The sequence below is a fragment of the Lagierella sp. ICN-221743 genome (genome assembly GCF_037890055.1).
Classification (GTDB): Bacteria; Bacillota; Clostridia; order Tissierellales; family Peptoniphilaceae; genus Mediannikoviicoccus.
Genome location: NZ_JBBKBD010000012.1, coordinates 1 through 53,666, shown reverse-complemented (window position 1 = coordinate 53,666; position 53,666 = coordinate 1). Strand labels below are relative to the sequence as shown.

47 protein-coding genes and 1 rRNA gene are annotated in these 53,666 nt (G+C 34.5%); 16 read left to right on the top strand and 32 right to left on the bottom strand.

Annotated elements, in window-relative coordinates; translation table 11 throughout:
* Positions 1–19: 19 nt before the first annotated feature.
* The 4 genes from WKS98_RS06655 to pepF are packed head-to-tail and all read right to left on the bottom strand — an operon-like array spanning position 20 to position 3,640.
* Positions 20–490, bottom strand: coding sequence for a GNAT family N-acetyltransferase (locus WKS98_RS06655; protein WP_498917978.1), 471 nt, complete (start codon positions 488–490; stop codon positions 20–22).
* Positions 491–512: 22 nt separating this feature from the next.
* The gene (locus tag WKS98_RS06650; protein WP_498917976.1) at positions 513–1,031 is read right to left on the bottom strand and encodes a cysteine hydrolase family protein; all 519 of its coding nucleotides are present in this window, start codon (positions 1,029–1,031) and stop codon (positions 513–515) included.
* A 30-nt stretch (positions 1,032–1,061) separates the two neighbouring features.
* Positions 1,062–1,862: a pyrroline-5-carboxylate reductase gene (gene proC, locus WKS98_RS06645; protein ID WP_498917975.1), complete on the bottom strand. Its 801-nt coding sequence runs from the start codon at positions 1,860–1,862 to the stop codon at positions 1,062–1,064.
* Positions 1,862–3,640 (bottom strand): oligoendopeptidase F, encoded by a 1,779-nt coding sequence (gene pepF, locus WKS98_RS06640; protein ID WP_498917973.1) that lies wholly within the window; start codon positions 3,638–3,640, stop codon positions 1,862–1,864. Before pepF ends, proC begins: the two co-directional genes overlap by 1 nt.
* 134 nt (positions 3,641–3,774) lie before the next feature.
* Here pepF and WKS98_RS06635 point away from each other — a divergent pair, with 134 nt between their 5' ends.
* The gene (locus WKS98_RS06635) at positions 3,775–5,010 is read left to right on the top strand and encodes an aminopeptidase (RefSeq protein WP_498917972.1); all 1,236 of its coding nucleotides are present in this window, start codon (positions 3,775–3,777) and stop codon (positions 5,008–5,010) included.
* Positions 5,011–5,100: 90 nt separating this feature from the next.
* Positions 5,101–7,089, top strand: coding sequence for a cell wall-binding repeat-containing protein (locus WKS98_RS06630; protein ID WP_498917970.1), 1,989 nt, complete (start codon positions 5,101–5,103; stop codon positions 7,087–7,089).
* A 60-nt stretch (positions 7,090–7,149) separates the two neighbouring features.
* On the opposite strand, the gene WKS98_RS06625 is transcribed toward WKS98_RS06630, so the two are convergent.
* Entirely contained in the window at positions 7,150–8,514 is a 1,365-nt protein-coding gene (locus WKS98_RS06625; protein ID WP_498917969.1) for an APC family permease, read from the bottom strand.
* On the bottom strand, positions 8,514–9,209 hold the full coding sequence (locus WKS98_RS06620) for a cysteine hydrolase family protein (RefSeq protein ID WP_498917967.1): 696 nt from the start codon (positions 9,207–9,209) through the stop codon (positions 8,514–8,516). The genes WKS98_RS06625 and WKS98_RS06620 overlap by 1 nt, the downstream gene beginning before the upstream one ends.
* Before the next feature lie 125 nt (positions 9,210–9,334).
* On the opposite strand from WKS98_RS06620, the gene WKS98_RS06615 reads away from it, so the two are divergent.
* The 5 genes from WKS98_RS06615 to WKS98_RS06595 are packed head-to-tail and all read left to right on the top strand — an operon-like array spanning position 9,335 to position 14,998.
* Positions 9,335–10,381 (top strand): response regulator transcription factor, encoded by a 1,047-nt coding sequence (locus tag WKS98_RS06615; protein WP_498917965.1) that lies wholly within the window; start codon positions 9,335–9,337, stop codon positions 10,379–10,381.
* Positions 10,362–11,588 carry a sensor histidine kinase gene (locus tag WKS98_RS06610; protein ID WP_498917963.1) on the top strand — a complete coding sequence of 409 codons (1,227 nt, stop codon included), beginning with the start codon at positions 10,362–10,364 and terminating at the stop codon, positions 11,586–11,588. The genes WKS98_RS06615 and WKS98_RS06610 overlap by 20 nt, the downstream gene beginning before the upstream one ends.
* Positions 11,589–11,643: 55 nt before the next feature.
* Complete coding sequence (locus WKS98_RS06605) at positions 11,644–12,294, top strand: HAD family hydrolase (protein WP_498917962.1); 651 nt, start codon at positions 11,644–11,646, stop codon at positions 12,292–12,294.
* A gap of 11 nt (positions 12,295–12,305) precedes the next feature.
* The gene (locus tag WKS98_RS06600; RefSeq protein WP_498917960.1) at positions 12,306–13,652 is read left to right on the top strand and encodes a CCA tRNA nucleotidyltransferase; all 1,347 of its coding nucleotides are present in this window, start codon (positions 12,306–12,308) and stop codon (positions 13,650–13,652) included.
* 2 nt (positions 13,653–13,654) lie between these two features.
* Complete coding sequence (locus WKS98_RS06595; RefSeq protein ID WP_498917958.1) at positions 13,655–14,998, top strand: sigma-54 interaction domain-containing protein; 1,344 nt, start codon at positions 13,655–13,657, stop codon at positions 14,996–14,998.
* 57 nt (positions 14,999–15,055) lie between these two features.
* On the opposite strand, the gene WKS98_RS06590 is transcribed toward WKS98_RS06595, so the two are convergent.
* Entirely contained in the window at positions 15,056–15,184 is a 129-nt protein-coding gene (locus tag WKS98_RS06590; protein WP_498917956.1) for a hypothetical protein, read from the bottom strand.
* Positions 15,185–15,260: 76 nt separating this feature from the next.
* On the opposite strand from WKS98_RS06590, the gene speB reads away from it, so the two are divergent.
* Both speB and WKS98_RS06580 read left to right on the top strand, forming a co-directional pair.
* Positions 15,261–16,223: an agmatinase gene (gene speB / locus WKS98_RS06585; RefSeq protein ID WP_498917955.1), complete on the top strand. Its 963-nt coding sequence runs from the start codon at positions 15,261–15,263 to the stop codon at positions 16,221–16,223.
* Positions 16,223–17,689 (top strand): YjiH family protein, encoded by a 1,467-nt coding sequence (locus WKS98_RS06580; RefSeq protein WP_498917954.1) that lies wholly within the window; start codon positions 16,223–16,225, stop codon positions 17,687–17,689. The genes speB and WKS98_RS06580 overlap by 1 nt, the downstream gene beginning before the upstream one ends.
* Before the next feature lie 45 nt (positions 17,690–17,734).
* Here the strand turns inward: WKS98_RS06580 and WKS98_RS06575 are convergent, their stop codons facing one another.
* From WKS98_RS06575 to WKS98_RS06510, 14 genes are all read right to left on the bottom strand, one after another.
* On the bottom strand, positions 17,735–18,787 hold the full coding sequence (locus tag WKS98_RS06575; RefSeq protein WP_498917952.1) for a DmpA family aminopeptidase: 1,053 nt from the start codon (positions 18,785–18,787) through the stop codon (positions 17,735–17,737).
* Between the two features lie 117 nt (positions 18,788–18,904).
* Positions 18,905–19,588, bottom strand: coding sequence for a TIGR00266 family protein (locus tag WKS98_RS06570; RefSeq protein WP_498917951.1), 684 nt, complete (start codon positions 19,586–19,588; stop codon positions 18,905–18,907).
* Entirely contained in the window at positions 19,588–20,091 is a 504-nt protein-coding gene (locus WKS98_RS06565; RefSeq protein ID WP_498917949.1) for a GNAT family N-acetyltransferase, read from the bottom strand. The genes WKS98_RS06570 and WKS98_RS06565 overlap by 1 nt, the downstream gene beginning before the upstream one ends.
* Positions 20,092–20,189: 98 nt before the next feature.
* Positions 20,190–21,593 carry a beta-Ala-His dipeptidase gene (pepD, locus tag WKS98_RS06560; RefSeq protein WP_498917947.1) on the bottom strand — a complete coding sequence of 468 codons (1,404 nt, stop codon included), beginning with the start codon at positions 21,591–21,593 and terminating at the stop codon, positions 20,190–20,192.
* Positions 21,593–22,801 (bottom strand): peptidase T, encoded by a 1,209-nt coding sequence (gene pepT / locus WKS98_RS06555; RefSeq protein ID WP_498917945.1) that lies wholly within the window; start codon positions 22,799–22,801, stop codon positions 21,593–21,595. The genes pepD and pepT overlap by 1 nt, the downstream gene beginning before the upstream one ends.
* 8 nt (positions 22,802–22,809) lie before the next feature.
* The gene (locus WKS98_RS06550; protein WP_498917943.1) at positions 22,810–23,925 is read right to left on the bottom strand and encodes an ATP-NAD kinase family protein; all 1,116 of its coding nucleotides are present in this window, start codon (positions 23,923–23,925) and stop codon (positions 22,810–22,812) included.
* A 102-nt stretch (positions 23,926–24,027) separates the two neighbouring features.
* Positions 24,028–24,780, bottom strand: coding sequence for a PGN_0703 family putative restriction endonuclease (locus tag WKS98_RS06545; protein WP_498917941.1), 753 nt, complete (start codon positions 24,778–24,780; stop codon positions 24,028–24,030).
* Between the two features lie 42 nt (positions 24,781–24,822).
* Complete coding sequence (gene mtnK, locus WKS98_RS06540; RefSeq protein ID WP_498917939.1) at positions 24,823–26,019, bottom strand: S-methyl-5-thioribose kinase; 1,197 nt, start codon at positions 26,017–26,019, stop codon at positions 24,823–24,825.
* Complete coding sequence (locus tag WKS98_RS06535) at positions 26,019–26,672, bottom strand: L-fuculose-phosphate aldolase (RefSeq protein ID WP_498917938.1); 654 nt, start codon at positions 26,670–26,672, stop codon at positions 26,019–26,021. The genes mtnK and WKS98_RS06535 overlap by 1 nt, the downstream gene beginning before the upstream one ends.
* The gene (locus WKS98_RS06530; protein ID WP_498917936.1) at positions 26,672–27,724 is read right to left on the bottom strand and encodes an S-methyl-5-thioribose-1-phosphate isomerase; all 1,053 of its coding nucleotides are present in this window, start codon (positions 27,722–27,724) and stop codon (positions 26,672–26,674) included. Before WKS98_RS06530 ends, WKS98_RS06535 begins: the two co-directional genes overlap by 1 nt.
* Positions 27,725–27,781: 57 nt before the next feature.
* Positions 27,782–28,234 (bottom strand): ASCH domain-containing protein, encoded by a 453-nt coding sequence (locus WKS98_RS06525; protein WP_498917934.1) that lies wholly within the window; start codon positions 28,232–28,234, stop codon positions 27,782–27,784.
* A gap of 11 nt (positions 28,235–28,245) precedes the next feature.
* Positions 28,246–30,246 carry an SH3 domain-containing protein gene (locus WKS98_RS06520; RefSeq protein ID WP_498917932.1) on the bottom strand — a complete coding sequence of 667 codons (2,001 nt, stop codon included), beginning with the start codon at positions 30,244–30,246 and terminating at the stop codon, positions 28,246–28,248.
* 145 nt (positions 30,247–30,391) lie between these two features.
* Positions 30,392–30,604 carry a TOBE domain-containing protein gene (locus WKS98_RS06515; RefSeq protein WP_498917930.1) on the bottom strand — a complete coding sequence of 71 codons (213 nt, stop codon included), beginning with the start codon at positions 30,602–30,604 and terminating at the stop codon, positions 30,392–30,394.
* Between the two features lie 10 nt (positions 30,605–30,614).
* A complete protein-coding gene (locus WKS98_RS06510) occupies positions 30,615–31,373 on the bottom strand; it encodes an exodeoxyribonuclease III (RefSeq protein ID WP_498917928.1) in 759 nt (252 codons plus the stop codon).
* 148 nt (positions 31,374–31,521) lie between these two features.
* Here WKS98_RS06510 and WKS98_RS06505 point away from each other — a divergent pair, with 148 nt between their 5' ends.
* On the top strand, positions 31,522–34,425 hold the full coding sequence (locus tag WKS98_RS06505; RefSeq protein WP_498917926.1) for an insulinase family protein: 2,904 nt from the start codon (positions 31,522–31,524) through the stop codon (positions 34,423–34,425).
* 63 nt (positions 34,426–34,488) lie between these two features.
* Here the strand turns inward: WKS98_RS06505 and WKS98_RS06500 are convergent, their stop codons facing one another.
* Together WKS98_RS06500 and WKS98_RS06495 are read right to left on the bottom strand one after the other, a co-directional pair.
* Positions 34,489–35,097, bottom strand: a complete 609-nt coding sequence (locus WKS98_RS06500) for an ABC transporter ATP-binding protein (protein WP_498917924.1) — start codon at positions 35,095–35,097, stop codon at positions 34,489–34,491.
* Entirely contained in the window at positions 35,094–36,986 is a 1,893-nt protein-coding gene (locus tag WKS98_RS06495; protein WP_498917922.1) for a DUF1430 domain-containing protein, read from the bottom strand. The genes WKS98_RS06500 and WKS98_RS06495 overlap by 4 nt, the downstream gene beginning before the upstream one ends.
* Positions 36,987–37,335: 349 nt before the next feature.
* Between WKS98_RS06495 and WKS98_RS06490 the strand changes: the two genes are divergently transcribed.
* Positions 37,336–39,156 (top strand): cell wall-binding repeat-containing protein, encoded by a 1,821-nt coding sequence (locus WKS98_RS06490; protein ID WP_498917920.1) that lies wholly within the window; start codon positions 37,336–37,338, stop codon positions 39,154–39,156.
* Positions 39,157–39,190: 34 nt separating this feature from the next.
* On the opposite strand, the gene WKS98_RS06485 is transcribed toward WKS98_RS06490, so the two are convergent.
* Positions 39,191–39,706 (bottom strand): GNAT family N-acetyltransferase, encoded by a 516-nt coding sequence (locus tag WKS98_RS06485; protein ID WP_498917918.1) that lies wholly within the window; start codon positions 39,704–39,706, stop codon positions 39,191–39,193.
* Positions 39,707–40,079: 373 nt separating this feature from the next.
* Between WKS98_RS06485 and WKS98_RS06480 the strand changes: the two genes are divergently transcribed.
* From WKS98_RS06480 to WKS98_RS06460, 5 genes are all read left to right on the top strand, one after another.
* On the top strand, positions 40,080–40,547 hold the full coding sequence (locus WKS98_RS06480; RefSeq protein ID WP_498917916.1) for a DUF2975 domain-containing protein: 468 nt from the start codon (positions 40,080–40,082) through the stop codon (positions 40,545–40,547).
* Positions 40,548–40,555: 8 nt separating this feature from the next.
* The gene (locus WKS98_RS06475) at positions 40,556–40,759 is read left to right on the top strand and encodes a helix-turn-helix domain-containing protein (protein ID WP_255784669.1); all 204 of its coding nucleotides are present in this window, start codon (positions 40,556–40,558) and stop codon (positions 40,757–40,759) included.
* A 1-nt stretch (position 40,760) separates the two neighbouring features.
* The gene (locus WKS98_RS06470; RefSeq protein WP_498917914.1) at positions 40,761–42,395 is read left to right on the top strand and encodes a DUF4153 domain-containing protein; all 1,635 of its coding nucleotides are present in this window, start codon (positions 40,761–40,763) and stop codon (positions 42,393–42,395) included.
* 62 nt (positions 42,396–42,457) lie between these two features.
* Positions 42,458–43,936 carry a DUF1846 domain-containing protein gene (locus WKS98_RS06465; protein WP_498917912.1) on the top strand — a complete coding sequence of 493 codons (1,479 nt, stop codon included), beginning with the start codon at positions 42,458–42,460 and terminating at the stop codon, positions 43,934–43,936.
* A 210-nt stretch (positions 43,937–44,146) separates the two neighbouring features.
* The gene (locus tag WKS98_RS06460) at positions 44,147–44,797 is read left to right on the top strand and encodes a Crp/Fnr family transcriptional regulator (RefSeq protein ID WP_498917910.1); all 651 of its coding nucleotides are present in this window, start codon (positions 44,147–44,149) and stop codon (positions 44,795–44,797) included.
* Positions 44,798–44,861: 64 nt separating this feature from the next.
* Here WKS98_RS06460 and WKS98_RS06455 read toward each other — a convergent pair whose 3' ends face one another.
* From WKS98_RS06455 to rrf, 8 genes are all read right to left on the bottom strand, one after another.
* Complete coding sequence (locus tag WKS98_RS06455) at positions 44,862–46,358, bottom strand: sodium:solute symporter family protein (protein ID WP_498917909.1); 1,497 nt, start codon at positions 46,356–46,358, stop codon at positions 44,862–44,864.
* 207 nt (positions 46,359–46,565) lie between these two features.
* On the bottom strand, positions 46,566–47,723 hold the full coding sequence (locus tag WKS98_RS06450) for a hypothetical protein (RefSeq protein WP_498917907.1): 1,158 nt from the start codon (positions 47,721–47,723) through the stop codon (positions 46,566–46,568).
* Between the two features lie 43 nt (positions 47,724–47,766).
* The gene (gene argF / locus WKS98_RS06445; RefSeq protein WP_498917905.1) at positions 47,767–48,759 is read right to left on the bottom strand and encodes an ornithine carbamoyltransferase; all 993 of its coding nucleotides are present in this window, start codon (positions 48,757–48,759) and stop codon (positions 47,767–47,769) included.
* Positions 48,760–48,777: 18 nt separating this feature from the next.
* On the bottom strand, positions 48,778–50,001 hold the full coding sequence (gene arcA, locus WKS98_RS06440; protein ID WP_498917903.1) for an arginine deiminase: 1,224 nt from the start codon (positions 49,999–50,001) through the stop codon (positions 48,778–48,780).
* A 262-nt stretch (positions 50,002–50,263) separates the two neighbouring features.
* Positions 50,264–51,196: a carbamate kinase gene (gene arcC, locus WKS98_RS06435; RefSeq protein ID WP_498917901.1), complete on the bottom strand. Its 933-nt coding sequence runs from the start codon at positions 51,194–51,196 to the stop codon at positions 50,264–50,266.
* Between the two features lie 304 nt (positions 51,197–51,500).
* On the bottom strand, positions 51,501–52,649 hold the full coding sequence (locus WKS98_RS06430; protein WP_498917899.1) for a CD0519/CD1768 family membrane protein: 1,149 nt from the start codon (positions 52,647–52,649) through the stop codon (positions 51,501–51,503).
* Positions 52,650–52,778: 129 nt separating this feature from the next.
* Positions 52,779–53,420, bottom strand: a complete 642-nt coding sequence (locus tag WKS98_RS06425) for an SH3 domain-containing protein (protein WP_498917897.1) — start codon at positions 53,418–53,420, stop codon at positions 52,779–52,781.
* A gap of 130 nt (positions 53,421–53,550) precedes the next feature.
* A 5S ribosomal RNA gene (gene rrf / locus WKS98_RS06420) occupies positions 53,551–53,666 on the bottom strand.

Here is a 53,666-nt window from a genome sequence, read left to right as displayed (position 1 = left end):
AAACGGAGAACTCTCCGCTTTATTTGTTAAGATATTTTACATATATCTGGCATGGATTATCTTTATCCCATAGTGTTGGGAAGCATTCAAATTCTGAATAACCCATAGATTTGTAGAAACTATTCGTTATATCATACTCTTGATATTTACCTTTTTGCACTGTCTTTACTTGTGAATAGGTGTATCCTTTTTTCTTTGCAAGTTCCTCATAGGAATTGTTTAAGATGCTTCCAATACCATTTCTGTGGTACTCTTCGAGTACTCCCATCACAAAAATTTCACAAGTGTCCTTTCCAGTCTCTTTCATCACAATAAATCCCACTGGTTCATCTTTATAGGTGCAAGCAATCAAAGGCAATTTAGTTGACTCTTTAACATACTCTCTTATGCTTTCCTCTCTTCCAAACCATTTAGGTAAATTGTATAAAATTTTTTCGCTTATTTCTATTTTAGAATTTTCATCTACTACTTCTTTAATTTCTAATTTCATTTTAATATTCTATCAATTAATTCTACTCCACACTAACTTGGCAGGTCTTCATTGACTCTAATGCCCTTTCGTGGCTTTCCGGTGTTACTCCGGCACATGCATTTGCAATAACTTTAATCGGAACTTCTGGCATAAAGCCCTTTAGCATTAGTGCATTTGATATAACGCAGATGTCGGTACAAAGGCCAACTAGTGTCACTGATTTTATTCCTTCGGCCTTGTTTATTTTGTCCAGCTTTTCAACAAGCTCCTTTGATCCAAAGGTCACTTTGTCTATTACATTGTCCTTTACAAAGCCCTTTAGTTCGTCAATTATTTCCCAGCCTTCGGTTCCTTTAATACAATGTTTAACTGGAAGATTTTTTCCTTCTTGTGTTTCAAGGTAGTCTTCTTCGTGAGTGTCCCTTGTAAAATAAATATCTCCATCAAAGTTCTTCGCCACGTCCACCACATTTGAAACTATTTTTTTTGCTTCTTCTGTTCCAAGGCTTCCTGAAACAAAATCATTTTGCATATCTACAATTATTAATAAGTCCTTCATGTCTTCCCCCTTTGATAAAAAAGGTCTCCTCTATTTATCTTCGTTCATCTCGTTAAATCTATCTAGAGTCTTTTTAAGTCCCTTTATTATACTTCCTCTAAATCCATTTTCTTCAAGTTCCATTACGCCTTGTATGGTACTTCCCAGTGGAGAGCAAACGTCGTCTTTAAGTTCTCCCGGATGTTTTTTGGTTTCAAGCACCATCTTAGCCGCACCTTCAACTGTCTTTGCTGAAAGTTTATAGGCGTCTTTTCTCTTTATTCCCGCTGACACCGCCATGTCCGCCATGGCTTCTATTAGCATGTAGATATATGCAGGGCCTGAACCACTTACTGAAGATACCGCCGCTATTAAATGCTCTTCTACTTCGATAATTTCTCCAAAGGATCTTAAAAACTTTAATACTGTTTCTTTTTCGACGCCGGTCATATTATCTGTAAAGCAAACTCCCGTTATTCCACAATTTACCATGGCAGGAGTGTTTGGCATAATGCGTGCAACTTTAACATCTCTTTCGAAAAGTTCTCTAATCTCTTCCATTGTAAAGCTAGGTGTTATGGGAACCACAATGCTATTTATATCAACGTGGTCTTTTATTTCACTAATCACCTTTTCATATTGATAGGGCTTTATGGCAAGGATAATTATTTTAGAATTTTTTGCAACATCAATGTTGTTTTCAAATCCCTTTATGCCCGTCTCTTCTTCCACAGCTTTTATGTCCGACAATTTCGAAAACACAATCTCTTCTTTATTATAACCGTTATTTATCGCACCAAGGGCCATTGCCTTGCCCATGTTACCAAATCCAATAAAGCCAAGGGTATACATTATTCCAGCGCCTCCACTAGAGAGCCAATATATTTTATTGTGTCTATAAGTGGTTCGTCAGTGGAAATGTCAACTCCAGCGGCCTTTGCATAGTCAAGTGGTTTTAGTTTTCCACCGGTTTTTAAAACTTCAATCCAGTTCTTTGCGTTTGATGGGTCTTTTTCAATTAGCTTTGCAACTTGTGTTCCTATTGTTAGTCCAGCTGAGTAGGTGTATGGATAAAGTCCCATGTAGTAATGTGGTTGTCTCATCCATGTTAGTTCAGCTCCCTTTGTAAGTTCAACTTCATCTCCCCAGAACTTCTTTAATGTGTCTAGGAATATTTCTGAAAGGTCTTCGGCAGTAAAAGACTTTCCTTCGTCAATTAATTTTAGAACTTCCCTTTGGTAATATCCTTCTATAAAGTGGGTTACAAAGTTGTGGTAGTAGGTTCTTGCTATGATTTGTCCCTTTAAATACTTTGCTTCATCTTCGCTCTTTGCCTTTTTCAAAAGCTCCCTTCCCATAATGAGTTCGTTTGCTGTTGAAGGAGCTTCTACTAAGTATAGTGAAAGGTCGGTGTCTAAGATATTGCAGTTTTCGTTGGTGTACTTGCCCTGTCCTGCATGGCCAAGTTCGTGGGCAAGGGTCATTGCCTCTGTCATTGTGCCAGTCCAGTTAATAAGCACGAAAGAATTTGCACCATAAGGTGATGAACAAAAGGCTCCTGTTGACTTGCCGTGGTTGTTTACAAAGTCAATCCATCTATCGTTAAAGGCTTCTTCAAGCATTTCGCCGTACTCTTCTCCAAGCACTGCAAGGCCTTCTTTAATTAATTCCTTTGACTCTTCAACAGATATTTCCCTTTCAAATCCCGTAATTGGATCCACCTTTAAGTCCATGTAGGTCATCTTGTCCAGGTTGTGATTTCTCTTTAATATCTTTGCATACTTTCTCATAATTGGAGAAAGTTCTTCCATGATAACATCTAGTTGTCTATTGTAAAGCTCTCTGTCCACCCTTTGGTCGTGTAATAAGAAGTCAAACACACTGTCGTAACCCCTTAGTTCAGAAAGCACCTTCATCTTTTGGCACTCTCCAAGGTATGCGGCGGCGGTTGAGTTTTTGTGAGCTTCTAAGACTTTGTAAAACTCTTTATATGAATTTCTTCTTATTTCTGTGTCGTTGGAACCTTCATAAGTTCCTTCGTAGAGGTTATATGAAAGAGGTTTCTTCTCTCCATTTGCTTCAAAGTCTGGAAAGGCCATGTCTTGTAACTTAATTGCATTGTAAATTGAATAAAATGAATTAAGTGGAGTCATCTTTGCAATTGCCTTTTCAGTTTCTTCCGATAGCACATATGGCTTATCTTCTAATGTTCTTTCTATAAATGAACCGTATTTTTCATCTTCCTTTAATTCATTTAAAACTTTTTCGTCGGTGTTTAATAGTCTAATCTTAAAGAAAGAAATCTTTGCCATTTGGTCACTTAAAATATTATCCACTTCTGATAGCAGTTTGAAGTTTTCTCCATTGTTGTAATCAGTTTCAACATTTAGTGACACATAGTCCCATGCAAGGTATGCCTTTTCTAAAATTTCACAGTATAAATCAAGTGCTTCTTTGACTATTTTTTTATCTTCATACATTTTGTCAAATTCATTTATAAATTTTTCAACTAAAACCTTTATCTCATCAACCTGTTTTAACATTTCTTCTTTATTTTTAAAGATGAGACTTAAATCCCAAGTGTATCTTTCGTCAACATCTTTTCTATCAACCATTTTAAGTATATCCATGTTTCCCTCCTAATTAATACTAGTTTTTATATACCCATGTAAACATATTAAAACATTTTCATCTATAATTATATTACTACCTTTTCATTTTGGGTATACAATTAAGTAGGCAATATTGAATATGAGGTGATTAAATGACAAATATCGAAAAAAATATGGAAAAATTAGCTGACTTAGTAGTTAAAAAGGGTGTTAATGTTCAAAAGGGACAACCTGTGATACTACGTTGTCCAGTTGAAAGAGCAGACTTCGCAAGACTTGTTGCAAAGAAAGCATATGAAAGAGGTGCCGTTGAAGTTGTAATGCAATGGTCCGATGACCCTCTTACATTAATGAAATTTGAAAACGCACCTGTGGAACACTTTGAAGAAGTTCCAGACTGGATGGTTCAAAGAACAAAGTACTACATGGAAAAGGGTGCATGTGTAATATCTGTTGCAGCAACAGATCCTGAACTTTTAAAAGATGTTGATCCTAAAAAGATTGCAACATGGAGCAAGGCCTTTTCTGCTGCCAACAAAGAAAATATGAAATACACAATGAACGACCTAAACTCATGGTGCGTTGTGTCAGTTCCTACTGTAGGCTGGGCAAAGAGAGTCTTCCCAGATGTTTCTGAAGATGAGGCAATGGAAAAACTTTGGAACGCAATCTTCTACACCACAAGAACAGACCAAGATGACCCCGTTGCTGCATGGGATGAACATATTGGCGTTATGGACAGACACGCAGCCGTATTAAATGAAAAGCAATACAAAATGCTTCATTATAAAAACTCACTGGGAACCGATTTAGAAGTAGAACTTCCTGAAAATCATATTTGGATTTCCGGTGGCTCTGAAAATGCAAAGGGCGATGTGTTTATTGCAAACATGCCTACAGAAGAAGTATTTACACTTCCTAAGAGAACTGGCGTTAATGGAAAACTATATTCTACAAAGCCACTTAATATGTCGGGCAACCTTGTTGACGAAATGGTATTCACATTTGAAAACGGAAAGGTTGTTGACTACGACGCAAAGGTTGGAAAACAACATCTAACAGACCTATTCGACGTAGACGAAAATGCAAAATACCTTGGGGAAGTTGCACTTGTTCCATATGACAGTCCAATTTCAAACTCTGGATTACTTTTCTACAACACATTGTTTGACGAAAATGCTTCATGTCACTTTGCATTTGGTAAGGCATATCCAACTTGTATCAAGGGTGGTGTTGACCTATCCGACGAAGAGTTACTTGAAGCCGGTGTAAACGACTCACTTATCCACGAAGACTTTATGGTTGGTTCAAAGGACCTTGAAATAACCGGCGAACTTCCAAATGGAGAAGTTGAATACATCTTTAAAGATGGTAACTGGGCATTTTAATTTTGACCTTGGGGAGACCCAAGGCTTTTTTATTTCACATGCTTTTTAGATTGTGGTATGCTTAATGAAAATAGAAATGGACGGTGAATTATGAAAAAGAAAAAAATAATTTTAGCTCTTGGTCTAACAATTGCCTTAGCTTCAACGGGCTATGCAAAAGATAGACAGTTTACTAGAATAAGCGGTTCAAATAGATTTCAAACTGCAGTGGAAATTTCAAAAAGAGTTTTAGATTCAAATGAACTTGAAAGGGAAAATAAAACAGTTGTACTGGCAAACGGTTATTCATTTATAGACGCCCTTCCAGGAGGGGTGTTGGCAAACTCCGCCTCTGGAACATTACTTTTAACAAATCAAGGAGAAATTCCAAAGGAAACCATGGATGAGATAAATCGAATTAATCCAAATGTAATCTACATTTTAGGTGGAAATTCATCCATCTCTGAAGATACAGAAGAAAAACTTAAGCAGTATGTAGATAATGTTATTAGACTTGGTGGAAAAAACAGATACGAAACATCAGAACTAATCAGTGAAGAAATTTCTAAACACACTGATGTAAATGGTTATCTTGTAGCTTCTGAAGTAGCAGATGCAGTTGCGTCTTCTTCACTTGCAAAGGGAGATAAGCCACTAATCCTTGTTAACAACAACAGTCCTTCCACTTATTTAAAAGAAAAGGAAGCTCCTAAAACAGTCCTTGGAGGCAAGTCTTCCGTTTCAGAAAATACATTTAAATACATTGATGCAACTAAGAGAATTTCCGGCATAAACCGTTTTGAAACATCACTTAACATTTCCAAGGCATCAGGTTATAAAAACACCGCCCTTGTAAATGGATATAGCTTTATCGACGGTCTTGCTGCAGGCACATTAAGTTTTAAAAAGGAGGCGGCAATTATTTTAACGGACGGAAAGAATTTAGATTCAAATAGCAGAGAATTTTTAAATAAAAGTGAATCAATCTATGTTGTTGGTGGCAAGAATTCAGTTGACGATGGCGTTGTAAATCCAGCGGCTAAAAAAGAAGTTCCAAAAAATAAAACTTCCTTTGAATACTTTGACTACTTTAACAACTACTCAAGGGATGTTATTTATACAGAAGGCGAAATAGATGCAATAAACAAAAAGAATATCTCACTATCTCCATATATGTTTGAACCATTCGAAATAAAAGCCAAAGAGTATGGGTATATTGCAAAGAGGACCGTATTAAAGAAAAAACCTCTCGGCAAGTCATTTAGAGACCCTGCCACATATGACGACTACAACGCAGAAACAGGACTATTTCCATGGGACGAAGTTGCAATTAAGGGATATAGTAAAGACCAAAGCTGGGCAAATGTAGTTTGTGCTGACTACGAAGGTTGGATTCCAAAAAAAGATATAATGATTGTGTCAAAGGACAATATTAAAAATATTAAATCAAAGTCATTTGTAACCATCACCAGTAGACAGATTAAATTAAAAGATGGTCGCTATCTCGACATGGGAACCTACCTTCCCCTAGTAAGTGAAGAAGGTAACTTCTTTAAAGTACTAATGCCAGTGGCGGGAAATACTTTTAAAACAACAGAAGTTACAATAAAAAATACAGACGCAGTTAAGGGCTACATGCCATTTACACAAGCAAATGTAATAGCACAGTCACTGAAGTTTCAAGGAGAAAAATATGGATGGGGTCACTCAAATAACACTAGAGACTGCTCCGGCTTTATAAGAGATGTGTATAGATCCTTTGGGATAAAGATGGCAAGAAATGCATCGGCTCAAGAAACTGACGTGGTTGGTAAAAAAGTAAACTTTAAAATCTCCGGCGGAAATAGCGCAAAAGAAAAACTATTGAAAAAACAAAACCCGGGCAGTGCACTATACATGCCAGGACACACAGTAATGTACCTGGGAGTAAACGAACAAGGTATACCAATGATGGTTCACTCCTATGGCTACCACTATGTAAATGGAAAAAGAGTTTCCCCATTTATAAACGCAGTTTCAAGCACAAGACTTGAGAACAAAGGTAGAATAACATTTTTAGAAAGTTCTAGTACACTTAAAGACTTTTTAGTGCTTAAGTAAAAAAGTAAAAACTACTCCTGCCTGCAGGGCATGGAGTAGTTTTTTGTTTAGAATATTTTATTAATACTTATCTATATCCTCTGGAGTTAAAGTTATTGGTTGTTTATTTGGATCAGATTTTCTGTATGATTTGTCAATGAAATATACGATAAATCCTACAACTACGAATGCTAATAGAGAAATATATCCTCCCTTATCTAATTCCAAACCAGCTCCTATCATAAGCCAAACAGATATAATCATACCACAAATCATCATAGGTACTCCACCTGGGGCCTTAAAAGGTCTTTCCCATTCAGGATGTTTCTTTCTTAATACAAGCACATTTACACATGATACAAAGTATACAACACCTGCCGCTATACTTGAAATTGCGTAAATATATTGAACCCAGTTACTACCACTAAAGAAACAAAATAGGATTGTAAATACATAAACTACAATATTTGAAATATATGGTTGTCCATGTTTATTTATCTTACTAAAAGCTTTTGGGAGTTGATTAAGCTCTGCAGCTCCGTAAAGAACTCTAGTAGAAGATGTCCAGAATCCCATAAGTGTTGTAAATGCGTGTAGTAGTCCAGATATAATTGCAACTATTCCTATTATTTTAGGTAGTCCATGTAAAGCTACAAGTTGTGGCTCTGGCATTGTCATTTCACTAATTTCTTGCCATGGAGCCAATCCTCCAATAGCCATTACTACAATAAAATACAGAATAGCTGGAATAAGAAGTGCAGATGCGATAACCTTCCATATATCTTTAGCTGGGAAGTTAGTTTCCTCAATAAGTGTAGGGGCCATTTCAAAACCTATATATTTCAAAGAGAAAACCGCCATGGCTATAAATACTCCCTTACTACCCATAGGGAAAAATCCACCACTAGTATTTATGTTTTCTATTGACCACTTTCCACTGAACAAGAATGTAAATGATACTATTAAACTTGCAGCAATCATTACTACAAAAAATATTGTTGATAAAGTTCCAGCAAGTTTTATATCATAGTTAGAAGCAATAAACCAAATTGTAACAATTACCAAAGCGATTATTAAGATTTGCATTTGACTTAGTGGAATAAAATGGTTTATTACAGTACCAAATATAAACGCCATTAAAGGTGGTTCAACAACCTGCACCAAAAACATCATCCATTGAACTCCAAAACCCATTCTGTGATCAAATGCATTTGTAGTCCAAATATCTACACCTGATGCAAAAGGTAACATTGCAGTCAGCTCACCAAAAGCTAATCCAACTGGAATTAATAGTAATGCTAGTATTGGGAATATAAAAGCTGCTCCTGCACCTGTTGTTTTAAACCAATAAGGCGCTTCGGCTAACCATCCACCTATTACCGCTCCCGATGATAGAGCTATCATGTTAAAAATGGATAAATTTTTCTTTAATTTATTATCTTTCATTATTTGCTCCTTACAAAGTCAAGTACTTCTTCTGTATTTACAACATTACAATAAATATTATTTAATACTTTTAACTCATGATTTTGTATTTCTTCTGTTGCTGCAGCACAAGCATCTTCAACTAACCAAACTTTAAAGCTCTCATCTGCTAAGCTTCTAACGGTTCCTGACACACATTGATCTGTAAATACTCCTGTAACTATTACATCTGTTATGCCACAATTTCTGTACAGCAATCTTAAATTTGATCCCGTTAATGCAGAGTCTGTAGTTTTTTCAATAACTAATTCATCTTCTATAGGTTTTATAGACTCATGAACTTTTGCTTCTTCACTTCCTTTTGGAATCATAAGATTATTAAATCCACTTTCTTTTTGAGATAATGATCTATCTCTTCCGTTTGAAAGTTGAGTAACAATTGTTGCATATGACACTAACATTCCCTTTTCTCTTGCTTCTGTAAGAAGCTTCTTGTTGTTTGGAAGAATAACGTTGTCAATTCTGTCATAAAAATATTTCCATCTTTCTGCTTCATCTTTTTCCGAAGGATTATTCAAATCATAATCTGGTCTATTCACAAAATAATTTTGTAAATCAACTATCAATAATGCCGTCGTTTCAAGATTGAACTCCAACTTTCCATTAATCTGTTCTTTTTCATAGTAAAAAGAACAATGTCTTTCATTTACCCTCATAATATACCTCCTATATTTTGCATCTCTTTTTATTGATGTTAATATTATTATAGTGGAAACGTTAACAACTAGCAGTTGCTTTTTTTATCTTATTTAGTATCATTTATTTACTGAGGTGAAGTTCAATGATAAAAATTTTTATTGCCGAAGATGAATCTTTGGAGCTTGAGTATTTGTCATACATAATAAATAAAAACAAAAATATGAAGGTCATAGGAACATGTAACAACGGGCGTGACGCAGTTAAATTGACAAAACAATTAAACCCCGACCTTGTTATTATGGATATATCAATGCCTTTGCAAAACGGTGTTGAGGCAGGTAAATTAATAAAAAGATATAATCCAGATATTAAAATTATTCTCAATTCAGCCTATTCTGAATTTCAATATGCCAAACAAGCCATAAAGTACGGATTTAATGATTACTTACTTAAGCCAACAGAGGAATCAAAAATTATAAAAACTATAGAAAACTTATTTGATTTTATTGATGAAAGCAAATCCATTCTTAGTAATTCAACCGAAGATAGATTTAAATTAGTTGAAACAATTGATTTATTCAACGAAAATTTAATAAACAATAACTTGTCAGCGGGACTAGAAATCGTCGAATCCCTTTCATTATTAATTGCAAATCAAATAAATCACAGAGCTAAAATGACATATATTGATCATTTTCTATTATCAATAGAAACCACATTGAGGAACATTAAAAGCACAAAGTATAATATATTCGGTCATCTATCTTCATTTTTAGAAGACGACCTGACATTTTCAAACATAAATAAATCGTTAAAGAAAATTTGTATAGAATCCTTTAATATAAGGTCTGAAGAAACTTATTCTGTGACAATAATAAAAAATTTTATAGAAAACAATTTTTCTAATCCCGAAATAGGACTAAATGAAATTAGCAATATCTTTTTTGTGAACAAAACTTATTTGAGTAGAGTTTTTAAACAAGAGGAAAATATAACAGTTGACAGCTATATAGAAACGTTGAGACTCAATAGAGCTTTGGAACTGATTGATACAACAGATCTCAAGATTTCTGATATATGGAATCTTTCAGGATTTAAAAATAAGCAACAATTTTATCGATCTTTTAATTCAAGATTTAAAATGACACCAATGGAGAGAAGAGAAAAAAATGACAAATTCAATAAATAAATTAATTCCCAGAAATAAACAGAAAGAACTCGAAAATTCTTTTGGACACGCTACAGGTTTTGGGGTTGTTTTTGTAGATGAAGAAGGAAATCATATAGGAAAAGGTGGTAATTTTTGTAGATTTTGTACTTTAATTAACTCATCTGAAAAAGGATCTCATAACTGCAAGGAATGTAATAAAGCCGCAATAAAAGAGTCTAAAGCTACCAACGAACCAAGCGTATACCTTTGTCATGCTGGATTGATAAATATAGCCATTCCCCTATATTTGAATGATGTTCTATTAGGTGCGTTGACCGCTGGACAAGTTAGATGTAATAAGGACTCAAAATATTATAAGGAAGTTAAGAAGAATTGGCCTGTTGATTTAGACAATAAACTATTAGATGTTTACTTTAATGAAATCCCAGAAATGTCCGATGAAGAAATTGAATCCACAGTAATAGCATTGAATAATATTACAGACTATATAATACAACTTAGTGCCAATAGGATATATGCAGAGGAACTTGGCAAACAAAAAGAAATATTGTTTGAAGTAGAAAAACAAAATTTAATTTTGGAATCAGAACTTGCAAAAATGAAATATTCCACTTTGCAAAAACAGATAATGCCTCACTTTATATTCAATGTATTAAACAGTATATCTCGATTAATTTCATTAGATAGAAGCCCTGAAGCCAGTGATATGATTTTTAGTTTTAGCAATATGCTGAGATATGTATTTTCTTATACCGACAATTCGACAACCATTAGAAAGGAGCTTAGGTGTATTCAAGACTATCTAAACATACAACAAATTAGATTCAGCAAAAAATTTGATTATAGCTTAGAAGTTGATGAATCTGCACTTGATGTAATAATACCATATTTTTCATTGCAGCCCTTAGTAGAAAATGTTTTTAAACACGCTTTTAAAGATACCGAAGAAATGGGAACACTAAAAATAATATTACAAAAACCGGAAGATGTTTGCTACTTAGAAATAATCGATAACGGAATAGGAATTAATTCTGAAAAGCTTAACGAAATAAATAAAATTCTATTAAATGAAAAAGTCTTTAACGAAAATGTAGGAATTAATAATGTATATTCCAGATTTAAATTGATGTTTCCAAATTCATTTACCTTTAATATTTCCAGCAAAGAAAATGTGGGAACAAAAATAAAAATAAGTTTTAACGCCTCTGACTTAAACCTTTTTTAATTGAATTTTAAAAATTTATCCCCTCTCATGTTATACTTACCTTAGGAGGTATTCAATGAAAAAAACTGCAATTTTTGACATGGATGGCACCATCATAGACTCAATGCCAAAGTGGGGCACTGTTATTGAAGACTATTTCAAAGACCTTGGAATCGTCTTTGATGACGATTATAAAAAGTCTTTAATTGGACTGTCCATGCATAATATAATAAATAATATTAAAAGAGACTTTGGCCTTAGCGAAGACCCAAATGAATCTTATAATAACATCTTGGGGCTAATGCTTCATGGATATATAAATGAGTTTGCGTTAAAGCCAGGGGTGATTGACTGTTTGGAGAGGTTGAAATCAGATGGTATCAAGATGGCTGTTGCAACTGCAACTCCTGAACATATTGCGGTGGAAGCTCTTAAGGCCAAGGATTTGATAGAGTATTTTGAGTTTGTTCAAACCTGTGACAACATAAATCATCACAAGAATGATCCTATGTACTGGAAGAAGGCGGCTTTAAGGCTTGATTGTGATATGCCTAATACGGTTGTCTTTGAAGATGCACTATACTGCATCGAAACCGTTAGCAATCTAAATGGAAATATTATTGCAATATCTGACGAGGCTTCTTTTCATGATGAGGAGATTATAAAGTCTTTGGCAAATCAATTTATAGAAAGTTATGATGAGTTAGATTACGATATTTTTAAATAGGATGTGGTCTTATGAATCTACCTAAAGAGGTAATTTATATATTAAAGAGATTTAAAGAATATGGTTTTTCCGCCTATCCTGTTGGAGGCTGTGTTAGGGACAGCCTCCTTGGAAAAACTCCTGGGGATTTTGATATTACCACCGATGCAACTCCAAGTGAAACTTTGGAGGTTTTTAAGGAGCAAAAGACCATCCACCTTGGTGAAAAGTTTGGAACCATTGGCGTTCTTTTAAATGAAAAGATATATGAAGTAACCACCATGAGGTATGACCATGAGTATGTGGATAGTAGGCACCCTTCATCTGTAAGTTTTACAACGGACCTTGTTGAAGATTTGAAGCGCAGGGACTTTACTATTAACGCCATGGCCTATGACTTTTTTAACAATGAAGTCATTGACCCATTTGATGGAAAGACTGACCTTGAAAGTGGTATTATTAGAGCTGTCGGTGAACCTTCGAAGAGATTTGAAGAAGACGCCCTTAGAATTATGCGTGCCTTTAGGTTTGCCAGTCGATTTAATTATATAATTGAAGAAAAAACGCTTTCAAGTCTTTGTAAAAGCGTTCCTCTTTTAAAAGAGATTGCCATGGAGCGTATTAGAGAGGAACTTAACAAGATTCTTCTTGAATCAAACTTTGAAAATCTCCGTATGTTATATAACTGTGGCGTGTTTAGGGTTTTGTTTCCAGAAATTGATGCCATGTTTAAGACCACACAAAATAATAGCTTTCATGTTTATAATGTAGGTGACCACAGCTTGATGGCATTGACGAAGATTAAAGAGGATGTAAGGCTAAAGTATGTGGCACTTCTTCACGACCTTGGTAAAGTTCCCGCAAAGACCACTGGAGAAGATGGCACGGACCACTTTTATTTTCACAGCAAGTATTCTGTTGAACTTGCCCGAGACATTTTAAATCGTCTAAAGTTTTCAAATGAAGACAAAAATCACATTCTTAAAATAATAGAATTTCATGACACTGTGCTAAACACAAAGTTAAGGTCAATTATGAAGTTTGTTGTTGACAGAGGCTTTACCTATGACGACTTTTTAGATTTACTTGAAATGGAAAAGGCGGACATCTCAGCACAAAATCCATACTACATTAACCGTTTGGATAATCTTGAAAAAGTAAAAGAAGCATATAGGAAAGTTTACGAAGGGCCTACAAGGCTTTCGGACCTTGCTGTTAATGGAAGTGATATGATTGAGATTGGGTATGAAGGGAAAAACATAAAAAAAGTTTTAAAGTATCTGTTGAAGCAGATTATTGGAGAACCTAAGATTAATGAAAGAGAAAAGCTAATTAGCATTGCAGAAAAGGTACATGATGATATTTGTAGGGGTGAATGATTGTGACTAAGAGCATAATAAACAAGAATTTTTTAATTAAAGTTCTGGACAATTCCAATCAGGGCATACATATAGTTGATTCTACTGGGACAACTCTATATTATAATAAATTAGCTGAAGAAATTGATGGAATTTCAAAGGAAGAAATTTTAGGCAAAAACATGAAAGACTTGGTGAAGACTGGACTATTTTCAACGTCAGTCGCACTGGATGTCATAGAGTCGTGCAAGCAAAAAGAAGTTATTCAACATATAAATGACAAGGTAGTTATTTCTGCTGGAGTTCCTATTATGAAGGGCAAAGACTTGGAAGCTGTAGTTGTATTTGTTAAGGACTCAAAGGCGCTACGTGATATGACTTTACAACTTCAAGATTTGCTTGTGGAAAATAACTCCATGGCCCAAAACCTGTCAAGATATAATTCAAAATTTTTAAAGGAAGGAGTTATTATTTCAAATTCCAAGGCTATGCAGAGGATTATGAAAGTTGCAAACAGAGTTTCAAAAATGGAAACGCCCATATTTTTATTTGGGGAGCCGGGATGTGGAAAGACCATGTTTGCAAAGTACATCCATGACAATTCCCTTAGAAGTGACAAGCCCTTTATAAAGGTAGATTGTTCTGCAATTCCAAAATCGATTATTGAAAAGGAACTGTTTGATGAAAAAAATAGTTATAACGGTTCTCTGCTTAAGCAAGCGGAAGTCGGAACTTTATTTATTGACGAGATTGCAGATATGCCACTACCATGTCAGCAAAGGCTTGTGTATGAATTAAATAGAATAAAAAATTCTATGAAATCTCAGGGAGGTAGTCCTAGCATAAGAATTATAGCTGCGTCAAATGAAAATATCAGTAAAAATATTTCCGATGGCAAGTTTAGAATGGATTTGTACTATCTACTTAACATCATACCGATTAAAATCCCTCCACTTAGGGAGAGAGGCGAAGATGTTATTCCACTAATAAATCTGTTTATGAACAAGTATAATGAGTTTTACAACGAGGACAAATCAATTTCTCCAAATTGTAAAAAGTTTTTAATTAATTACAGTTGGCCCGGCAATGTGCGTGAGCTGGAAAACATAATTGAAAGGCTCGTTGTCACCAGCGACACCGATATAATTGACGTGGAACATGTGGAAGAATTTATAAATAATTTTTACACTAAGATTGATGACGGCAAAACTTTTAAAGAAAAAGTTGAAAGTTATGAGAAGAAACTTATTCTTGAATACAGCAAGCAAGTGTCTTCAATTAAAGAACTTTCAATCCTTGCGGGGATAAATGAATCAACTCTTCGAAAGAAAATTGAGAGATTTAATTTAAATATTACATTTTTGTAACATATCTTTTCGGAAAATTTTCCAAATACTTGGAATTTTTTCCGAAAGTTTTTTTATTCATATTTCCCATTCTTTAGAACAATTTATTAATTTTGGAATTTTTTCCAATCTCAATCTTTGCTGAGGGAATGTTTTCCTCTGTTTTTTATCATCTTTTTCGCCTTCAAAACTTGCATTTATAACCATTACCCCATATACTTTGTTTATAAATAATTTCTTGCAAGGAAAACAATTTAGAAAAATTTTAAAGGGGTAATTAAAAATGACAGAAAAAAATATTAAACAACCAGCAACAGCATTTGCTTCACCAAGATTTGTTAACACAGGAAACTTTATGCGTATGCAAAGATTTGACAATGCAGAAGGACTAGACTTCGCAATCTACGGAATTCCTTTTGATACAGCTTGTTCATACAGAGTTGGGGCAAGATTTGGTCCTCAAGCTATAAGAAACATTTCTGTAATGATGAAGACTAACAATCCTGTACACGAAGTTAATATTCTTGACTACCTAAAGGGTGGAGATCTTGGAGACGTTAACGTTGTTCCTGGATACATACATCCAACATATGATGCAATTGAAAAATTTGCAAGCGAAATATTAAAAGCAGGCGCTATTCCAATAGCTCTTGGTGGAGACCACTCTATAACTCTTGGAGAACTTAGAGCAGTAGCAAAGGAACACGGACCTGTATCACTACTTCACTTTGACTCTCACGCTGACATTAACGACACAGTATTTGGAGAAAAGTACAATCACGGAACTCCATTTAGAAGAGCAATTGAAGAAGGACTAATTGACCCTCACAAATCAGTACAAATTGGTATGAGAGGATCTCTATATGATGCTGGAGAATTTAAACTAGCTAAGGATTTAGGATTAACTCTTATCCCTACTTACAAAGTTCGTGAAATGGGAATTCCTGAAACAATTAAAAAGGCTAAAGAAATTATCGGAGATAACAAAGTATTCTTAACTTTTGATATAGACTTTATAGACCCTGCTTATGCACCTGGTACAGGTACTCCTGAAGTAGGTGGATACACTTCACTTGAAGGTGTAGATATTATCAGAAGATTAGAAGGATTGAACTTTGTTGGAATGGACGTAGTTGAAGTTGCACCTCCATATGACCATGCAGAAATAACTTCTCTACTTGCTGCTAACTTAATCTTTGAATTCTTATCAATCCTTGCATTAAATAAGAAAGCGAAACAAAAATAATGAAAGAGCAAATCAATTTTAGAGGAGCTCTTAGTAAGTCAGAAATTCGAGATCTAAATTTAGATCTCGAAGACTTACATCAGTTAGACTCTTTCGATTTAAAACCAAATGATAGAAAAAAAGGGATTGCTAAAAGTTTGATTTTCACAGCTATAGCAATCTTTATCTTTTTTATTCCAATTACAATTGACGGCAAAACCGACATTACTTTTGGAATAATTTATAACGGACTTATGAACTTAACTGGAATTTATGGACTATGGTTTGTAACATTAATAACCATAGGGACCGCACTACTTAGTATATATGGCAAGTACTTTGCGAAGAGTGGTAAGATCTATGACTACTATCATGGTGACTCTATGATCCATCCACTAATCTATTCAATCGGTGCCGCATTTGCCCTACTATATACACTTAATGCAACAACTTCATTTAATGGCCCTGAAATTATTGTTGGACCATCAACTGGTGGTACAGTAATTCCATCAATTGCTGTTGCAGTATTTTGGATAATATTGGTTTCATCATTCTGTATGCCATTCTTAATCAACTACGGCTTTATAGATTTAATAGGAACTTTGATGGAGCCACTTATGAGACCAGTTTTCAAACTACCTGGAAGAGCTGCAATAAACGCACTAGTTTCATTCCTTTCCAGTAGTTCAGTTGGTGTACTTGTTACAAACAAGTTATACCGTAGAGGAGTGTACACAGAGAAAGAAGCTGTTCTAGTTGCTACAGGTTTCTCTGCAGTATCTGTAGGTTTTGCCTACATGGTAATTAAAACCGCAGGACTTCAAGATCACTTTGCGCTAGTTTATCTTGTGTCTGCAGTTATGACACTTATGATTTCAGGTATAGTTGGAAGAATCCCTCCTTTTAGTAAGAAGAGAGATGTCTATCCAAATGGCAAGGTGCAAACTAAAGAAGATATTGATAATACTAAATCTACTTCTAATAGCATCTTTTCAACTGGTGGAAAAAGAGCAGTTAAGAAAGCATTCTTAGCTCCACCACTTGGAGGTGAAATCAAATCAAGTCTTAAGGACAGCGTGGAAGTTATACCAAAGGTAGTTACTTCACTTTGCGCCATAGGTACAGGTGCTTTGATACTTGCTGAAAACACACCTATATTTACATTTTTAGGTAAACTTTTCGTGCCACTTCTTACTCTATTGAGAGTACCTAACGCAACAGAAATTGCTGCAAGTTTTCCTGTTGGTATAGCAGAGATGTTCTTGCCTGTACTATTAATAGCAGAAAAAGTGCCAGTGCTTGATCCACAAGCAAGATTCCTAGTTGTTTCAGTTTCAATTTCACAAATAATATTCTTTGCTGAAACAATAGTTGTAATGATGTCTGCAAAGTTGCCTATAAAATTATGGGAGCTTATAGTTGTGTTCATTGAAAGAACAATTCTTGCAATCATAATTGGTTCAATCTTTATGCACATCTTATTCTAAAAATAAAGTCAGTATTTTAGTGTAATATCAAAATACTGACTCTTTTTATTTTAAATATTCTTCAAATTCTGAAATTTCTTCAAGTACATCCCTTAAAGATTCCACTTCAAAGTCCTTGTATCCCTTTACACTTTCTGCGTGAATCATGGAGCTTAAGATACTTTCGTAAATCGCATCTATTGTAGCTGAAAAAACATCGTCAATCTTATCATCACTTAAGCATTTAATATCTACAAACTCTTCCCTTTCATGAGGGACTTTATTATAAGTTGAAAAAGCAAGCGCAATTTCTCCACTGCCATTTCCGGAGTTTGCTCCTGTTCTTGAAATTCCCGACATGGCTCTCTTGCAAACCCTTTTTAGTTGTCTTGATGAAAGTGGAAGGTCCGTTGCAATAATAATTATTATTGAACCCTGTTCCTTTTCCTTGTCCACAGGTATTTGTTTTTGTAAACTCTCTTCCCTAAGTGCTTTTATGTTTTTTCCCTCTATGGTCAGTTCATGAAACTTTGCATGGTTAGTAAGAACTAAAACTCCGATGTTATAGTCCCTATCATAGTAAACCACCCTTGAAGAAGTTCCAATTCCGCCCTTTAGTTCATGGCATCTCATGCCACGCCCTGCACCAACGGCGCCCTCTTCAAAGTCCACTGATGCACTTGTTATAGCTTCAAGCACATGTTCTTCTGTAACATGAAGACCTCTAATGTCGTTTAGTCTCATATCATTACATTCAAGCACTGGGCAGTTTATAGTGCCAGTGTCCACTCCTATTTCGGGATTTTGTTCAAGCATATATTTTACCGATGCAGTTAGTGCCGTCCCCACTGAAAGGGTGTTGGTTAATATGATTGGTGCTTCAAGGGTGCCAAGTTCATCAATTTGAATTAGCCCCTGTGGTTTTGCAAAACCATTTACCACATGGCTTGCGGCTAGTAGTTTTTCTTTAAAAATATTTTCCTTCGGCACTATGGCAGTAACACCAGTTTGAACATCCCCAGTTTTAATTGTAACTTGTCCTACCTTAACACCTTCAACATCTGTTATACAATTATTTTTTCCCTTTTTATACATTCCAATTTCTTTTTTTAGTCCCATATCTACCTCATAATAAAAATCTAATTTTATAGCATATTATAATCCAAATTGGCAAAAAATTCCCTATTTATTAAACCGTAATTTAAAAGGCCATGAGAAAGCTCATAGCCTTTGTTTTTAGTCATTCACTTTAACAGAATTTGCCATTATTAAATTTGCTATTTGAGATATTGGCATACCTTGTAGATATACTTTGCCCGGGCCTGTAACAACTGTATTGAACACGCCTTCGCCGCCTAAAAACATATTCTTTAGGCCTTCTACAGATTTTATTTCCATGTCACAAGTGGCGTCCATTGCTGCAAGGTTGCCAGTGCTTATAACTATTTTTTCTCCTGGGTTTAGTTCTATGATCTCACAGTGGCCATCTATTTCTACAAATGCCTTGCCATGTCCTGACAGTCTTTGCATAATAAATCCTTCACCACCGAAGAAGCCTGTGCTAAGTTTCTTTTGGAATTGCACTGAAAGGTCAACGCCTTCTTCACACGCTAGAAAGGCAGACTTTTGCGCAATTATTTCTCCATCTTCGATGTCAAAGGCTAAGATACTTCCAGGAAATGATGATGCAATTGCAATTTCTCCGTCAACTCCATTTACGCAGGTGTATCTGTTTTGAAACATCTTTTCACCGCTAAAAAGTCTTCCTATGGCCTTTCCTACTCCTCCTCTTGATGTAGTTTCCATCTTTAGGTTTGGTGTCATCCAGCTCATGCCGCCACCTTCTGTTATTATGCTTTCTCCATTTTCAAGTTTCACTTTAAGTACTGGAAGGTTGTCTCCAACTATTTCGTATTTCATTATTTCAACTCCTTTTGATATGCATTTCTTAAATCGCCATTTTCTAGGCGAATAATTCCACAGTATTTATACCCAAGGCTCTCTAAAAGCCCCTTCATGTTGTCATTGTCTTTATGGGTGTCCACTCTAATGTTTTTAATTCCTTTTGATTTTGCAAGTTCTTCTATTTCTTTAAACATCTTCTTTCCATAGCCCTTGCCTCTGCAAACTCTTGATACGGCAAATCTATGTACCGTTACATAGTCCTCCCCATTTAGCCAAGCTCCGTCTATTTCTAAATAGGTCTTGTCAATGCCTTCTGTAACTGCAGTTGTGCCAACTATTTCTTCTCCATCTTCAAGAACATACGAAAAATTATTTTCCATGTCTCTAAGTAAACTCTCAAGGCTTGGCCCTTCATCCTGCCACTGATTAACGCCCTTTTCCTTAAGGCTTCGTCTTCCATCTTTGTATATGCTTAAAACTTTTATAATATGCTTTTGCTTCGTGGTTATTAGCTTCATTCCATCTCCTATGTGATAAGTTTATATTAAAGATGATAATTTTAAAAGTATTTTTCGTAAATTTCTTTATAAAAATGCATGGCTTTCACCATGCTTCATTATTTTATTTCCTTTAATAGTTCCACCAAGTAGTCGTACACTCTTTCCACGGATTTTATTTCAAGTCTTTCCTTTACCGAGTGGGCACCTGTTATGTTTGGTCCAATTGAAATTATGTCCATGTTTGGATATTTTTCATAAATTGCTCCACATTCAAGGCCCGCATGAATTACGATGGTTTCAAAGTCTCTTCCTTCCATTTTCTTATAAACATCTTGAGCAAGCACTCGAAGTTTTGAATCCTCTTTATACTCCCAACTTGGATATCTTGCGCCGATTTCATAATTAAATCCACTTTCATCCAAAACTTTTGTGATTTTTTCTTTTAGTTCTTTTAACACATGATTTTCAGAAGAACGTAGGGAAATTTCAATTTTAATCTTTCCATCATCTTCTTTTACAAAGGCAAGGTTGTTGGAAGACTCAACTGTTCCGTCCTTCATAAAGGAGTTAACTCCCGTTGGAAGTTCATTTATAGCTTTAATAAGCCTTTGTGATTGCTCTTTTGAGTAGCTTTTTCCTGTGGTTTTAACTATATTTATTTGAAGCTCCCCTAAAAGAGTTTCATATTTAGAAATTATTTTTTCCTTCGCCTCTTCAAGTGCTTCTATATCATTTCCATAGACCTTTACAAATCCTTCCGATGGAATAACATTGTCCAAAGTGCCGCAGCTAAATTCGCCAATGGAAATATCTTTTAGTTCCGCTAAGAAGCTTCCTAAAATTTTTACTGCATTGCCTCTGTCTTCATGAATTTGCATTCCAGAGTGGCCACCTTTGAGTCCACTAACTTTTATTTCAAAGCCCTCTTTATCGCCATCATTTTGAATTTCTTCTTCAACGAAAACAGTCAGTCCTCCTGCGGATCCCACTGTGAGAATGCCCTCTTCTTCAGAGTCAATGTTTATAAGGTAGTCCCCTTCTAAAACTTCGTCAGAAAGTTTTAATGCACCATTCATGCTGGTTTCTTCTTCCGTTGTAACAAGAAGTTCTATCTGTGGGCCAATGTAGTTTTCGTCTTCCATTATGGCAAGTGCTATGGCAATAGCAATTCCATTGTCAGCACCAAGGGTTGTGTCCTTCGCCATTAGAAATCCATTTTCCACCACTGGGATAATTGGATCTTTTGTGAAGTCGTGGTTTGAGTCAGAAAGTTTTGACCCAACCATGTCCATATGACCTTGTAGTACCACCTTCGGCACATCTTCATAGCCTGTTGAGGCACTTCTTTTTAAAATTACATTTAAATATTCATCTTGATAGGTTTCAAAGCCAAGTTTTTTACCAGTTTCTACCAAATAGTCTGAAACTTCTTTTTCAAATCCACTGGGTCTTGGTATATCCATTAACTTTTTAAAATAATAAAATACCCTCTGTGGTTTTAAATTTTCTAAGCTATTCATTACTTACCTTCTGCGTTGTTTAAAATAATATTTTTAACCACTTCAAGAGATTTTTCCATAAGGTCCACAGAAACTATTTCGTATCTTCCATGGTAGTTGTACCCACCTGTAAATAGGTTTGGTGTTGGTAGACCCATGAAAGATAGTCTCGCTCCGTCGGTGCCACCTCTAATTGGCTTTATAATTGGAGTTAGTCCCGCTTGTGAAATTGCATTTTTTGCCAGATTAACTATTTCAATATGTGGTTCCACCTTTTCTCTCATATTGTAGTAGGAGTCCTCTATGTTTAACTTTATACACTCTCCATATTTCTTATTTAAAAAGTCAACGGCATTTTGCATCAAATCCTTCTTTTCTTGGAAGCTATCTTTAAAGAAGTCCCTGATTATATAAACTACTTCTGCCTGTGCTGAAGTCCCTTTGATTTCGTGAAGCATATAAAATCCTTCGTACTTTTCAGAGTGTTCCGGTCTTTCATTTGCAGGAAGCATTTGATTAAACTCCTGCGCCAGTAGTAGTGCGTTTATTAAAACATTTTTTGCAGAGCCTGGGTGAACTGCCTTTCCTTCAATTTCCAATGTGGCAGTTGCAGCGTTGAAGTTTTCGTATTCAAGCTCTCCCACAGGACCGCCGTCAATGGTATATGCAAAGTCGGCACCAAATTTTTCCACGTCAAATAAATCTGCTCCCCTGCCAATTTCTTCATCGGGAGTAAAGCCGATTTTAATGTCGCCAAATTTTAAATCTCTATTGTTCATGAAAAATTTCGCCGCTTCCATAACTATGGAAACTCCCGCCTTGTCGTCTGCACCAAGTAATGTAGTTCCATCTGTTGTGACGATCTTGTGACCAATTAAATCCTTTAAAAATGGAAACTCTTCTTCAGTTAACTTATACTTTTCATTTAGTACAATGTCCCCACCCTTGTACTCTTCCACAATTTGTGGTTTGTCACATTTTCCTGGCATTTCAAGGGCAGTGTCCATATGGGCGATTAGTCCAATCTTTGGTGCGTTTTTCACTGTTCCATCAATGGATGCATAGATGTATCCATGTTCGTCAAGCTCTGCGTTATCTATTCCTATTTCTTTAAGCTCTTTTACAAGTAGCTTACCAAGTTCAAGCTGTCCCTTTGTTGATGGACAGCTTTTGCTTTTGTCGTCACTTTGTGTGTCAATACTAATATAGTTTAAAAATCTATCTAACATTTTATCTCCTAGTCTAATTTAAATACTATAGTGTGGTTGTAATTAATCAATATCTTCCAGTATCCCTTTAGTTCTTCGTCAAGTTCAGGGTCGGAAGTGTCCGCTTTAATAACTCCGTCGGCAATTGAATATAGCTTTGCATGGGTTGCAATAATTATTATATTGTCTTTGCCAATATGTCTTATGATCCTTGGGCTAAGTTGTTGATTTCCTCTACCAAAGACATGGCCTTGTCCACCTATAACTGTAACAATAAGCGTTGCCTTTTTATCCTTTATAAAGTCGTAGATTTGATTTTCTGTAGCTTCTTTTAATACGATTTCGCCCTTATAGATTATGTCCACTCCAAGAAGTGAAACGTCATATCCAATGTCTCTCATAACAGAGTTTACAGTTCCACCGGTACCTACAACATAAACCATGTCGTCGTCTTTGTCCTTCATTATTTTTTCTAATTCTTCTGCAATTCCTTCAATCTCTTCAACTGATGTTGATGAGCTGGACTTTGATGATTGCATTAATTTTTCAACCCTTGGCACATCAAGATAGCCATATAGTTTTGCTTGAAGCACATTTTGTCTAAATTTTTCCTCGTCAATATCCATAACTTCTGAATGTGCAGTTACAATGGAGTCCTTGTCTTGAACGTATTCTCTTATTACAAGACCTGCGTCCTTTGGGTTGTTTGCATAAACCGCAGAGTGAATCTTAACTCCCGCTGGGATACCAATACATGGAATGGAAACTTCTACTGCGTTAAATATATTTCTTGCAGTACCATCCCCACCGGCAAATAGAATTAAGTCCACATTTTCCTTTTTCAATTCTCCAGCGATAAACTCTGTATCTTCAGATGTGGTATGTTCTTTCTTTTCTCCAATAACCTTGTAGTTAAAGCCAAGTTCCTTTAAAACATCTTCACCCATCTTCCCTGCGCCGGTAAAAAATTCTATTTTATCCTTTAGGTCCACAACCTCTTTAAGAGCTGTCTTTGCCTTGCTATTTGATAAAAACTTTCCGCCTCTTTCAAGGGCAAGCTTTTGAGTTTCCTCTCCGTCACTTCCCTTTAGCCCTACCGAGCCACCAATACCTGCAACTGGATTTATAATTAAACCTATTTTCATTTATTTACTCCCTTTCTCTTAAAATTACACTATATTCTTTATACCCTACTGTAAAAATAACAAAACAGAGCAATAAAAAAGAGCCGCTTAGTAGCAGCCCAATTAGTAAATCAAATATTTTCTTGTAAATTCTCTAAAGTACTCTTCCTCTTCTTCCGTTAAATCCCTCTTCAATATGAAGTAAAGTATTTCATGTAAATCAATTTCTATTAGATTTTCGTAGTCAAATTCTTCCATTCTCTCCTTAAGAGGGTCGTTTTCAAATGGATACATAAACACAGTGTAATCATTTTTATTTTCAAGAATAGATACATTTCTATTTATTCTAAAATTTTTACAAAATTCTTCTCTTGTAATGTCATCTAGATTAAAAGATTTTTCCACTTGCTTTGAAAATTCTTTCTCCCACATGTCGTGGTTGTTATCTCCATTAAATGAACCGAAGTGGTCCTCCCAATAGGTAAACTCAAAATAGATTCTAACTCCTGAAGACATCTCCACATATAAATCTATGCTGTTGTTTACGTCGTTATTTACAACCTTGTCAAATTGAACATGGGTTACTTCTCCAAGATTTTCCCTCTCTATAATATGTGAAATAAAATCAGTAGCAAGTTTCTTGTTTTCCAAAATTGGAAGAAATAAATTCATTCCAAGTATCTTGGAAGATTTTAAGTCATTGCCATATTTTTTTATTTCCTCGCCTTTGTAATACTTCTTTAAAAGATTGTAGCTTCCATCGATAAAGTTATCCTTTAACTCTACTGTGGTGCCCTCGCCTTCAATCTTTAAGACTTCATTCTTATATCTTTCTAAGTGTTCTTCAATCCTATTATTTAATTCATCTTGTCTCATGTACATTTCCTTTTCTTTCTAATGCTTTAAACATAGATACCATTATATTAGATTAATGTCATTATGCCAAGACTCATAAGTTTTTATAACATTTGTGTACCCTAAACTTTCTGGACTAACAATTAAATGCTTAGCAAAGTTAATCAATAGTTTATCCATTCGCTGTCTTGTCTTTAAATCATCTATTGAAGTAAGCTCCAACACCTTGGAGTCGCCGATGGTGCGCCTTAAAAGCTCTGTGCCACAAAATGAATACATATCAGTCATGTAGTCCTGAATGGTCTTATTTATAAAGTTTTTGTTATTAAAACTTGGGTCAATTACCTTTTTCTTTTTAAAATACTCTGCAAAACTGCTATAAAGTGACTTAATAAAAATTTCTATATGACGTTTTATTTCATTTGATCCCTCAAGATTTTTTAAAACCTCTTCATTGTATATAAGGGCAAAAAATAGATTTGCAAGTACATTGCCAAGGTCGTAGCCTATGGGTGCAAAGGTTGCAAACTCTGGGTCTATTATCTTTACACTGCCCTCTTTCACAAATATGGATCCAGTGTGTAGGTCCCCGTGTATAAGGGCCTGTTTATCATTTACAAACTTTTCCTTTAGTATAGCTGCCCTAAGCTGTAAATTTCTATCATTATAAATATTTTCTTCAACGTATTTTTCAAGGCCTTCAGTAATGACATTTCTCTTTTTATAATCTATAAATGGCTCTGTTAAAACCAAGTCCTCTGTAATGTTACACATGTCTTCATTACATATCATAGACTGTAATTTTCTTCTCTTGTTTAAATCCATGTAAAAAATCGTTGTGGGAAGAAGGCTCTTTACACAAAATTCTCCAAGTTTTTTTGTTGTACCTTGATAAAAATTACCATTCATATACTCATGTCGAAGATTTTTATAATCAAATAAATCTTCCATGACGATTAACTTCAAGTCCCTGTCATAGAAATATAATTTTGGGGAAAACTTTGGAGTGGACTTGTTGTAGTAGTTAAGCATAAAGGCTTCAATGTCCATACGGTTTTGGCTCAGTGGTCTCTGTGATGAGCGAAGTAATTCATCTGCCTGTTTAAATATATAGGACTTTTTCTCTCCTTTAAGTCTAAACACATAATTTATATTTCCATCCCCGATCTCTTGGCAAGTTATTTTTTCATCACTTTGAAATAACTTTTTACTAACTGCGTATTCAACCCCACTTTCTTGGTCAAGCAATTTATATTCCATTACTTTTCCTTTATATTTCCATAGGTCTTGAACTTTTCAAGCATAAGTTCCATTTCATCATCAGGAAGAATAACGGGACTACCAACGGACTTAGTTAAAAAGTATAACTTTGAAACAAATTCCAATTCGTCAGTTATATTAATCGCATTTTTTATGTCCTTTGCTCCTGCAAGTAGTCCATGGTTTGCAAGTAGCACCGCACGTCTGTCACCCATTGCCTTTATTGCGTTTTGGGCTAGTTCTTCAGTGCCAAAGGTTGCGTACTCGGCACATGGAACGTCCTTGCCACCGGCCACTGCAATCATATAGTGCACAGCTGGAAGGCTCTGTCTTAAACATGAAACCGCTGCACAGTAAGTTGTGTGTGAGTGAACCACTGCGTCAATGTCATCTCTGTTTTCATAGATGATAGAGTGCATTCTATGTTCTGATGATGGTTTTAAACTTCCTTCAACCACATTGCCATTTAAATCCATTAATACCATGTCCTCTGGTTTTAACTTTGGATACTCAATTCCCGATGGGGTTATTAGCATTAATTTTTCTTCCCTAATAAATATTGAAAGGTTTCCTCCAGTCCCCTTTGTTAACCCAAGATCTAAAAGGGCGTTACCTCCATCTACAAGTTCCTGTCTCTGTTCTAAAAATCTCATTAATAAAACTCCTTTACTTCACTTTTATAATATTCCTCTAAGTTATATGGGGTATAGATGCCCTTGTCAGTAACCACCCCTGAAATAAGATGAGGCGGCGTTATGTCAAAGGATGGATAGTATCCCTTCACGCCTTCCATAGCATTTCTAACTCCCCTTGCCTCAAGGACTTCCCTCTCGTCCCTGTACTCTATCTTTACTTCGTCTATACTTTTTTTATCAACATCGGGAATCCCCGTTACAAAATATGGCACATGATGATACTTAGCAGAAATTGCAATTTGGTAAGTGCCAATTTTATTTACAACATATCCGTCCATGGTTATGGAGTCTGCTGCAGATGTAAAGATATTAATATCTTTTTCCTTAAGCAATTGGCTTACCATGTTATCCGTAATTACAGTTGTGTCAAAGCCCATATCATGACATACCGATGCAGTTAATCTGGAACCTTGAAAGTAGGGTCTTGTCTCTGGAACCCATAGACGAAGATTAAGTCCCTTCTCCCTTGCCTCACGAAGCATTGTGCCTACGATGGTCTCTCCAAAACATTGGGTCATAACATTGAAGTTATTTTCCATTAAACTTACTAGATGCTTTCCCACTACAGTCATAGTAGAGTAACGCCTGTTTAAAGATTCAATGGTCAAATCAAAAATAGCTTTATCTGTGGCGCGCCCTTCAGCTAATGCCTTTTCAAAAACTTTTAATGAGTTTCTACAGACCTTACCCATTCTATTTGAAGTTGTAGGTCTCGAGTAGGTAAGTGCACGGGCAGCCTCTTTCATAAATTCAAGTTGTTTCTCTTCACTTTTGTTTCTACATTCATATGCGGCAAGAGCCATGCCCATGCCACATGCGGTATATGGACCTGCAGATTGAGTTACCATATCCCTAATCGCCTTTGCAACTTCAACGTAGCTACTACAGTACACAAAGGAAACTTCCACCGGATAAACTCTTCTATCCAAAATTCGAACACGCCCATCTTCATACCAAGCCACATTTTCATATTGCAACATAAAAGCCATATCATAGTCCTGTCTTTTCATTATGCACCTCTAATATGATTATATAACAAAACCGACACCTATTATAAGTGTCGGTCTCTAATAAACTTTTTCAAAAACTTCGCATAACATTGGAGCTTGCTCATAAAATACTTTTCCATAGTTTTTATATTCTTCAATGAAAAAATCGTCATGAGCCTTTCTCCAATATTTATAACTTCTATCTCCCTCTCCTTCATGATAAGCGTGTTCTGGAGTTATTAGATAGTAGGGAATAACATATATAACCTTGGTTTGTATAATACATACTGGGTCACTTGAACCATTCAATATAATGCTATAGTCCCCAACTTTAGGCATAGCTTCTCCTTCTTCATAAAGTTCATACGCTGAAGTAGTGGCAGTTTTAATTCCTCTGTTTACTAAATCAGAGAGTTCGTCTGCCATGTCCTTGCTATTTCCAAATGACCACGCATCAAAGGAAGTATCTATAGAAATATTTTTTTCTTCGCAAAATTTTCTCCAAAACTCTTTAATCTTTTCTTCCATCATACACTACTCTTCTAATGTATAACCCTATGGGACATCCATCCTTCATAGAATTCCTCACTCGTTTCAACTCTAACATAACACCAAACTCTTATGTTGTCGTTTATTTCTGTATAGAGAACTTGTACTGGTGTTCCTGCTTTAAAAGTCTTTATTAGTGGAGCATTTACCGATGGACCGTCCCTTAAGTTTGCCACTTTGTCCACGTATCTTGTGGTGTTTTCATAGTTTGATGCAATTCTACTAAGCTTGTCACTTGCTATAACTTCACTATTTTCTTTTTCAGTAGTATCTTCCGTAGCTTCCGTTGGCTCTTCCTTAGGAGCTTCTTCCTCTTTAAGCTCATCAATTTTTGTATAGCCATCAAACTGCAGTGAGTTTAGTAAATCATCTAAGTCATCCCTAGAGATTAAATTTTTCACATTATATCTATATGCGCCATTGGCCTCTTGGAAGTTGTTAGCAGCATATGCCACATATTCCGTTTCAGTTTTGTCAAAATATCTGTAGCTTACTTTGTACACATTTGCAAAGGTATAGTCTTCCCTTGAGAAGTTTCCAGTCTTAATGTCATTGTCAGAAACTTTATACTCATATGAACCAAGTCTTTGGATTCGTAACTTTTCAACATTCCAAAAACCTGTGTCATTATTGATTCGAGACTTAAACTCCTGGTCTAATTTCTTTATAATGTTCGGTTCTATTTCCTTGTAGGAATTTATAAATACTTCTAAGCCTTCAACTTTAATTTCTTTTTCAATTTTATCTTTGTCAATTTCAATTTTATATCTATCGTTTGGTTTAAGTTCAAATACTGCCTTTACCTTGTCGCCATTTTTAAGGCCTTCTGATTTAGAAAGTTTAACCTCTTGCTCCTTAATATATTTTAACAGCGCATCTTCATCCATAACATTTTTTACTTCACTTATTTCAGGTTCGCCTACAAGGGTTGCTGTGGCTGTTCCATTTCCGTCAAATCCAGTTACTTCTATTTCAATGTCCATGTTCTTAGTTGAAATTACTGCATCGGGCTTCATTGCATAAAGCACCTTTGGTACTATGAAAATGGCAGATATAAGTAGTATTCCTGCGATTAAAATTGACGCCAATAATTTTTTATTAACAGGTTTTCTGTTTTCGTTATAGTAGTTTTGAGTTTCCCTTTCATAATCTTGATATGAACTTTTATCTTCTTGATAATTTTCATAAGGACTATTATTTTGTGGAAGTTCACTTGCTACATGCACATCTTCCTTTGAAGGTACAAGATTATTTCTTTCAGGGTTTTCTCTTCTCTCTGAAAGTTTTTCCTCACCAACATAGTCTTCGTAGTCTGTCTCTTTAAATTCATTTACTTGATTTTGAATTAATTCCTTCGCCATTTGACTTTTTTCTTTTATGACTTCAGTAAATCCAGACACTTCCCTTTCTACATTTATGGAGCGTTGTCCTTGGTAAATTCTTCTGAATAACATTACGGACAAAACTATTGCAAGAATCATTCCAATTACAAAAAATATTCCCGCCGCTGCAACTCTCTCTTCTGAAATTCTCGAAAGATTTTGCATAAACTGCTCTATTTGTCCAAAGGATCCAAAATCTAAATTTTGAATGTTTTTTAAAGCCCTCTTGCTGGCTCTTAAAACACTTAGGATTGGTCTAAATAGTATAAAGTCAATTACAAAAATCCCATAGGTAATACACGAAATAATATTTTGCACAGTTAGAAAATTTTTGCCAAGCTTATTTCGTATAAATGTGGTGTATAAAAATATTAAAAGCGCCACCACAAGAGCTATGAGTATTAGATTATAAAAATTATAAATCCTATAAATTGCTTTAATCGTTTTGCCAATATCATCTAAGTTGTCATAACCCATTTTGTCCGCAGCTTGTCCCATAACTATGGCTATAATAATCGTAATAATCGAAAGCACCGCCATGGCTGCTGTGGCAAAAAACTGCACCTGGTCAAGACTTCTTAAAGATATCTTCTTCCTTGGTTTATTTTCCATAACTTCCTCCTAAATTACTTTTATTTTAATAATTTAATTTGTTAAATTAATTATAAGCAAATATGATACCGATTGCAAACATTAATTTTGTTTAGAATTAAATAAAAAATCCGGTACCTAATTCACATTAAGTACCGGATATTTTCTATTCGTCTATTCCCACCATTACTGATGTAGCTTTTATAACTGCGTAAGCTTCCTTGCCCACTTCTAAGTTAAGTTCTTTAATTGCATTCATTGAGATTGTGGATGAGATTATATTTCCTCCTCCAATGTCAATTTTCACGATGCCATTTACTGCGCCTTCTTGAATGTCTATTACTTTTCCCTTCAATTGGTTTCTTGCTGATAGTTTCATATATTACCTCCTAAAATTTTATATTTAATTCCACAGGACAGTGATCTGAACCCATAACTTGGTCCAATATGTCCGCAGAAACTAAATTCTCTTTTAAAGCTTCTGACACTAAAAAATAGTCAATCCTCCAGCCTATGTTTCTATCTCTAGACTTTGCAAAGTATGACCACCAACTGTATCTGTCCGTTGCATCTGGATAAAAGTATCTAAATGTGTCCACAAAGCCTGAGTCAAGTAGCTTTGTCATTTCAGTTCTCTCTTCGTCGGTAAAGCCTGCATTTCTTCTATTGGTGTCAGGGTTTTTAAGGTCAATCTCCTTATGTGCCACGTTTAAGTCACCACATAGTACAACTGGTTTTGACTCTTCAAGGGTTTTTAAATACTCTCTAAATAATTTTTCCCACACAGTTGTTCTATACTCAAGCCTTTCAAGGCCTCTCTTTGAATTTGGCGTGTAGCATGTTACAAAGAAAAAGTCTTCAAACTCGCATGTTATTACTCTACCTTCGTCATCGTGTTCAGGTACGCCTATGCCGTACCTCACGCTAAGTGGTTCTATTTTACTTATTACTGCCGTACCTGAGTACCCTGGTCTTTCTGCTGAATTTATATATACAAATTTTCCAGGAAATTCAAACTCCCATTGATGCTCTTGCATCTTTATTTCCTGTAGCCCAATAACATCTGGGTCTACTTCGTTGTAGAAGTCCATAAATCCCTTTTTCATACAAGCCCTAAGTCCGTTAACATTCCATGATATTAATTTCATTTTTCCTCCATATTTTAATTTTATTATCCTATCATTATTATATCCATTACTACTCTATTATATATTAAAGAAGAAAACAGTCCAACCATGTTAAAGTCGTAAAATTCTTTTTCAAATGTTATAATAACTTATAGAAAGAGAGGTATTTATGACAACAAATGGATTTAAATTAATTTCAGAAGAATTTATAGATGATATTTCTTCAAATGTTAAAATTTTTGAACATGAGAAGACAAAGGCAAGGCTAATGGCCGTTGAAAATGATGACGACAACAAGGTGTTTGGTATTGGCTTTAGGACTCCACCTTATAACTCTACGGGAGTTGCCCATATACTTGAACACTGTGTGTTAAATGGTTCAAGAAAGTTTAAGACAAGAGAGCCTTTTATGGATATGTTAAAGACATCTCTTCAAACTTTTTTAAATGCCATGACATTTTCTGACAAGACCATCTACCCTATTGCCAGCAGAAACGATAAAGACTTTCACAACCTAATGGATGTGTATCTTGACGCCGTGTTCTTCCCTGCAGTAAGGACTAAAAAAGAAATCTTTTTACAAGAGGGATGGCACTATGAATTAAAAAACAAAGACGACAAGTTAAGTTATAAAGGCGTTGTGTATAACGAAATGAAGGGTGCATACTCTTCTAAGGACACAATAATGTACCAAGAGTTTGCAAAGGGACTTTTCCCTGACTCAATCTACGGTAACGAGTCCGGCGGCTATCCATATGATATTCCAAGCCTTTCATATGAAGAGTTTGTTGGCTTTTATGACAAGCTATACCATCCATCAAACTCATTTATCTTTATATATGGTGACATGAACACTGATGATCAGTTAAAGTTTATTGACGAAGAATATCTATCACATTTTGAAGAGGACGAAATCGATTCAAAAATTGAAATCCAAAAAGATTTTGATAAGGAGAGAGACTTTAATGTCTCATATTCAATCTCTTCCGATGAAGATCCTAAGAACAAGGACATGCTTATCTATGGTGTTAGATCTGGATTTAAATATGACCCAGTGGATGCACTAACAAACTCCATTATAAGAGACACTTTATTCGAAAACGACGGTTCTCCTCTAAAGCTTGCTCTACTAGAAAGTAGCATCGGCGAAGACATTGACGGACTTTACACCGACGGAATGGAAATGGGCCTTGGTCTTGTGGCTATTAACACTTCAAAGGATAAAAAGGAACAGTTTAAAAATATAATTGAAGATGAGCTTAAAAAGATTGTTAAAGATGGAATGGACTCTAAGAAGATTGAAGCTGCCATAAACAAGATGGAGTACAACATAAGAGAGGCTGAAAACTTTGCTACTAAGGGTATAATCTACTTTATAAACTGCCTTGACACTTGGCTATATGACAAGGACCCTACTATTAACTTCAAGTTTGAAGATGTGCTTTCAAAGATTAGAGAAAAAATTGGCACCGACTACTTTGAAAAGTATATTGAAGAAAAGATTTTAAACAATCCAAACAAGGTTATTATTTCTCTTGAAGCTACTCCTGGAATGAATATGGAAAAGGACAAAGAAGTGGACAAAAAACTTCAAGAGTATAAGGACAGCTTAAGCGAAGAGGAATTGGAAGAGCTTTTTGAACAAAATAGAGTTCTTGAAAAATTCCAAAACACTGAAGATAGCGAAGAAGAAAAAAATACTATTCCAAAGCTTAAACTTGATGACATCGAGAGAAAAGTTTTAGAAATTCCTACAGAGGAGATAAAAAAGGATAACCATGTTGTGCTTTATCACGACCTTTTCACAGGTAAGATAAACTATATTACCCTTGCCTTTGACTTAGAGTGGGCAGAAAAGGAAGACATACAATATATTGCATTACTTTCCGATATGCTAACAAAGGTTTCAACTAAAAACCACTCCTACAAGGACATGGAAACAGAACTATTCCTAAAGACCGGTGGTATTGATACAAGCATTAGCTCCATTGTAGACTATAAAGACCCTAAGAAGTACTATAAGAAGTTTAGAGTTTCTTCAAAGGCAATCGGAGAAAAATCAAAGGATATGTTTGCCCTTGTAGAAGATGTGCTACTTGGAAGTAAGTTTGACGATAGAGCTAGAATGAAAGAGTTAATCTCCCAAATTTTAATAAACTTGGAAAATCAAATCCTTTCATCAGGACATTCCATTGCAATCTTAAGGACCCAATCTTATCAAAGCCAAGTTGGAATGTTCAATGACTTAGTTGGTGGAGTTTCCTACTATGACTTTGTAAGGGATTTAAACAAAAACTTTGATGACAAATTTGAAGAGATTAAAGAAAAACTTGTGGATGTTCAAGAAAAGACCTTTAACCAAAATAAACTTATCTTAAATGTTACAACAGACAGAGACGAGTTTGAAAGAGTTGAAAAAGAAGGAGAAGAATTTATAAAGAATCTTTCAAATAAAGAGCTTCCAAGTGTAAATTTAGTGTTTGACTTAGAAAAGAAAAACGAAGGAATAACTTCTTCATCAAATGTAAACTATGTTGCAAAGTCATTTACCTTTGACCCAGATGAGTTTGAATTTGACGGATCAATGTTTGTAATTTCATCAATGCTAAGTTTAACCTATATCTACAACTCCATTAGAGCACAAGGTGGCGCATATGGATGTGGAATGGGAATTAGTGAGTCTGGAACAGTTCACATGTACTCATTTAGAGACCCAAATGTTAAAAACACCGTTGATGTTTACAATTCAGTGGCAGAGTACTTGAGAAACTTAAAACTTTCAAAGGAAGAACTTTCAAGCTTTATAATTGGATCCTTAAACAAATTCAATCCACCACTTACAAATATGCAAAAGGGACAAGTTGCACTTACAATGTACCTTTCAAGAAAGACGACTGAAGACCTTAACAGAAATCTTAAAGAAGCCCTTGAAACAAAAGTGGAAGACTTTGAAAAAGTTGCAGACCTTATTGATAGAGCAATGAAGGAAGATTATATTGCAACAATTGGAAACAACGAAAAAATAAAAGAAGACGGCGAAGTATTTAAAGAAATACGTCCTTTAAATAAGTAAAATTTTCCCGGTAGTGTTCTACCGGGATTTTTAAATTTTTAATTTTGAAGTCTCGCATAAAATCTAACTTAAATATATAACCATATCTTCCTTTTCGATTATATCGTCATCATGGGTTACAACTATTACAGTTTTCCCCTGTCTATTTAAATCGTGAAGAATTTTCATTACAATTTCACTGTTCTTTTTATCCAGGGAGCCTGTTGGTTCGTCTGCCAATAAAACAGAACACTTCTTTATCATAAGACGAGCTAAGGCAACTCTTTGTTGCTCCCCTCCTGATAGTTTATAAACCTTTTTATTTTTCTCTTTTTCTAAACCCACTTTTTTTAAAGCTTCATCTATTGATACACCCGTTCTTCCTGTCTTCTTTATCAAATTTAAATTTTCTAACACGGTCTTGTTTTCTAATAGCGCAAAGTTTTGAAACAAAAATCCTACAACTTCCGAGAAGTATTTTTGCTTTTTCTTTTTTGATACATCAAAGCCATTTACAATAATCGAACCGCTATCTGGATATTCTATGCCGCCAATCATATTTAGTAAAGTGCTTTTACCACTTCCGCTATCTCCTCTGATTATGACAAAACTTCCATCAGGAATTTCTAAGCTATAGTTTTGAAACAACACTTTTTCATCATACTTCTTACAAATTTCATTTATTTTTATCATAGACATCCTCCCTTAAGCGCCTTTTGTACATTTGTTCTTTCTATCCTTATTATATTAAATATAATTATTATAAACTCAATCAGAATTACTAAAGCACTTACTAAAATAGTAATTTCTGTATCAATTCGTTTTGATATTAAGGAAAGTATTAAAAAGCCTGTAAATATCACAAGGTTTTCTATCATAATAAGACTAAGGAATGACTTGTGGCGATTAAATATTCCATATCCCAAAATTTTCATAAGTGAAATTTTCATTGCATTTCGTCTAAACTCCAATTGACTTACTGCCAAAATAATTGCAATGTCTAAAAATATAATAACCACACAAAGTGAGCTTAAAAACGCAAGCAGTTTAACTAAAAATGTATGATTGTAATTATATTGATCTTCAACATTGGTTATTACTTGATTGTAATTTCCTAATATATCTTCATATTTGCTGCAAATCTCTTTCAAGTTTTCTTTGGACGTATTAAATAATATAGCTTCTCCTTTGTAGCTTTGAAGATTTGCACCATCAATTTTCAAATCATTATTTAATTGATAAATTATTACGGGATTTTTTGTCCTTTCAACTCCATCTATTGAATTGTTATCAAGATAGGAAAAATATTTAGAGTCGGAGTACTCCACATATTTAATTTTCCAGTCTTTGAAATCTTCTTTTGGATATTTAAAACAAAAATCCAATCTATCATATGCTAACATTTTGTTTTCTTCAAATGACTTTCCCTTAGGGATAAAAATAATTAAATCATTTTCCTTCAAAGACTCTTTCTCTACGCTTTCTTTAAAACCCTGTAGCATATCCTTTCCATTATTATTCACAAAAACAACGTCATTCTTTCCATTCAAAATATTTATACATATGGAAGGATTCATTACCGAATACTCTTTTTCATAAACCTCATCCCAAAATTTTTGTTCCTTATCAAGATCAAAGCCTTCAGTTTGTACTCTAAGATAGTTTGCGTTGTAATATGATTTAAGTAAACTTCCGTCAGCAAATAAATTCCCATTAATACTACTGATATTTGTAATCAGCGTTATAATTGTTAGAGCTCCCGCAATTAGCTTAAGTGCATACAATAAGTACATTGAACCCTTTTCATCTGTGGCATTTGAAAGTAATTTTTTAATGTCCATAGAATAAAAAATAAAATATGGAAGTGTTGAAAGTGCTACTCCTAACAGGTAAATTAAAATTATTAATTTATTTTCATAGGCTCCTGATATAAAGTTTAACATCAATAGCTTTGCCAATATAAATAGGACTAGAGAAGAAACCAAATTAATAATCGCCGTTTTAAGCACAATTGAACTTACGATTTCTCCAAACAAAACTCTTACGGCAATCTCTTTCTTTCTTCTAATTACCTCCACCAAGTTCATTATTATCATAAGTAAACTAATCATTCCCCATACGATTATTATCATATCTTTTTCTGTTGCATTCCAGTATTGTGGGCTAGTTAAGTTATACTTCGCTTCTAGGTCCTTATATGTAGAGTTAACCGCATCCTCATCTCCTATATAACATATGAAGTTCTCATAGTTAACGGACTCTGGTTCAAGCTCTTTCAAATCATGGTATTTAACATCTGTAATTCCAGAAATTAATGATGTGTACTCCTTCTCTTCAACATTTGCCACATCTTTAATTGATTTACGAATCACATCTGAATCGCCATAAATGTGGAGCGTGAAGCGAAACTTACTTTTTATTTCTTTATAATAAGTAAAGACTTCTACATTATTTTTAGATGAAGCCTTCTGTGCATCCTCTAAAAAACCTTGAATGTTTTCGGTTGAAACTTCAAAACTAGAGGCTTTATAATAAGCTGTCGAGAAATTAAAAAGTTCATTTTGAAAAATTTCCGATTGCATAATAAATCCAAATATCAAAAAGCAAAAAAGGAAAATGTTTTTTATAATTTTCATTTATTCTAACCTCCACTTTCATATTATATTAATTATATAAGCAAAGCAATATAGTTTGATTTTAACTTCATTAATAACACCTTCGTTTAAATAATTTTATCATTCATATAAAGATAACTCAATTTTATGATGTATATAGCAAAAATAAAATCCAATTCTAAAGTTAGTAAACTTACATTTTTAAATATTTTATTATATTTTTTCACTCTAAATTTTCTTTTATTTTACACTTTTCCACATTGAAGTTTTTATAGCTTTAGAGTATAATCGATGTAACAATTTATTAGGAGGACTTATGAAAAAGCATTTTTTTGGTAAAAAGATTTTATCTGTAGCTTTGGCTGTAACGTTTTCTCTTTCAGCTGTAACTAGTTCTAACGCTGCTACCACATGGACTAGAGTTGCTGGCAAGGACAGAACTGAAACTTCAATAAAAGCTGCACAGATGCTAGAAACAAATACTGTAGTATTCGCAAATGGAAGACAGTTCCCTGACGCACTTTCTTCTGCAAATATTTGTAATACTAAAAACGGTAAACTTATTTTAGTTAACGGAAATGAAGATTATTCTAAATTTGTTAATGAAAATGAAATTGAACAGGTTTATATCATTGGTGGAACTTCATCAATTTCTAAGAAGTTTGAAGATAATTTAAAGGCTACTTCTGTAGAGGTTAAGAGACTTGCAGGTTCAAATAGATATGTGACAAATGCAAAGACTATCGAAGAATCTGGTCTTAGTGAAGTTGGTGTTGCAAGTGGAGAAAACTTTGCCGACGCTCTAGCTTCAACTGGTTTATTAAAGGAAAATAATGCAGGTCTTGTGCTTGTACCTCCTTCAAACAAACTTCCTGTAGAAGATGTTGTTGTTAAATACGCTTTTGGTGGAAAGTCATCTGTTAACGTTGCTGCTGAAACTGTATTTGCAGGTAAGGATAGATTTGACACAGCGCTAAAGATTGCAGAAGCTACTGAAAGCTATAACCTTGCATTTGTAAATGGAATGGACTTCCCTGATGCACTTTCGGCTGTAAACATTGTAAATGCTAAGGGCGTTGACGTTGTATTTGCTCCAAGGGCTAAGAGCGAAAGAACAATGGCTCTATGTGAAGCTGCGGAAAAAATCTTTGTAGTTGGTGGTAAGTCTTCAGTTTCCGAAGAAGCTATGGAACTTGCAATTAATGGCTATTATGAAAAAATAGTTAAGGACTTTGGCAATATTCAAGTTATTGACGACGGATCAAAAACTTTCTTAAGAAATATTGAATCTGATGAAGTTATTGTAAAGGATGAAAACAACAAGGGAGTTGTGAATGTTGATGGTCATAGATACCTAATCAATGAGGACGGTTCATTAAAACTTGGCTTTATTAAAGAAGGTGCTAAGACTTACTTTGCAAAAGCTGAAACTGGTCTTGCAAGAGGATTCGTACAAGAAGGCCAAAAGATATATTACTTTGACCCGGTTGACTACAATATGTATAAGGGTGGACCAAGAAACACTGGACTTACATGCTATTGGTTTGGCGATGACGGTGCAATAAAATCTGGAACTAGAATGTCTGGATTTAAAAAGGACACTCCTGTTAAATGGGAAATGCCTACAGCTGAAGATTTAAGGAACACTTGGCTAGAAGGGGGCAACAAAGAAAATAGATTCCTTGGACAAAAAATTTCTAACTACGCTTGTGAAAGAGCTGGACTTCCTTTCAAATGGTACGGTTTCGACTTAAACGACAAATCTGGTGTGTACTGTGTAGGTGCAACTTACTCTGCTTATAAGGAAAATGGAATTGCTATTCCAGGACCTGACCTATGTGATGTTAAAGCAGATGGTGGATACAAGATGGTAGAAGTTCAATATAAACAAGCTCCAAAGTATGGCGGCAAATATATTAAAACCGACTTTAACAACCTACTTCCTGGAGACCTTCCTTACTCATCAAGGCAAGCTGGACATTATAGTCACGGCGCAATCTACATCGGTAAAAACGGTGGAAGACCAATGACTGCCCATGCAACACTTGCTGGTGGATTTATAATTGAAGAATACTCAAGAGTATACACTTGGAAGTATCACGACTTACAAACTGTAAGATATTTAAATGAAAAGTAATTACAAAAGGTGCTTAAGATAAGCACCTTTTTTGTTACAAATATAAAGCCATTAGCACAGCGTCTCCATAGTTTCCATCTTCGTCTTTAAAGTAGTCTTCGTAGTAACCAATTCTATCGAAACCAAATCTCTCGTAAAGTCCAATGGCAGCTTCGTTGTCCGCCCTGACATCTAGGTCCACGATTTCAATATATGGATTTTCCACGCAGTAGTCTAACATGGCTGTTATCATTTGTCTTCCTATTCCCATATTCCAATAATCTTTTAGTACAAAGATTCCAAGGGTTACTCTATGTCCCGACTTGGAGGTTATATCATTTCCCTGTAGCGTTCCAATGGAAACTATTTTTTCATCCACCATGCCAACTAACATCAGTCCCGTCTTTGATCTGCTATAGCCTTCGATTAAAAACTTTTCTTCTATAACCGTATAGTTCTTTAAGTTGTCCATGGTCACTATTAAATTATCCGACTCTGTTACCGCCTTTTTTATGCAGTCTAAAATTTCTTTTGCCTGTTGTGGCTTTGCCTTTTCTATAATAAGATCCATTTCATCACCTATGTAAAAGAATATATTAAAAGGACCCTATTTGCAATTAAAATAGAGTCCCTTTACTTTTATAAATTTAAATATTCAAATGTTCTTTCATAACTCATTGTAACTATCAAAGTCTAATGTCTTCCACATATAACTCTATATAAATATTTCTAAAAACACTGCCACTACTGCAAAAAACATCATTATTTTGCTTACTAGTATAAAGGTCTTCATATGTAACCCTCCTTTATTATATTGTCCACCTAAACTGTAAAGAAATTTTAAAGGAATTGTAAAAAATATGTAAGATATTTTATTCTTTTTCGACAATTATTTATTGACTTTCGATAAATTTTTGCTATAATTTAAGAAAAGGGAGGTTCTTATGAAAAAAACTTACTGTAGAGCTTTACAATTGATTTCTATTTTTTTAATACTCTTTATAGCTTTTTCGCTTTTTGAGTTAATACCTACAGGAATTGATTTGGTTTTTAAAAATAATGATAGTGGAAAACTTATTTGGAACATTATGGCATGGGCAGAGCTTTTGCCAATTTTATACTGCGGATATATTTGTCTATGTATTTACGAAAATATTTATAATGATAAAATATTTACCTCTGAGAACCTGAACTACTTAAAATTTATTAGGATTTCAATAATTGTAAATATTTTTATCGTTTTAATATGTAGTATTTTGGCAATGGTTTTATCTTTACAAACTATGCACTTGTTGATTATTAATATAATCTTCTTGTTGGTTTTAGCCATGGTTTACATGGCACTGTCCCTGGTTTGCATCTTGATGTATGACGCTGTTAATCTTCAAGACGACAGCGACTTAACTATTTAGGTGATACTATGATTAGAGTAAATATTGATGTAATGCTTGCAAAGAGAAAGATGTCAGTGACAGAACTTTCTGAAAGGGTGGGTATAACCATGGCGAATATATCCATTTTAAAAAATGACAAGGCAAAGGCGGTTCGCTTCGACACCTTAAGCAAAATATGTGAAGCACTGGACTGTCAGCCAGGAGATATTTTAGAATATGTGGAGGATTAAAATGAAAAAATTTCTAAAGAAAAATTTTATGAATTTTGAAAATACCCTTTTGCGTTTCCCAGTTTCAACTTTTATGGGACTTGTAATCGGTGTACTTATGTGTTTAGTCGTGGACGACTATTCATTTTCTGATAAGCTAATTAGGTATGTAACAACTTGTTTGGTTGGACTATTTGTGTTTATATTTATCGAAATATTAAATGGCAAATTAAATAAAAAGCCGACTGAAATATCTGGAATGTTAAGTTATGTGCCAGGATTTGTTATAGTTTTTTTGACATATAGGCTTTTAGGAAGAACTTGGGATAATGAATTTTCTAAAAACTTTATTTACTTTTTTGGACTATGCTTTTTCTTTATCTCCCTTAGTTTAATTGCAGAAAAGTACAATAACCCAACAAACCACGAGTTTTATGTTTATAGGATTATAAGGTCTTTATTTATTTCAACACTGCTTTCCTTTATTGTTTGGCTTGGAGTGACTTTAATAATCTTTTCCATATTTATGTTATTTGGACTAAGGGGAATGGACGAATATATTTTAAAGGCCATGGCCCTAAGTCTTGGCACTTTAAACTTGTGGATGTTTTTAAATAATTTCCCTAGTGAAGCTGAAGAAGATTCATGGGAGGAACCGCAATTTGGACTTAAGATTTTAAATAATATTTTAATTCCAATTGAAATTATCTTTAGCCTTGTGCTTATTGCCTACTTTGTAAAGATTATTGCCCAAGGTGTGATGCCACTAAGAATCGTATGTTACTTGGCTTTGGTATATGGAATACTTGCCTTTTTCATAATATTTTTCAGTCCAGAAAGACGAAAAAATTCCAATGTGCTAATAAGATTTTATCTGCCTTGTAGTTCTCTTGTTTTCTTGGGACTAATGTACTACACCATGGGTCACAGAATATCAAACTTTGGCCTTACAGAAAATAGATATTATGTTATTCTAATTGGAATATACCTAACTTTATTTATGATTTACAATATTCTTTGCAATAGAAAAAGTAATGTGATTTCCATTGCTATGTTAGCTTTATTTATACTTGTATCAACCATTGGCCCAATAAATAGTTACAATATGAGTTTGAACAGTCAAGCTAAGCGTTTTGATAAAATTCTTGAACGAAATAATATTTCTTCTGATTCAGACATTTCTAAACTTAGTAGAGCAGAAAAAAATAATTTATCTTCCATTTTAAATTATTTTAAATATAGGGATGAACTTGGTCGTTTACAAGAAAACAAAAAGATCGATGTTACTAAGCTTCAAGGTGAAGCTTCCGAAGAAAATATTTACGAAAATTTGGAAATCTATCACTTTTCAAAACTTAATTCTATGGATATTTCAACTTATAACGAGATGGTGGAAATTTCAAGTAATAAAGTAAATGATTTTAAGGTGGAAGTTCAATGTGAGAAGGTAATTTTTAGTCTTAACGGCGAAGAAATAACTTATGATATTAATGAGCTTTCAGATGAAATAAAAAAATTAAACGAAGAAAAGCCATTTGAATTAGATTTTGAAAAAAATGAAAATATAAAAGTTTTTCTAACAGAGCTTAGTATTGAATATGATACTGCAACTAAAGACTATGGATTAGGATATTTTGAAGGCTATATCTTCAAATAATAATGGCACAATTCAGCGTTTTGTAGTAAACTTAATATGTATTTTGAATATTAGGGGGACATATGAAAATCGGTTTTGATAAAGATAAATATATTGAACTACAATCAAAAAATATCAGAAAGAGGATAGAACAGTTTGACAACAAACTCTATCTTGAATTTGGTGGAAAGCTCTTTGACGACTTCCACGCCTCAAGGGTATTACCTGGTTTTGAACCAGATATAAAGCTTAGACTCTTGATGGAACTGTCCCAAGAAATTGAGATAATCATAGCCATTAATGCTAAGGATATTGAGAAGAATAAGGTTAGAGGAGACCTTGGTATAACCTATGACATAGAGCTTCTACGTCTTATAGACTGCTTTGAAAAGTATGGATTATATGTAGGTTCCGTTGTTATAACTCAGTACACTGGGCAACCAGGAGCTGACCTATTTAAAGAAAGACTTACAAATCTTGGAATAGATGTGTACACCCACTATATAATAGAAGACTATCCATCGGATGTTATGAATATCGTTAGCGAAAAGGGATTTGGAAAAAACGAGTATATAAAGACAACTAAACCGTTAATTGTAGTAACTGCACCGGGACCTGGAAGTGGAAAGATGGCAACCTGTTTATCACAACTATACCACGATCAAAAAAGAGGTATTAGGGCGGGATACGCAAAGTTTGAAACCTTCCCTATATGGAATCTTTCACTTAAGCATCCAGTTAACTTGGCATATGAAGCGGCAACAGCAGACCTTAACGATATAAATATGATTGACCCTTATCATCTTGAACACTACGGCGAAACTGTGGTGTCATACAATAGAGACGTTGAAATATTTCCAGTTTTAAAAGCAATGTTCGAAATGATTTACGGTAGTTCTCCATACTATTCACCAACTGACATGGGTGTAAACATGGCTGGATTTTGTATATCAGATGACGAAGTTTGTAAAGACGCTTCTAAACAAGAGATTATTAGAAGATATTATGACGCTTTAAACGAATATGCAAAGGGAAGAATAAATCATTCCGTGGTGTATAGAACAGAACTTTTGATGAAGCAACTAAAACTCAGTCCAGAAGACAGGCCCGTTGTTACGGCAGCTATGAAAAGGGCCGACGAAACAGGCTTTGCAGCTGCGGCAATAGAACTTTCCGACGGACACATTATTACGGGAAAGACTTCCGACCTACTTGGACCGTCTGCAGCACTTATATTAAACGCCCTTAAGTACCTTGCGGGCATTGATGACCCAGTTCATCTTATATCACCGGAAGCAATTGAGCCTATTCAAAAATTAAAGACAGATTATCTTGGTAGCAAGAACCCAAGACTTCATATAGACGAAACATTAATTGCCCTTTCAATATCTGCGGCAAATGATGAAAAGGCGCAACTTGCACTGGATCAAATACCAAAACTAAAGAACGCTCAGGTTCATATATCTGCAATGCTTGGCTCCGTGGATAAAAAATTATTTAAAAAACTTGGCATTCAAGCAACTTGTGAATCGGTATTTGAAAATAAACCAATTTATATTTAGACAAAACCGTTTGGATATGGTATTCATATCTAAACGGTTTTTTATTATAAAAATTTTAATAAAAACATCTTCTAACGCTAAATGTTTTCTTCCATTTACACCCTCTCTATGTTAAACTTAAGTGTGAACAAGTATTAATTTTTCTTTCGTTTTGATTTTAACAATCAACAATGTTGATTAATATATGTACATTAAAAAAGGAGGATATTGATGGTAGATTTACTCGATTTTAAAATATTTGAAGGTATATCCGATGATACTGCCCAAGCAATTCAAGATATAAATCCTCAAATCTATTATTATGAAGCTAAAAATATTTCTGTTAGAAATGACGAATTCCTAAAATATATTTTACTCATCCGGAAGGGTTGCCTAAAGACCACGGAATATATGATTAATGGCAAAGAGATTGTTTCTTCCTACTATAGCGAAGGAGATGCTTTCCCATTTTACCTCCACTATGGCAAATATTCCAACTTTCCATATGATGTTTATGCAATAAAAAAATCTGAAGTATACTTTATGCCCTTTGAAGAACTTAAACCTATTATAGACAATAACCTGATTCTTATGAACAATGTGTTGACCTTTGTGTCAGAGTACCTTTGTTTTAATAAATTTGTTCTTCGTGCCACTCAGTACTATAAAATAAATCAGCGTTTGGCTTATTGGCTATTACATATGGACTTGGTAAATCCTTTAAAACTTCCAAAGACTCAAGAAATGTTAGCAGATCTTTTAAGAGTTAACAGATCTTGTTTAAATTCAGAGCTTAAATTTATGGAAAGTGAAGGGATAATAGAAGTCAAAGGAGTTAATGTAAAAGTGTTAAGGCCAGACTTACTGGAAGAATTAATATAAAAAGGAGATGCGATGCATCTCCTTTTTTTATTTTAATTGAGTTGTTTGTTTAAAATTGATTTATTTATTTTGCTGCCACTTCTTCTTTTGCTTCTTCAAGAGCTTCTTCTATTTTCTTTTCGTTATATCCATCAGGTATTCTCTTATTTCCATTTGTTATATATCCCATTACTGCATATACAAGTGCGGAAGCAAGTCCTCCAAGAATTGGAGCTTCTACCCAACCTGTATTTACACCTAATACTAATACTACGTTTGTAATAAGTCCTGCAAGCATTGAAACAAAACATGTCTTAGCATTAGCTTTTATGAAAATTTGTACAATTGTAGGTCCTAAGAACATTGCTATAAGACCACCTGTTCCTATATATGCTATTTGATTTAACATACCTTGTGGTGCAACGAATGTTAACCATAATGATACTAATGCTATTACAAGTACCATAAGTCTGTTAAATTTATCTCCCTTTGGATGCATTTTCTTTTTAATAGAAACGTACATGTCGTGGGAAAGTGCAGAAGCTTGCGTTTGTAGCACCGAACTTATTGTTGATAACATTGCGAATAGAATAAATAACGTTATCACACCACCTATAGCTGGGTGTACATATGTGTTTAGAAATACTGGCATTGCTGCATCTGGATTGTCAAGTCCAGGATTTTTATATCTCATATAAAGACCTACCATAGGAATAAAACTAAGAATTAGTCCCATAGGTGCCATATATAGAGCCATTTTATGAACTTTTAAATCTTCTTTCAATGACAAAAATCTTACTGACATATATGGAAGTGTTGTTGTAAATAACAAGGCATAGATAAATACTAAAAATACCTGGTATTTGCTACGTCCATAAGGTACTGATGTAGCAGGGTTTGTTATTTTAGGATCTATTTCACCTAATTTATCAACAAGCTCAAGTAATGAAATATCTTGCTTAATTACTATAACTACTATAATTGCTGAAACTAACATACCAACACACATGATGGTATCTGTTATAGCAACTGCCAGTAGTCCACCTTGCATAGTGAATATGATTACTACTAATAACAATATTGTTGCCGCTATGGCTTCAGATACTCCAAGCCATTTTGATGCAACAAGGCCGACAGCTCTGATTTGTCCAACTATATATACAGTTAAGAACATAAGTGTAGCAAATCCTGCTAACAAGTGTACTCTTCTTCGTTCTGCTTCTGTACCTCTATGTATCTTTGATAGATACTCTGGTACGGTAAGTCCACCCATAGATTCTGCATTTTTTCTCATGTAATTTGCAAACCAAAGTGTACCAAAGGTTATTGCAGGTGCAAAGAAAAAGTTTGCCAATAGCTCAATTGTTCCATAGGCATATGCAGTACCAGGAGAACCTATAAATCCCCAACCGCTATATCCTGTTGCCATTAATGTTCCAGCACCGATAAACGGTCCAATTTGTTTTGCTCCAAGAAGAAAACCTTCTCCCTCTACTTGGTCTTTTTCGATCTTTCTTCCTGACATGTATCCTACACCAATTAGGACACATGAAGCTACAATAAATATTATCCAATTAACCATAAATTACCTCTTTTTGCCTTTAGATTTGGTCTCTCTGTAGATAAACGTTATCGCAGGATAAACCAAAAGTATTATACTTCCTATTATAAAGCAGTTAACTGCCCATGAACTTGTCATAATTACCTCCTTGAAAGGTTTATTTTAATTTTTTTGTGTAAAATAAAGCTGTTACAAAAATTTGTAACAGCTTTGATTTCTACTATTGAATTACCATCTCTTGTCTGCGTAAGTGATAAGAGTAGGATCTTCAACTTGGTTAGGGAAGTAATCTTGACATTCTCCTTCACGGTAAACGTCAGCTGTAGCACAGTGTAAACCTCCACCAAATGGGTATGCATCTCTGAATGGTACAGGTATTACGTTCATACCTAATTTATCCATTTGTTCAAGTTGTGCTGTTTCAGAAGCTTCTACTATAACTGTTTTGTGGTCAAGTACTAGGCAGTTCATTGATAGCCATACACTTGAGTAACATAATTCAGGTGGTTCCTCGTGAGCTGGCATTGCTGCGTCTACGATTTCCCAATCGTTAGCTTCGAAGATAGCTCTTTGTTCCTTAGGTAATCTTCTGTGTGGGTTATTTATAATTAGACCAGGTCTTAATGGTACAAATGTAGCGTCAATGTGGATTGGGTATGGGTCTCCTGGGAAGTTTAGTGAGTGTACTCTGAAATCAGGATACATTCTTCTTAACCATTCCATAGCCTTCCAGTTAGTTGTTAAACCTTTTTGGATAAATAAATCTTTACCAAGTCTCATAACATCTGCTGCGTCAAATAGAATTTCGTGTTCTTTAGTAACCATTTCTAAGTTAGCAGTTCTTTCAAGTAAGATTTCTTCAGTAACTGGATGTCCATCTACATCGTCCCAATAGTGCATATCGTAACTTTCGTCACTTAATTGTGGTCTTGGTCCGTAGAACCATCTAAATTCTGGGTCTTTTTCAAAATATTCACGAAGGCTCTTATGATAGCAATAATGTTCAAAGAATCTTGATCTAAATGACATAGATGCACAGATTATATCGCTACCAATTGTAAGTAATACGTCTCTAGGTGGCATACATCCAAATTGAGAACCAGTCATAAAGAATGGAGTAACTACAGCTTGGTTGAATTGTAATGGTTCTGGTCTATCAACTGTAACGCCGTGGTCTTCTAATACTTTTACAAGGTTGTCAAGTTGTGCGTTTGCTTTTTCAACTGTGTCTAATGGTCTAGGTCCTGTCATACCTCTCATTGGACTGTCTAGTGGTACTTTAGCTTCAGAAGCTGGTTCTGAAGGTGAAATACAACAATTGTCTGCTCTACCTACTATGACTCTTTTTAGAGGGTCAAAGTCGTTCCATGAATTAACTATTTTCATTTTTGTTCCTCCTATTTTATATTTAATTGCAAAGCAATTATAATTATTTTAATGTTGCATACATTACTGCTTTTATAGTATGCATTCTGTTTTCAGCTTGATCCATAACTTTAGATTTAGCTGATTCAAAAACTTCGTCTGTAACTTCCATTTCTGGAATGTTGAATTTGTCGTTTACTTCTACTGCTGTTGTTGTTTCTAGGTTATGGAATGATGGTAAGCAGTGTAAGAAGATTGCGTCTTCGTCTGCGTTATCCATAACTTTTTTGTTAACTTGGTAAGCTTTAAGTTGTTTTATTCTTTGTTCCCAAATTTCAGCAGGTTCTCCCATTGATACCCAGATGTCTGTGTAAAGTACATGAGCGTCTTTAGTTGCTTTCATAACATCTGATTCAAATTCAATTGTACATTTATTTTCTTTTGCTATTTTCTTAGCTTCTTCAATTAGATGTTCTTCTGGTCTTAATTCATCTGGACAGCATCCTACGAAGTTTACTCCAAGTTTTGCTGCTGCTATCATTAGTGAGTTTGCTACGTTGTTTCTTGCGTCTCCTAGGTATACGAATTTAAGTCCTTTTAATTGTCCAAAGTTTTCTTTTACTGTTAAGAAGTCTGCTATCATTTGTGTTGGGTGGAACATGTCTGTAAGTCCGTTCCATACTGGCACTCCTGAGTATTTTGCAAGGTCTTCTACTAATTCTTGTGAGAATCCTCTGTATTCGATTCCATCATACATTCTTCCAAGAACTCTTGCTGTATCTTTGATACTTTCTTTATGTCCCATTTGAGAGCTACCTGGATCTAGGTAAGTTACTCCCATTCCTAGGTCGTATCCTGCTACTTCAAATGAACATCTTGTTCTTGTTGAAGTCTTTTCGAATAGAAGTACTATGTTCTTTCCTTCTAAGTACTTGTGTGGTGTTCCCGCACGTTTTAAGTCTTTGAAGTTTTCTGATAAACTCATTAGATATTCAATTTCTTCTGTTGTGTAATCTAATAATTTTAAAAAGCTTCTTCCTCTTAAGTTTACTCCCATTAAATACCTCCAATTATATTAAATATCTTCTCTTAAGAATGGCATACTCATACATCTTGGGCCGCCACGTCCTCGAGAAATTTCACTGTCTTTAATTTTTAGAACTTTAATTCCCTTTTCTTCAAGGATATCATTTGTAACTGTATTTCTTTCATATACTACAACGGTTCCTGGAGCAATACATAGTGTATTTGATCCATCATTCCATTGTTCTCTTTCAGAAACAAGTCTGTCTCCTCCACCACAAAGGATAAGTTCAATTTTTCTATCTAAGTATTTACTTAATATATGATCTAGGCTGTCATGCATCTCTACAGATTTTATTTCATCCTCTTTATTTCCCTTAGTTAATTCGAAAACTCTTAGAGTACTAAATATTCCAGGGTGAACTGTAAACTTATCGTAATCGATTTGAGTAAATACAGTGTCTAAGTGCATGAATGCTCTAATCTTAGGAATGTCTATTGCAAGAATAGTATCTATTTTACTTTCTGAATGGAAGAATATATTTTGTGCAAGCTTTTCAATTGCTTCTGCATCAGTTCTTTGAGAAATTCCTATAGCTAAAGTGTGTTCATTGATGATTAAGACATCTCCACCTTCAATTGAGAACTCTTCATGTCTGCTGTAAAGCTTATCTACATCTTTATATTCATCACCATAAGTAAATAGAATATCTCCAAAAATCGTTTCCCTTTGTCTTACTAAGTTTTTCATCCTATTGATGATAACTCCTGTGCCTACATTGGCAAAAGGATCTCTTGTAAAGTATAGGTTTGGCATTGGCATTAGTGCCATGTCAAAGTTATCACTGTTGCAAGCTTTAATGAAGTCTGATTCCTTTAAATCTAATTCCTTTAAACTTACTCCCGCCATAACCTTATCTACAAGCTCTTTAGAGTCTTTTATAGATTTTAAGTATTCTTTAATTGCATCAGCTCTTTTTGAGCTTTGAACATTTGCATCTTCAAGTAGCTGTTTTATGAATATTTCCCTTACTTCTGGCTTTTTATCCAATATTTCCGCTACTAAATTTTCTAGATAAACAACTTCTATATCTTCGTTTTTGAGAACGTTTGCGAAATTATCGTGTTCCTCTTGCGCTGTTTTCAAGAATGGTATGTCATCAAATAGCAAATCTCCTAAAGCGCTTGGAGTCATGTTAAGTAATTCGTTTCCAGGACGATGTAACATGACCTTTTTTAATTTACCTATCTCATTAGGTACATAAATACTGTGCAAGTTAACACCTCTTCTCCAATTTATTGAGTTATCTTACTCTTAATATGTTTTACATTTCCCTTTTGTTCAATTACATTTTACAACATAAATTTCTCTCTTAAAGTTGTATCTACAACATTTTTTATAAATTCTTCAATTTTTTTCTAGAAAACGATTATCTTTCTGATTTTAAAATTTTTCTTTTTCCCTAATTATCTTTGTATTTTCAATAAAAAAAGAGTACTGACTTTGCAAATTAATAGTCAATACTCTAAAAATATTTTTATTTTCTTATTACTGTTCCTGTTAATCCCTTTAGGCCTTCAGCAGCTTTTTCTAAAGATGTAATAAGTGATTCTCTACCTTCTTTAGAGCTTGCAAACATACTTGCTGCTTCTACCTTTGGAAGCATTGATCCTGGAGCGAACTCTCCTTGGTCAGAAAGCTTCTTAGCTTCTTCTACAGACATTTCAGAAAGCCATTCTTCGTTTTCTTTTCCAAAGTTTACAGCAACTTTTTCAACAGCTGTAAGTACAACTAGTTTGTCAGCTTCAAGTTGTTCCGCAAGAACTGAAGATGCAAAGTCCTTATCTATAACTGCGTCTATTCCTTCATATTCTTTTTCGCCCTTTAGTACAGGCACTCCGCCTCCACCACATGCAATAACAACTTCGCCTTCTTTAATTAGCTTTTTAATAGTTGATATTTCTACGATTTCTAATGGTTTTGGAGATGCTACTACTCTTCTGTATCCTCTACCAGAGTCTTCCACAACGTCCATTCCGTCTTTCTTACATGCTTCAGCTTCTTCTAAAGTCATGAATGGTCCAATAGGTTTTGTAGGATTTTCAAATGCCTTGTCATCTTTATCCACTACAACTTGAGTAATAACACAAGTTACAGATTTTTCAATTCCCCTTGCCTTAAGTTCTTCCCTTAATGCATTTTGTAAGTCAAATCCAATATAAGCTTGGCTCATAGCTACACATGTAAATAGTGGCATATGTTGAAAATCTGGATTGTTTTTCTTGTAGTCTGTAAATACATTATTAATCATTCCAACTTGTGGTCCATTTCCGTGGGTTACAACAACTTCGTTACCATCTGCAATTAAATCCACTATTGCCTTTGCAGTATTTTTTACTGCAATCTTTTGAGTTTCTAAATCATGTCCTAGAGCGTTTCCTCCAAGTGCTATTACAACTTTGTTTTTCATAAAATCCTCCTGAGTATCAATATGATAGTAATCTTTTAAAAATTATGAACAGGGAAACAAATATTATAAGTCTAACTCTTACAATAGCATGGAATAATCTTGGTGTTTAATTTTAAAATGTTTTCTTTTTAGTAATGTAAAGATAATACAAAAATTAATTTTGCCTTTGTACCATATTGGTAACTAAAGAAAACCTATTTTCATATTATCACAGTTGAATGTTTTTTTACAATACTTTTTAAAATATTTTCATAATTTATTTTTATTTTGCTGGTCGCTTATATAATTATTTTCATTTATGATACTAAAATAAAATTATCCAAATTATATGAGCAAAAACTCCTCCAGCAAGTCCTCCAATTGTATGGGATAGTATTGCGTGTCCCGTCATCTCCTTTGTATCAAGGGCGTCCATCATGGCAATATGAGTTGAAAGGTATCCGCTCCAGCACATACAAATGGATGTAAACACTGCAATATCATTTCCATTTATTACTCCCCTTGATGCCATGTCTGAAACCATACCAATGGCAGCGCCTGAACTTCCAAGGGCAGTTATAGGTATGGCAATAGCTTCGGGAGTGCTAAATCCAAATAATGGAGTAAGAACAAAACTTAACTTTTCACCAATAACTGGAAGTAAACCAATGCCTTGGTTTGCAGATCCATTGTATGCTCCGGCTTCGCCAACTCCATTAGTTAGCATAATTACAAATGTACAAATAAGCACAACCCCTGGAATTATTGCAACTCCCATGTCAACTCCAACCTTGCCTCCATCGAGTAGGGCTTGAATAAATCTCGAACCAATGGACCCTTCCCTAACTCTTCTTTGGTTTTTAGGAATTGGCTCAACATTTTTACATATTACATACTCCTCAGTACCATAAAACTTTTTAGTCTTTATCATCATTATCCTAACAGATACAATAGAACCAAAAACCGCACCAAAAAATCCTACCACAGCGCCATGAATGGCATTTGGAATAGAAAGCCCCATCATAGTTGTAACTATAATAAGCCCCATTCCAAAAGCCGTGCCGAGATTCGTAAGGGCAGGCATTTGATACTTCTTAAAATACTTTCTAAAGTTGTCGTCATAAGCAAGAGTAAGTATGGCAGGGTTATCAGACATAAAGCAGTTTAACATTCCAAGGGAGCTTGCCCCAGGAAGATCATAAACCGGTTTCATAATCACAGAAAGCCCTTTGTTTATAAGAGCAATTACACCAAACTCCGAAAAAATCGCCGCCATGCCTCCAGCTAATACCGATACCGCCATAAGATAGAAACACACATTCATAAGTAAATCAAAACCTGTATTCATCATGGTCTTAATCATGTTGGTTCCTCCCATGATTCTACCTATGTATATGAATATCCCAAAAAAGATTATTATAAATATTGGAGCTTCAAATCCAATTTCATTTTTGTAAATTTTTTTATTATCCATTTTTCACCTCAGCAAATCTATTTAATCATCTATATGAATAGAATAAATCATGTTCTATTTTTTTATTATACCATGGAATAAAAATAAATATTAAATAAAAAAGCCACTGTTTCCAGTGACTTCAAATTACTATTTTACATACTTCGGTCCAATATATCCCGTTTTTCCATTATATTCAATTTTTAGCCATCCCTTTTCAATATGGCCAGACACTTCTGCACCAGCTGGAACTGTTCCTATAACATCATAGTCATATCCTGGACCTGATCTAAAGTTTAAATCTTGAGTAAGCGTACCACTTATAGTCTCCTCTTCTTCAGTTTCCTTTTCTTCTGTCTCTTCCGTAGCTTCTGAATTTTCAGTTTCTTCTGATGGAGAAGTTTGCTTAGTGGTAGAGTTTTCACTTTCTTCAGCTATTGTTTCAGTTTGACCAATCCTATCTAGGTTATCAAGTTTTTTATTTATTCTTCTATTATTAGCAAGTGTCCATGCTGCAAGAATAACCGTAGCTATAACTAAAAGAGATGTTAGAAAAACTAAAAATGGAGTATAGTTTGATTTCTTCTTTTGCTTTTGAGGTCTATTATTTACATATCTATCATTTCTATTTTCTTGATATGAATTTGACCTTTCAAACTCATCTCTTTCATTATATGGATCTTGTCCATTTAAAAAATATTGTTCTTCACGAAACCTTCTATTTATTTCTGCGTAATCTATCTTGTCAGTATTTTCTATGTTTAAATCTTTATTATCTTTATCATTGTTCATAAAATCCCCACCTTATCATCTATATTATACTCTAAAACTAAAATTTAGGAAAATTTATTATGTATCACTTAATTTTGAGGTATTTTACTTTACTATAGTATATAAAAAAAGACTCTACAATGTAGAGTCTGACGGGCGAATACCTACTCTCCCATGGGCTCTCCCCCATAGTACCATCGGCGCTAGAAGACTTAACTTCTGTGTTCGAGATGGGAACAGGTGTATCCCTTCCGCTATCTTCGCCCA

Coding starts and splice junctions, on each gene's coding strand:
- WKS98_RS06655 (WP_498917978.1), bottom strand. CDS start 490: ATGAAATTAGAAATTAAAGAAGTAGTAGATGAAAATTCTAAAATAGAA.
- WKS98_RS06650 (WP_498917976.1), bottom strand. CDS start 1,031: ATGAAGGACTTATTAATAATTGTAGATATGCAAAATGATTTTGTTTCA.
- proC (WP_498917975.1), bottom strand. CDS start 1,862: ATGTATACCCTTGGCTTTATTGGATTTGGTAACATGGGCAAGGCAATG.
- pepF (WP_498917973.1), bottom strand. CDS start 3,640: ATGGATATACTTAAAATGGTTGATAGAAAAGATGTTGACGAAAGATAC.
- WKS98_RS06635 (WP_498917972.1), top strand. CDS start 3,775: ATGACAAATATCGAAAAAAATATGGAAAAATTAGCTGACTTAGTAGTT.
- WKS98_RS06630 (WP_498917970.1), top strand. CDS start 5,101: ATGAAAAAGAAAAAAATAATTTTAGCTCTTGGTCTAACAATTGCCTTA.
- WKS98_RS06625 (WP_498917969.1), bottom strand. CDS start 8,514: ATGAAAGATAATAAATTAAAGAAAAATTTATCCATTTTTAACATGATA.
- WKS98_RS06620 (WP_498917967.1), bottom strand. CDS start 9,209: ATGAGGGTAAATGAAAGACATTGTTCTTTTTACTATGAAAAAGAACAG.
- WKS98_RS06615 (WP_498917965.1), top strand. CDS start 9,335: ATGATAAAAATTTTTATTGCCGAAGATGAATCTTTGGAGCTTGAGTAT.
- WKS98_RS06610 (WP_498917963.1), top strand. CDS start 10,362: ATGACAAATTCAATAAATAAATTAATTCCCAGAAATAAACAGAAAGAA.
- WKS98_RS06605 (WP_498917962.1), top strand. CDS start 11,644: ATGAAAAAAACTGCAATTTTTGACATGGATGGCACCATCATAGACTCA.
- WKS98_RS06600 (WP_498917960.1), top strand. CDS start 12,306: ATGAATCTACCTAAAGAGGTAATTTATATATTAAAGAGATTTAAAGAA.
- WKS98_RS06590 (WP_498917956.1), bottom strand. CDS start 15,184: ATGGTTATAAATGCAAGTTTTGAAGGCGAAAAAGATGATAAAAAACAG.
- speB (WP_498917955.1), top strand. CDS start 15,261: ATGACAGAAAAAAATATTAAACAACCAGCAACAGCATTTGCTTCACCA.
- WKS98_RS06580 (WP_498917954.1), top strand. CDS start 16,223: ATGAAAGAGCAAATCAATTTTAGAGGAGCTCTTAGTAAGTCAGAAATT.
- WKS98_RS06575 (WP_498917952.1), bottom strand. CDS start 18,787: ATGGGACTAAAAAAAGAAATTGGAATGTATAAAAAGGGAAAAAATAAT.
- WKS98_RS06570 (WP_498917951.1), bottom strand. CDS start 19,588: ATGAAATACGAAATAGTTGGAGACAACCTTCCAGTACTTAAAGTGAAA.
- WKS98_RS06565 (WP_498917949.1), bottom strand. CDS start 20,091: ATGAAGCTAATAACCACGAAGCAAAAGCATATTATAAAAGTTTTAAGC.
- pepD (WP_498917947.1), bottom strand. CDS start 21,593: ATGAATAGCTTAGAAAATTTAAAACCACAGAGGGTATTTTATTATTTT.
- pepT (WP_498917945.1), bottom strand. CDS start 22,801: ATGTTAGATAGATTTTTAAACTATATTAGTATTGACACACAAAGTGAC.
- WKS98_RS06550 (WP_498917943.1), bottom strand. CDS start 23,925: ATGAAAATAGGTTTAATTATAAATCCAGTTGCAGGTATTGGTGGCTCG.
- WKS98_RS06545 (WP_498917941.1), bottom strand. CDS start 24,780: ATGAGACAAGATGAATTAAATAATAGGATTGAAGAACACTTAGAAAGA.
- mtnK (WP_498917939.1), bottom strand. CDS start 26,019: ATGGAATATAAATTGCTTGACCAAGAAAGTGGGGTTGAATACGCAGTT.
- WKS98_RS06535 (WP_498917938.1), bottom strand. CDS start 26,672: ATGAGATTTTTAGAACAGAGACAGGAACTTGTAGATGGAGGTAACGCC.
- WKS98_RS06530 (WP_498917936.1), bottom strand. CDS start 27,724: ATGAAAAGACAGGACTATGATATGGCTTTTATGTTGCAATATGAAAAT.
- WKS98_RS06525 (WP_498917934.1), bottom strand. CDS start 28,234: ATGATGGAAGAAAAGATTAAAGAGTTTTGGAGAAAATTTTGCGAAGAA.
- WKS98_RS06520 (WP_498917932.1), bottom strand. CDS start 30,246: ATGGAAAATAAACCAAGGAAGAAGATATCTTTAAGAAGTCTTGACCAG.
- WKS98_RS06515 (WP_498917930.1), bottom strand. CDS start 30,604: ATGAAACTATCAGCAAGAAACCAATTGAAGGGAAAAGTAATAGACATT.
- WKS98_RS06510 (WP_498917928.1), bottom strand. CDS start 31,373: ATGAAATTAATATCATGGAATGTTAACGGACTTAGGGCTTGTATGAAA.
- WKS98_RS06505 (WP_498917926.1), top strand. CDS start 31,522: ATGACAACAAATGGATTTAAATTAATTTCAGAAGAATTTATAGATGAT.
- WKS98_RS06500 (WP_498917924.1), bottom strand. CDS start 35,097: ATGATAAAAATAAATGAAATTTGTAAGAAGTATGATGAAAAAGTGTTG.
- WKS98_RS06495 (WP_498917922.1), bottom strand. CDS start 36,986: ATGCAATCGGAAATTTTTCAAAATGAACTTTTTAATTTCTCGACAGCT.
- WKS98_RS06490 (WP_498917920.1), top strand. CDS start 37,336: ATGAAAAAGCATTTTTTTGGTAAAAAGATTTTATCTGTAGCTTTGGCT.
- WKS98_RS06485 (WP_498917918.1), bottom strand. CDS start 39,706: ATGGATCTTATTATAGAAAAGGCAAAGCCACAACAGGCAAAAGAAATT.
- WKS98_RS06480 (WP_498917916.1), top strand. CDS start 40,080: ATGAAAAAAACTTACTGTAGAGCTTTACAATTGATTTCTATTTTTTTA.
- WKS98_RS06475 (WP_255784669.1), top strand. CDS start 40,556: ATGATTAGAGTAAATATTGATGTAATGCTTGCAAAGAGAAAGATGTCA.
- WKS98_RS06470 (WP_498917914.1), top strand. CDS start 40,761: ATGAAAAAATTTCTAAAGAAAAATTTTATGAATTTTGAAAATACCCTT.
- WKS98_RS06465 (WP_498917912.1), top strand. CDS start 42,458: ATGAAAATCGGTTTTGATAAAGATAAATATATTGAACTACAATCAAAA.
- WKS98_RS06460 (WP_498917910.1), top strand. CDS start 44,147: ATGGTAGATTTACTCGATTTTAAAATATTTGAAGGTATATCCGATGAT.
- WKS98_RS06455 (WP_498917909.1), bottom strand. CDS start 46,358: ATGGTTAATTGGATAATATTTATTGTAGCTTCATGTGTCCTAATTGGT.
- WKS98_RS06450 (WP_498917907.1), bottom strand. CDS start 47,723: ATGAAAATAGTTAATTCATGGAACGACTTTGACCCTCTAAAAAGAGTC.
- argF (WP_498917905.1), bottom strand. CDS start 48,759: ATGGGAGTAAACTTAAGAGGAAGAAGCTTTTTAAAATTATTAGATTAC.
- arcC (WP_498917901.1), bottom strand. CDS start 51,196: ATGAAAAACAAAGTTGTAATAGCACTTGGAGGAAACGCTCTAGGACAT.
- WKS98_RS06430 (WP_498917899.1), bottom strand. CDS start 52,649: ATGGATAATAAAAAAATTTACAAAAATGAAATTGGATTTGAAGCTCCA.
- WKS98_RS06425 (WP_498917897.1), bottom strand. CDS start 53,420: ATGAACAATGATAAAGATAATAAAGATTTAAACATAGAAAATACTGAC.